42 protein-coding genes and 1 tRNA gene (1 of these 43 cut by a window edge) are annotated in these 48,950 nt (G+C 64.6%); 18 read left to right on the forward strand and 25 right to left on the reverse strand.

Annotated elements, in window-relative coordinates; all coding sequences use genetic code 11:
• From FJ424_RS08075 to FJ424_RS08085, 3 genes are all read left to right on the forward strand, one after another.
• Positions 1-5,288 carry the 3' portion of a glucoamylase family protein gene (locus FJ424_RS08075; RefSeq protein ID WP_140656369.1) on the forward strand. Its footprint begins 3,295 nt before the window's first position, so only the last 5,288 of its 8,583 coding nucleotides appear in the window; its start codon lies off the left edge, out of view; it ends in the stop codon at positions 5,286-5,288.
• A gap of 374 nt (positions 5,289-5,662) precedes the next feature.
• Complete coding sequence (locus FJ424_RS08080) at positions 5,663-7,432, forward strand: glucan ABC transporter ATP-binding protein/ permease (protein WP_140656366.1); 1,770 nt, start codon at positions 5,663-5,665, stop codon at positions 7,430-7,432.
• 106 nt (positions 7,433-7,538) lie between these two features.
• The gene (locus FJ424_RS08085; RefSeq protein WP_140656364.1) at positions 7,539-8,297 is read left to right on the forward strand and encodes a heme ABC transporter permease; all 759 of its coding nucleotides are present in this window, start codon (positions 7,539-7,541) and stop codon (positions 8,295-8,297) included.
• Positions 8,298-8,324: 27 nt separating this feature from the next.
• Here the strand turns inward: FJ424_RS08085 and FJ424_RS08090 are convergent, their stop codons facing one another.
• On the reverse strand, positions 8,325-9,383 hold the full coding sequence (locus tag FJ424_RS08090) for a D-TA family PLP-dependent enzyme (protein WP_140656361.1): 1,059 nt from the start codon (positions 9,381-9,383) through the stop codon (positions 8,325-8,327).
• Positions 9,384-9,585: 202 nt separating this feature from the next.
• Between FJ424_RS08090 and FJ424_RS08095 the strand changes: the two genes are divergently transcribed.
• Positions 9,586-10,272 carry a D-lyxose/D-mannose family sugar isomerase gene (locus FJ424_RS08095; RefSeq protein ID WP_140656358.1) on the forward strand — a complete coding sequence of 229 codons (687 nt, stop codon included), beginning with the start codon at positions 9,586-9,588 and terminating at the stop codon, positions 10,270-10,272.
• Between the two features lie 15 nt (positions 10,273-10,287).
• On the opposite strand, the gene FJ424_RS08100 is transcribed toward FJ424_RS08095, so the two are convergent.
• Genes FJ424_RS08100 through FJ424_RS08125 form a run of 6 tightly spaced genes read right to left on the reverse strand, consistent with a single transcriptional unit; the run spans position 10,288 to position 16,247 of the window.
• Positions 10,288-11,166 (reverse strand): RDD family protein, encoded by an 879-nt coding sequence (locus FJ424_RS08100; RefSeq protein WP_140656354.1) that lies wholly within the window; start codon positions 11,164-11,166, stop codon positions 10,288-10,290.
• Positions 11,153-12,169, reverse strand: a complete 1,017-nt coding sequence (locus FJ424_RS08105) for a stage II sporulation protein M (RefSeq protein ID WP_140656351.1) — start codon at positions 12,167-12,169, stop codon at positions 11,153-11,155. Before FJ424_RS08105 ends, FJ424_RS08100 begins: the two co-directional genes overlap by 14 nt.
• Positions 12,166-13,470: a DUF58 domain-containing protein gene (locus FJ424_RS08110; protein WP_140656348.1), complete on the reverse strand. Its 1,305-nt coding sequence runs from the start codon at positions 13,468-13,470 to the stop codon at positions 12,166-12,168. Before FJ424_RS08110 ends, FJ424_RS08105 begins: the two co-directional genes overlap by 4 nt.
• Positions 13,467-14,423, reverse strand: coding sequence for a MoxR family ATPase (locus FJ424_RS08115; protein ID WP_140656345.1), 957 nt, complete (start codon positions 14,421-14,423; stop codon positions 13,467-13,469). Before FJ424_RS08115 ends, FJ424_RS08110 begins: the two co-directional genes overlap by 4 nt.
• Positions 14,410-15,624, reverse strand: a complete 1,215-nt coding sequence (locus FJ424_RS08120; RefSeq protein WP_140656342.1) for a DUF4350 domain-containing protein — start codon at positions 15,622-15,624, stop codon at positions 14,410-14,412. The genes FJ424_RS08115 and FJ424_RS08120 overlap by 14 nt, the downstream gene beginning before the upstream one ends.
• Positions 15,621-16,247, reverse strand: a complete 627-nt coding sequence (locus FJ424_RS08125; RefSeq protein WP_246677179.1) for a DUF4129 domain-containing protein — start codon at positions 16,245-16,247, stop codon at positions 15,621-15,623. Before FJ424_RS08125 ends, FJ424_RS08120 begins: the two co-directional genes overlap by 4 nt.
• Before the next feature lie 149 nt (positions 16,248-16,396).
• Here FJ424_RS08125 and FJ424_RS08130 point away from each other — a divergent pair, with 149 nt between their 5' ends.
• Positions 16,397-17,179 carry a hypothetical protein gene (locus tag FJ424_RS08130; protein ID WP_140641295.1) on the forward strand — a complete coding sequence of 261 codons (783 nt, stop codon included), beginning with the start codon at positions 16,397-16,399 and terminating at the stop codon, positions 17,177-17,179.
• 49 nt (positions 17,180-17,228) lie between these two features.
• Here the strand turns inward: FJ424_RS08130 and FJ424_RS08135 are convergent, their stop codons facing one another.
• From FJ424_RS08135 to FJ424_RS08175, 8 genes are all read right to left on the reverse strand, one after another.
• Positions 17,229-18,914, reverse strand: a complete 1,686-nt coding sequence (locus FJ424_RS08135) for a tetratricopeptide repeat protein (protein ID WP_140656336.1) — start codon at positions 18,912-18,914, stop codon at positions 17,229-17,231.
• Between the two features lie 132 nt (positions 18,915-19,046).
• Positions 19,047-20,687: an ABC transporter substrate-binding protein gene (locus FJ424_RS08140; RefSeq protein WP_140656333.1), complete on the reverse strand. Its 1,641-nt coding sequence runs from the start codon at positions 20,685-20,687 to the stop codon at positions 19,047-19,049.
• A 263-nt stretch (positions 20,688-20,950) separates the two neighbouring features.
• Positions 20,951-21,994, reverse strand: coding sequence for an alpha/beta hydrolase (locus FJ424_RS08145; protein ID WP_246677180.1), 1,044 nt, complete (start codon positions 21,992-21,994; stop codon positions 20,951-20,953).
• Positions 21,995-21,999: 5 nt separating this feature from the next.
• Positions 22,000-22,677 carry an isochorismatase family protein gene (locus FJ424_RS08150; RefSeq protein WP_140656330.1) on the reverse strand — a complete coding sequence of 226 codons (678 nt, stop codon included), beginning with the start codon at positions 22,675-22,677 and terminating at the stop codon, positions 22,000-22,002.
• 8 nt (positions 22,678-22,685) lie between these two features.
• Entirely contained in the window at positions 22,686-22,946 is a 261-nt protein-coding gene (locus FJ424_RS08155) for a hypothetical protein (RefSeq protein ID WP_140656327.1), read from the reverse strand.
• Complete coding sequence (locus tag FJ424_RS08160) at positions 22,946-24,250, reverse strand: Xaa-Pro peptidase family protein (protein ID WP_140656323.1); 1,305 nt, start codon at positions 24,248-24,250, stop codon at positions 22,946-22,948. Before FJ424_RS08160 ends, FJ424_RS08155 begins: the two co-directional genes overlap by 1 nt.
• Before the next feature lie 312 nt (positions 24,251-24,562).
• Complete coding sequence (locus tag FJ424_RS08170) at positions 24,563-25,540, reverse strand: GlxA family transcriptional regulator (protein ID WP_140659760.1); 978 nt, start codon at positions 25,538-25,540, stop codon at positions 24,563-24,565.
• Entirely contained in the window at positions 25,537-25,965 is a 429-nt protein-coding gene (locus FJ424_RS08175; RefSeq protein WP_140659759.1) for an NUDIX domain-containing protein, read from the reverse strand. The genes FJ424_RS08170 and FJ424_RS08175 overlap by 4 nt, the downstream gene beginning before the upstream one ends.
• A 90-nt stretch (positions 25,966-26,055) precedes the next feature.
• On the opposite strand from FJ424_RS08175, the gene FJ424_RS08180 reads away from it, so the two are divergent.
• Positions 26,056-26,577: a GAF domain-containing protein gene (locus FJ424_RS08180; protein WP_140659758.1), complete on the forward strand. Its 522-nt coding sequence runs from the start codon at positions 26,056-26,058 to the stop codon at positions 26,575-26,577.
• Between the two features lie 25 nt (positions 26,578-26,602).
• Here FJ424_RS08180 and FJ424_RS08185 read toward each other — a convergent pair whose 3' ends face one another.
• Positions 26,603-27,622, reverse strand: coding sequence for a YeiH family protein (locus FJ424_RS08185; protein WP_246677183.1), 1,020 nt, complete (start codon positions 27,620-27,622; stop codon positions 26,603-26,605).
• Positions 27,623-28,010: 388 nt separating this feature from the next.
• On the opposite strand from FJ424_RS08185, the gene FJ424_RS08190 reads away from it, so the two are divergent.
• The 3 genes from FJ424_RS08190 to FJ424_RS08200 all read left to right on the forward strand — a co-directional run bounded on the left by FJ424_RS08190 (position 28,011) and on the right by FJ424_RS08200 (position 30,482).
• Complete coding sequence (locus tag FJ424_RS08190) at positions 28,011-28,475, forward strand: GNAT family N-acetyltransferase (RefSeq protein WP_140659756.1); 465 nt, start codon at positions 28,011-28,013, stop codon at positions 28,473-28,475.
• 29 nt (positions 28,476-28,504) lie between these two features.
• Positions 28,505-28,888, forward strand: a complete 384-nt coding sequence (locus FJ424_RS08195) for an ACT domain-containing protein (RefSeq protein WP_140659762.1) — start codon at positions 28,505-28,507, stop codon at positions 28,886-28,888.
• Between the two features lie 160 nt (positions 28,889-29,048).
• Positions 29,049-30,482, forward strand: coding sequence for an aldehyde dehydrogenase family protein (locus tag FJ424_RS08200; protein ID WP_140659755.1), 1,434 nt, complete (start codon positions 29,049-29,051; stop codon positions 30,480-30,482).
• 86 nt (positions 30,483-30,568) lie between these two features.
• Here the strand turns inward: FJ424_RS08200 and FJ424_RS08205 are convergent, their stop codons facing one another.
• A complete protein-coding gene (locus FJ424_RS08205) occupies positions 30,569-31,351 on the reverse strand; it encodes an aspartate/glutamate racemase family protein (protein WP_140659754.1) in 783 nt (260 codons plus the stop codon).
• A gap of 103 nt (positions 31,352-31,454) precedes the next feature.
• Here FJ424_RS08205 and FJ424_RS08210 point away from each other — a divergent pair, with 103 nt between their 5' ends.
• Positions 31,455-32,372 (forward strand): LysR family transcriptional regulator, encoded by a 918-nt coding sequence (locus FJ424_RS08210; RefSeq protein ID WP_181182254.1) that lies wholly within the window; start codon positions 31,455-31,457, stop codon positions 32,370-32,372.
• Positions 32,373-32,423: 51 nt separating this feature from the next.
• Here the strand turns inward: FJ424_RS08210 and FJ424_RS08215 are convergent, their stop codons facing one another.
• Positions 32,424-32,867 (reverse strand): hypothetical protein, encoded by a 444-nt coding sequence (locus tag FJ424_RS08215; RefSeq protein WP_246677181.1) that lies wholly within the window; start codon positions 32,865-32,867, stop codon positions 32,424-32,426.
• A 489-nt stretch (positions 32,868-33,356) separates the two neighbouring features.
• Positions 33,357-33,536, reverse strand: a complete 180-nt coding sequence (locus FJ424_RS08220; protein ID WP_140641327.1) for a hypothetical protein — start codon at positions 33,534-33,536, stop codon at positions 33,357-33,359.
• Positions 33,537-33,843: 307 nt separating this feature from the next.
• Between FJ424_RS08220 and FJ424_RS33515 the strand changes: the two genes are divergently transcribed.
• Positions 33,844-34,017: a hypothetical protein gene (locus FJ424_RS33515; protein WP_181175269.1), complete on the forward strand. Its 174-nt coding sequence runs from the start codon at positions 33,844-33,846 to the stop codon at positions 34,015-34,017.
• Between the two features lie 125 nt (positions 34,018-34,142).
• On the opposite strand, the gene FJ424_RS08225 is transcribed toward FJ424_RS33515, so the two are convergent.
• From FJ424_RS08225 to FJ424_RS08235, 3 genes are all read right to left on the reverse strand, one after another.
• The gene (locus FJ424_RS08225) at positions 34,143-34,376 is read right to left on the reverse strand and encodes a hypothetical protein (RefSeq protein WP_127306973.1); all 234 of its coding nucleotides are present in this window, start codon (positions 34,374-34,376) and stop codon (positions 34,143-34,145) included.
• 188 nt (positions 34,377-34,564) lie between these two features.
• A tRNA-Gln gene (locus tag FJ424_RS08230) sits at positions 34,565-34,638 on the reverse strand.
• A 202-nt stretch (positions 34,639-34,840) separates the two neighbouring features.
• Complete coding sequence (locus FJ424_RS08235) at positions 34,841-35,773, reverse strand: YbhN family protein (protein ID WP_140659751.1); 933 nt, start codon at positions 35,771-35,773, stop codon at positions 34,841-34,843.
• 266 nt (positions 35,774-36,039) lie between these two features.
• Between FJ424_RS08235 and FJ424_RS08240 the strand changes: the two genes are divergently transcribed.
• Positions 36,040-37,407 carry a Ppx/GppA phosphatase family protein gene (locus FJ424_RS08240; RefSeq protein ID WP_140659750.1) on the forward strand — a complete coding sequence of 456 codons (1,368 nt, stop codon included), beginning with the start codon at positions 36,040-36,042 and terminating at the stop codon, positions 37,405-37,407.
• Between the two features lie 337 nt (positions 37,408-37,744).
• On the forward strand, positions 37,745-38,458 hold the full coding sequence (locus FJ424_RS08250; RefSeq protein ID WP_140659749.1) for an RlmE family RNA methyltransferase: 714 nt from the start codon (positions 37,745-37,747) through the stop codon (positions 38,456-38,458).
• A 127-nt stretch (positions 38,459-38,585) separates the two neighbouring features.
• Here the strand turns inward: FJ424_RS08250 and FJ424_RS08255 are convergent, their stop codons facing one another.
• Positions 38,586-40,007 carry an MFS transporter gene (locus FJ424_RS08255; protein ID WP_140659748.1) on the reverse strand — a complete coding sequence of 474 codons (1,422 nt, stop codon included), beginning with the start codon at positions 40,005-40,007 and terminating at the stop codon, positions 38,586-38,588.
• A gap of 585 nt (positions 40,008-40,592) precedes the next feature.
• Here FJ424_RS08255 and guaB point away from each other — a divergent pair.
• From guaB to FJ424_RS08275, 3 genes are read left to right on the forward strand one after another with little or no spacing between them, the layout of a single operon-like run.
• A complete protein-coding gene (guaB, locus tag FJ424_RS08265) occupies positions 40,593-42,095 on the forward strand; it encodes an IMP dehydrogenase (RefSeq protein ID WP_140659747.1) in 1,503 nt (500 codons plus the stop codon).
• Positions 42,019-42,687 (forward strand): hypothetical protein, encoded by a 669-nt coding sequence (locus tag FJ424_RS08270; protein ID WP_246686040.1) that lies wholly within the window; start codon positions 42,019-42,021, stop codon positions 42,685-42,687. Before guaB ends, FJ424_RS08270 begins: the two co-directional genes overlap by 77 nt.
• 20 nt (positions 42,688-42,707) lie before the next feature.
• Positions 42,708-43,127, forward strand: a complete 420-nt coding sequence (locus FJ424_RS08275) for an MAPEG family protein (RefSeq protein ID WP_140659746.1) — start codon at positions 42,708-42,710, stop codon at positions 43,125-43,127.
• 71 nt (positions 43,128-43,198) lie between these two features.
• Here the strand turns inward: FJ424_RS08275 and rnd are convergent, their stop codons facing one another.
• Positions 43,199-44,350 (reverse strand): ribonuclease D, encoded by a 1,152-nt coding sequence (rnd, locus tag FJ424_RS08280; protein WP_140659745.1) that lies wholly within the window; start codon positions 44,348-44,350, stop codon positions 43,199-43,201.
• 320 nt (positions 44,351-44,670) lie between these two features.
• Positions 44,671-45,897, reverse strand: coding sequence for an MFS transporter (locus FJ424_RS08285; RefSeq protein WP_140659744.1), 1,227 nt, complete (start codon positions 45,895-45,897; stop codon positions 44,671-44,673).
• A gap of 119 nt (positions 45,898-46,016) precedes the next feature.
• Here FJ424_RS08285 and FJ424_RS08290 point away from each other — a divergent pair, with 119 nt between their 5' ends.
• Positions 46,017-46,775, forward strand: coding sequence for a DeoR/GlpR family DNA-binding transcription regulator (locus FJ424_RS08290; protein WP_140659743.1), 759 nt, complete (start codon positions 46,017-46,019; stop codon positions 46,773-46,775).
• Positions 46,776-46,895: 120 nt separating this feature from the next.
• On the forward strand, positions 46,896-48,683 hold the full coding sequence (gene aspS / locus FJ424_RS08295) for an aspartate--tRNA ligase (RefSeq protein ID WP_181182255.1): 1,788 nt from the start codon (positions 46,896-46,898) through the stop codon (positions 48,681-48,683).
• Positions 48,684-48,950: the final 267 nt, after the last annotated feature.

The following is a 48,950-nucleotide window of genomic DNA, read 5'->3' on the forward strand; positions in this document are numbered from 1 at the left end:
CGACGACGCTGAAGCCGCTCTATCCGCTCTACATCTCCGCTGTCGACAGCGGCAATCTCGCTGGACATCTGGTTGCGGTGGCCGCCTCCTGCGCCGAATGGGCCGAGGCGCCGTCGGTGCACCTGCAGGGCGATTTCGAAGGCATCATCGACACCGTCACCATTCTCGACGAAAGCCTGGACGAGCTGCCGGACGACCGTCGGCAGCTGCGGCCGCTGCGCCAGCGCCTGGCCGATCGTCTCGACGGCATGCGCCGCGCGGTGGCGACCATCAAGGCACAGCCTGAGATGGCGTCGATCCGCACCATCAACCTTGCCGTGCTGGCTGGCGAGATCCGCAAGCTCGCCACCGCCATCCACACCGAGGCGGCCTCGCCGAAGAGCGATGTCATCGCCGACTGGGCGGAGCGGCTGGAAGCGACCTGCGAGGCGCATGTGCACGATTCGCACAATGACGAGAGCGCGGTCGCCGCTCTGCGCGCCAAGCTGCTCGCCTTGCGCGAGCGCTGCCGCCGCTATGCCTTCGAGATGGATTTCTCCTTCCTGATGCGTCAGGAGCGCAAGCTGCTCTCGATCGGCTACCGGGTCGAGGACCGCCAGCTCGACGAGAGCTGCTACGACCTGCTTGCCTCGGAAGCGCGGCTCACCAGCCTGTTCGCCATCGCCAAGGGCGACCTGCCGACCGAGCATTGGTTCCGTCTCGGACGGCCGATCGTCGAGATCGGCTTCCAGGGCGCATTGATGTCCTGGTCGGGCTCGATGTTCGAGTATCTGATGCCGCCGCTGGTGATGAAGGAGCCGCAGGGCTCGATCCTCAACCAGACCAGCAAGCTCATCATCAAGCGCCAGATCCAGTATGCGCGTTCCAAGAACGTGCCCTGGGGCATTTCGGAAGCGGCCTACAATGCCCGCGACCGCGAACTCACCTACCAGTACACCAATTTCGGCGTGCCCGGGCTCGGCCTGAAGCGCGGCCTTGGCCAGAACACCGTGATCGCGCCCTATGCGACGATCCTGGCCGCCCAGTTCAGTCCGCGCGAGGCGGTGCAGAACCTGCAGCGGCTGCGCTCGATCGGCGCGCTTGGCCGCCACGGCTTCTACGACGCGGTCGATTTCACGCCGCAGCGCGTGCCCGAAGGCACCGACCACGCGGTGGTGCAGAACTACATGGCGCACCATTCAGGCATGTCGATCGCCGCGGTCGCCGACGCCATTTTCGAGGGCCGGCTGCGCGAGCGTTTCCACAGCGATCCGGTGATCGAGTCGGCCGAGCTTCTGTTGCAGGAGAAGGCGCCGCGCGACATTCCGACCGCAACCGTTAGGACGGAAGCGGACGAGCGATCCAAGGACGAAACCGAGACCGAGAGCCCCGACAGCCGCGTCATCCTCGATCCGATCAAGGCGCTGCGGGCGACCAACGTCATGTCCAACGGCCGCTATTCGGTCATGGTCACCGCGACGGGCTCCGGCTACAGCCGCTTCGGCGAGCTTGCCGTCACCCGCTGGCAGCCGGATCCGAGCGAGGACCGCCTCGGCTCCTACATCTTCCTGCGCGACACCGCGACGGGTGACTGGTGGTCGGCCACGGCGGAACCGAAGCGCGCCGAGGGCGAACGCGTCCAGACACTGTTCGGCGACGACAAGGCGAGCTTCACCAAGACATTGGGCTCGCTGCGTTCCGAAGTCGAATGCATCGTCATTTCCGAGGGCAATGGCGAAGGCCGCCGCATCACCCTCTACAATGACGGCGCTGCCGACCGACATATCGAGGTGACCTCCTTCGCCGAGCTGGTGCTCGGCAACGAAGCCTCTGACAACGCGCATCCGGCGTTCTCCAAGATGTTCGTCGAGACCGAGATCGCGCCGAACAACGGGGCGATCTTCGCCACGCGGCGCAAGCGCGACAAGAACGACCCCGACCTCACCATGGTGCATTTCGTCACCGACCCGTCGGGCCCGTCGCGCGATGCCGAGGCCGAGACCGACCGGCGCGCCTTCATCGGCCGTGGCCGCACCATCGCCGATGCCGTCGCCTTCGATCCCGGCGTCAGGCTTTCGGGCAGCCAGGGCTTCACGCTCGACCCGGTGGCAGCACTTCGCCGTCAGGTTCGCGTGCCGGCCAACAAGAAGATCTCGCTGACCTTCTGGACCGCCGTCGGCGCCAATCGCGCCGAGCTCGACGAGGCGATCGCCCGCCTCGACCACCAGGAGAGCTTCGCCCGCCAGGCCATGCTGGCCTGGACGCGGAGCCAGGTGCAGACGCGCCATCTGGGCCTCAGCCTGACCGACGCCGCCAATGTGCAGAAGCTGGCGCGCTACCTGATCTATCCCGATCCGTTCCTGCGCCTGCCGGCGGAATCCATCGCGTCGGGCCTCGGCCGCCAGTCGAGCCTGTGGCCAACCAGCATTTCCGGCGATTTCCCGATCTTCCTCGTGCGTATCGGCGACGTCGCCGATCTCGAGATCGTCGCCCAGGCGCTCCGTTTCCAGGAATATATGCGGGCGCGGGGCATGATGATCGACTTCGTCGTCGTCAACGAACAGGCCTCCTCCTATGTGCAGGACCTGCAGCGCGCGGTGGAGACGCTGTGCGAGAACAGCCGCCTGCGCGGCCGCGAGCTCGGGCCGCGCCAGCACATCTTCGCGGTGCGCCGCGACCTGATGGATGAGCCGACCTACAAGACCTTGCTGTCGGTGGCGCGCGTCGTGCTGCACACGCGCAACGGCACGATCTTCGACCAGCTCGAACGCGCCGAGACCGCGGCCCTCCAGGCCCGCGATGCCTTGCTTCAGGCCGAGGGCGGCTCGCCGCGCGAACCTGTTCCGCCGCTGCCTTTGCCGGTGCCGGCAAGCCATGGTGGAAGCGATATCGCCGCCGACGGCAACGGTCTCAGCCTGTGGAACGGCTTTGGCGGCTTCGACGGTGACGGCCGCCACTATGTCACCCGGCTGACCGGACGGCGCTCGACGCCGCAGCCCTGGATCAACGTCATCTCCAATGCTGCCTTCGGCTTCCACGTCTCGGCGGAAGGCGCCGGCTTCACCTGGAGCCGCAACAGCCGCGACTACCAACTGACGCCGTGGTCGAACGACCCGGTGTCCAACCGGCCGGGCGAGGGCTTCTATGTCTTCGACCACGCCAGCGGCAAGGCGTTCTCGCCGATGGCCGCGACGGTCCGCGATCCGTCGATGACCTATGAGACCTGGCACGGCCAGGGCTTTTCCACCTTCCGCTCGAAGCGCGGGCCTCTGTCGATGGACCTGACGCAGGTGGTCGATCCCGTCGATCCGGTGAAGATCACCCGGCTGCGCATCCAGAATTCGGGCTCCGTGCCGGCGCGCCTGCGTGTCTATGCCTATGCCGAATGGGTGCTGGGCGGCCACCGCTCGCGCACCGCGGCGACCATAGTGCCGACTCGGGACGCCGCGACAGGCGCGCTTCTGGCGCAGAACCCCTATGGCCTCGATTTCGGCGAGCGTGTCGCCTTCCTGGGGGCCAGCCATCCAATCCATTCGGTGACCGCCGACCGCTCCGAATTCGTCGGCAGGCACGGCACGACGGAGTATCCGCAGGCCGTGCTCGGCGGGCTTGCGCTTTCGGGGCGCATCGAAGCGGGCGACGACCCTTGCGCGGTTGTCGCCAGCGACATCGACATTCCGGCCGGTGGCGACGTGACGCTGCTCTGGCTGCTTGGCGACGCGGCCACGCCCGCCGAGGCCAGCGCCCTGGTGCAGACCCATCGCGGCAAGGATTTCGACCAGCGTCTGGCCGACAATGAAAAGGCCTGGCGCGGCTTCCTCGACACCATCCAGGTCGAGACGCCCGACGAGGCGATGAACGCCATGGTCAACCATTGGTTGCCCTATCAGGCCGTTGCCTGCCGCATCCGCGCGCGCTCGGCCTTCTACCAGGCGAGCGGCGCTTTCGGCTTCCGTGACCAGTTGCAGGACACACTCGCCCTTCTGGCGCACGACCCGAAGCTGGCGCGTGACCAGATCCTCAATGCCGCGCGCCGGCAGTTCCCGGAAGGCGACGTGCAGCACTGGTGGTTGCCGCGCACCGATGCCGGCGTGCGCACCATGATCTCGGACGACGTCGTCTGGCTGGCGCATGCGACGGCCCGCTACATCGAGGTGACCGGCGACGCCGCCATCCTCAAGGAGCAGTTGCCCTTCATCGACGGGCAGCAGCTCGGCGAGGACGAGCATGACGCCTTCTTCACGCCCGAGATCACCAAGAACACCGCGCCGCTCTATGACCATTGCGCGCGGGCGCTCGATCTGGCGATCAAGCGCAGCAGTCCTGCCGGCCTGCCGCTCATCCTTGGCGGCGACTGGAACGACGGCATGAACCGTGTCGGCGAGGGCGGCAAGGGCGAGAGCGTGTGGCTTGGCTGGTTCCTGCTGAAGACGCTCACCGACTTCGCGCCTGTCGCCAAGGGACAGGGCGACGCCAAGCGGGCGCAGGCGTGGCTGAAGCACGCGGACGCGCTGAAGCGGGCCCTGGAAAGCACCGCCTGGGACGGCCAGTGGTACCGGCGCGGCAGCTTCGACGACGGCACGCCGCTCGGCTCGCACAATTCGCACGAGTGCAAGATCGATTCCATCGCCCAGTCCTGGAGCGTGCTGTCGGGCGATGGCGATCCCGCGCGCTCGACGACGGCCATGGAACAGGCGACCGAGATGCTGGTCGACGATGATCTCAAGATCGTCAAGCTGTTCACGCCGCCCTTCTCGAAAAGCGAGAAAGACCCCGGCTACATCAAGAGCTACCCGCCAGGCGTGCGCGAGAATGGCGGCCAGTACACCCATGCCGCCACCTGGTTCGTGATCGCGCTGGCCGAGATGGGCCGCACCGACGAGGCCTACCGCTGCTTCTCGATGCTGAACCCGGTCAATCATGCTGCGGACGAGGCAGCGGCCGAGCACTATCGCGTCGAGCCCTATGTCGTGGCCGCCGACATCTATGCCGGCGAAGGCAAGGGCGGCCGTGGCGGCTGGACCTGGTATACGGGATCGGCCGGCTGGCTTTACCGCGCCGCTGTGGAAGGCATCCTCGGCATCGAGCGGCGCGGCAAGGAGATCACGTTTAGGCCGAAGCTGCCTGCGCACTGGGACGGCTACGCCGCAACGCTCAAGATGTTCGACGGCGAAATCAAGCTTCGCGTCATCCGCGACAAAAAGACCAAGTCGATCTCGCTAGAAGTCGACGGTTCGAAGAAAAAATCGGCCTCTTTTGAGCCGAAGGCCGGCGGCAAGGCCGCGGTCGTCGTCAGGATACCAGCGTAAAATCAAAGGCTTGGCCTATCGGCCGCGCGTCCCTCGGGATGCGCGGCCGATCCCCGTTTTTTACTTGGCGAGGCTCCCGCGCCCGGGCGCGTGCCTTACTTTACGGCAGGCTAAGCAAGAGCTTGTGATTAAAAATGTGGCAGCGCGGGGCAAGTGCCATTATTTTGCCGCAAGGCTGACATTTCACCTTTTATCTCAAACCGTTAGGCGATCACGTCAGATTTCGTACCGTCGTCATCTTTTGTTCGCTAAATGGGAACGGAAGGGATAGACGACGCATTGTTTCGCGACACATTAACCGATACGTGTCAAAAAATGGTGCGGTGCACAATACGGGCATTGAGCACGGACAAGAGTTTGGCGGAGTAGCTGAAGTGTCACTTCTGCAGATCTACTTTAGAGCGCTGGGTTATCTGGCGGCCGACAAGAAGCGCGTCGCGCTGATTTGCTGCGCCAATGTCGCGCTCGCGGCGATCGCAATCCTCGAGCCGATCCTGCTCGGCCGGGTGATTGGTGCCATCTCGGAAAAAGGCCCGGTGTTTTCGACGCTCGCCGTCTGGGCCGCTCTCGGCATCTTCAACGTCGTCGCTTTCGTGCTGGTGGCGCGCGGCGCCGATCGCTTCGCCCATGCCCGCCGCTCCGAAGTGCTGTGCCAGTCCTTCGAGCGCGTGATCACCATGCCGCTCGCCTGGCATCACCAGCGCGGCACGTCCAATTCGCTGCACACGCTGCTGCGCGCCGTTGAGACCCTGTTCAGCCTGTGGCTCGAATTCATGCGCGTGCATCTCTCGACCGCCATCGCGCTGGTGCTGCTGGTGCCCACCGCGCTCGCCATGGATATCCGCATGTCCATCGTGCTGCTCGGCCTCGGCGTGCTCTACGTTGGCATCGGCCGCATCGTCATGCGTCGCACCAAGTCGGGGCAGACCGCCGTCGAGCGCCACTACCACACCGTCTTTGCCCATGTCTCCGACAGCGTCAGCAATGTCGCCGTGCTGCAGAGCTACAACCGCATCGGCCATGAGACCGCGACGTTGAAGCGTTATGTCAAGGACCTGCTCGACGCGCAGAACCCTGTGCTCGACTGGTGGGCGATCGCCAACGCGCTGAACCGCCTGTCGTCGACCATCTCGATGATGATCGTGCTGTCGATCGGCGCCTATCTCGTTACCCAGGGCCAGCTCCGCGTCGGCGACGTCGTCGCCTTCACTGGCTTTGCCGGAATGCTGATCGCCCGTCTCGACCAGATGTCGGCCTTCACCACCCAGATTTCCGAGGCGCGCGCCAAGCTCGAGGACTTCTATCGCCTTGAGGACTCGGCCGCCGAAACCGTCGAGCCCGATGGCCTGCGCGAACTCGCCAACGTCACCGGCCATGTGCGCTTCGAGGACGTCAGCTTCGAGTTCGCCAATTCCGGTCACGGCATCGAGGACGTCTCGTTCGAGGTCCAGGCCGGCCAGACGGTCGCCATCGTCGGTCCGACCGGCGCCGGCAAGACGACGCTCATCAATCTGTTGCAGCGCGTCTTCACGCCGTCCAGCGGCCGCATCCTGATCGACGGCGTAGACACCCGCACGGTGACCCGCAAGTCGCTGCGCCATTCGATCGCCACCGTCTTCCAGGACGCCGGCCTGCTCAACCGCTCGATCGAGGACAACATCCGCGTCGGCCGCGCCGATGCGAGCAATGACGAGGTGCACGCTGCCGCCAATGCCGCCGCCGCGCAGGACTTTATCCTCTCCAAGAGCTGCGGCTACGACACCGTCGTCGGCGAGCGCGGCGGCCAGCTCTCGGGCGGCGAGCGCCAGCGTATCGCCATTGCCCGCGCCGTGCTGAAGGACGCGCCGATCCTGGTGCTCGACGAGGCGACCAGCGCGCTGGACGTGGAAACCGAGGACCGCGTCAAGGAAGCGATCGACGAGCTGCGCCGCAACCGCACGACCTTCATCATCGCTCACCGCCTGACCACGGTCCGCGACGCCGACCTCGTCGTCTTCATGGACAAGGGCAAGGTGGTCGAGTCCGGTGGCTTCACCGAACTGTCGCTGCGCAACGGCCGCTTCGCCTCCCTGTTGCGCGCTGGCGGCCTGCTCAACGACGAAGAGGTCCGCCGCCTCAGCCGTCCGGTTACGGAAGCGGCGTGATCCTAGAGCTCCCCCTTCTCCCGCAAGGGGAGAAGGCAAGGGCGCGCTCCCGCCTGCGACATCCGTCCAATTGCCCCAAACCTCATGCCGGTCTATTTAGGTCGGCATGAGCGACACCACCTCACGGCTAGCCGCCTGGACCGATCTCGCCAACCCGACGCGCTTCGTCGGGCTGGCGGACAAGATCATTCCGTGGCTGGCGGCGGTCGCGGCGATCCTGCTCGCCATCGGCCTCTATATGAGCTTCACCGCGCCGGAGGATTTCCAGCAGGGCATCACCGTGCGCATCATGTACATCCACGTGCCTTTCGCCTGGCTGGCCATGATGTGCTACACGATCATGGCGATCGCGGCGCTGGGCACCCTTGTCTGGCGTCATCCGCTGGCCGATGTGGCGCTGAAATCGGCGGCCCCGATCGGCGCCACCTTTACGGCATTGGCCCTGATCACCGGCTCCATCTGGGGCAAGCCGATGTGGGGCACCTGGTGGGTGTGGGATGCGCGGCTGACCTCGGTCTTCGTGCTTTTCCTGATGTATCTCGGCATCATCGCGCTGACCCGCGCGCTGGATGATGCAGGCCGCGCCGCCTGGGCCGCCGCCATCATCACCCTGGTCGGCTTCATCAACATCCCGATCATCAAATTCTCGGTCGACTGGTGGAACACGCTGCACCAGCCTGCCTCGGTCTTCCGCCTCGGCGGTCCGACCATCGATCCCTCGATGCTGTGGCCGCTCGCCGTGATGGCGCTCGGCTTCACCGTGCTTTTCTTCGCGCTGCACCTGATGGTGATGCGCACCGAGATTTTCCGCCGCCGGGTGACCGCGATGCGCAGGGTCGCAGCGCGACAGGCGGAGCGGGCTTAACCTTCTCCCACAAGGGGAGAAGGGGAGCTACCCCATCCGTCCCCTTGCCGCCACCGGCAGCGTTTCCAGCACCTTGTCGCCGTCGATCAGATGCACCTGGTCGAACAAATTCGTCACCACGCAGCAATGATCGGGCACGACGCGCACGCGCTGGCCGATGCCAAGGCCCGCGCCGTCCGAGAGTGTCACGGTGCCATGCTCTTCGCTCAAGCCGGTGACCCGCGCGCCCGGCACCCCGAGCAGCTCGCCGAACTCCGGCAGCCCGAGCGTATCTGAAGACAGCGCCTTGCTGCCGCTGTCGAGGATGGCGCGGGTCGGCGTCGGATGGCTGACCACCGTGGCAAGCACCGTCAGCGCGCAATCGTCCAGCGTGCCGACGCCTTTGGCGACCTGGTAGCGGTCGAGATAGATATAGGTGCCGGGCCGGTATTCGGTGACGACGCTGTCTTCGCCGGAGCGCCACATATCCGGCGTGCCGCCGCTGGAGATGCGCTGGCATTCGAGTCCCGCCGCGGCAAGCGCGTCGCGCGCGGTCTTCAGCCAGGCTTCCGCCTCGGGGGCGCGCCCCGCCGCCGGATAGGTCATCAGCCCACCGAAGCTGAGGCCCTTGGCCTGATCGATCACCTTCGCCAGCGCCAGCGCGTCGTCGGCGCTCTGCACGCCGCAACGGCCCATGCCGGTGTCGCACTCGACCAGCACGGACAGCGGATGACCGGCATCGGTGAAGGTCGCGGCAAGCCCTTCCAGAGTATCGTGGCTGTCCGCCGTCACCGAGAGTGTGACACGGCCATGCAGCGCCTTCAGCCGCCCCAGCTTGGCGCGGCCGAGGATGTTGTAGGGCAGGAAAATGTCGGTCAGCCCGGCATCGGCCATCACCTCCGCCTCGCCGATCTTCTGGCAGGTGATGCCGACGGCGCCGGCCGCCACCTGCTTCTTTGCCCAGTAAGGCAGCTTGTGCGTCTTGATATGCGGCCTGAGCTTCAAGCCATGCGCGTCGGCATGCGCCTGCGCCTTTTTGATGTTGGCTTCGGCGCGGGCCGCATCGATGAGGATCGCCGGGGTGTCGAGGTCGTCTATGCTTGCCATGGGATCACCGTCCAAAGCATGTCTTCCGAGCGGTAACCGCTGCGGGATAAGACATTGCGTTAAAACAAATCAGTTGGGTTTATGGCCCCGAAAGCCGCCCATGTCACGGGGCCAACCCGTCAGTTTGCGTCGACAGCGGGCGGGCATTGGGCTATTCGGATGGGCAGATTTCAGCAGGCAACGGCCGGGAGGAAACACGACCATGAAGCGCTCCAAGATCAACGACATCATCCGCGAAGCCGACGCCTTCATCCGCTCCTTCGGCTATATCATGCCACCCTTCGCCTATTGGTCGCCGGAAGAGATGAAGACGCATAAAGCGGACTCCTCGGCCATCTTCACCTCGCGCCTCGGCTGGGACATCACCGATTACGGCCAGGAGAAGTTCGACGAGCTAGGCCTGTTCCTGTTCACCGTACGCAACGGCCGCTACGAGGACATGAAGCTCGGCATGGGCATGCTCTATGCCGAAAAGATCATGATCTCGCGCAAGGACCAGCTGTCGCCGATGCATCGACACAACATCAAGGCCGAGGACATCATCAACCGCGGCGGCGGCAAGCTGGTGCTGGAACTCTTCATGCACGATCGCGACGGCGGCATCGACCCGAAGGCGGAGGTGTCTGTGCCGGTCGACGGCACCATCCACCGGATGCCGGCCGGCGGCCTGCTGAAGCTTGATCCCGGCCAGAGCGTGACGCTCCTGCCCGGCGTCTGGCACGCCTTCTGGGCCGAGGGCAAGGACGTGCTGATCGGCGAGGTCTCGACCGTCAATGACGACCTCACCGACAACGTCTTCCGCGAGCCGATCGGCCGCTTCTCCAACATCGACGAGGACGTCGCGCCGCTGCATCTCTTGGTGTCGGACTACGAGAAGTGGGTGGGGTAGGCGAGGGACGATTCGCTACCGAGCGTACTTATCCGCCTTGCGGTTCCCGAGCAGCAGCTTGCGTTCCAGATGCGCGCGCAGTTCGCCGTAATAGGCGGTGAGAAAAGCCTTTGAATCGATCGGCTCGACCCTGGCGCCGATCTTGCGGCCGATGGTCTCCGCGACCGCTTTGAGCGCCGAATAGTCGTCGCGGCGCAGCACTTCCTCCAGCTTCTGCAACTCGGCGATGCCGTAGGCGTCGAGCTGCGCGGGGCTGAACTGGAAGCGCGCCGCGATCGGATCCTTGCGCCGCGAAAGATCCTCGAGCAGCGCCACTTTCGGCGCCTCGACCACCCAGGTGCCGGCGAGCAGGTCGCCGATCCTCAGCCGATCGCGGTTGAACAGCGGGAACAGCGAGAACAGCAGCGCCCAGACCAGGCCGAAGATGGTCGTCAGCGTGTCGGCGACTTCGGCGCTGGCGCGCGCGGCAAGGATCGACAGCGGCAGGAACACTTCGATCTCGCGCATCAGATTGCGCGCGATGACCTGGTCGAGCGTGAGGCCGGCGCCGCTGCGCGACGCGACCCTCACGCCAACCATGCGCTTGCCCGGTGTGGCTGCCCGCCGTCCCGCTTCGAAGGCGATGAAATAGACGTTGCGCAGGAAGAAGATGAAGATGATCCAGACGATGAAAAGTGGCTGCGCGTCCTGGAAGCCGAGGCCCGCCAGGCCAAAGATTATCACCAGAGAGACGACCACGGCCGCAGTGAGGATGATCACCACGTCGAGCAGGAAGCCCGAAGCGCGGGTGCCGGCGTCGGCCAGCTTGACCCTGAGGTCGACGCCTTCCGGCGTCACAAGCGGGCGGATCAGCGCTGCCGGGTTCTTGACCTTCGCTGTCCTAGCGCTCGCCATGCCGCACCATCCGGAACAGGTAGAAATAACTGAGCCATAAGGCCAGCATGCCGCCGCCGATCGAATAGCGGACAATGTCGCTGGTGATCGTCTGGCGGCCGATGCCTTCGAGCAGTCCGGCAAAAAGCAGCATCACCGTGACGCCGATCATGGCGGTCGCCGCCACGCGACCGGCCCGGGCGGCGGCCGCCATGCGGGTCAGTTCGCCGGGAAAGGCGATGCTGGTGCCGATGCGCATGCCGGCCGCGCCCGCGATGGCGATGGCGAACAGTTCGGTCGTGCCGTGGATCGACAGCCAGCCGCCGAGCGCGAAGCCGAGCCCCTTGGCGGCATAGATCTGGAAAATGGCGCCGAGCATGCAGCCATTCATCAGGATGATCAGCACGCTCGGCACCGCGAACGCGAAGCCTAGCGCGAAGGCCAGGATCGACACCTGCGTGTTGTGGGTGAAGAGATAGGCGGCGAACCCCGACAGGAAATGGTCGCCGCCGCCGTAAAGCACGCTGCGCAGGGTTTCGGCCGACGAATCCGGGTTGCGCCCGCCGGCCAGGCTCGGCGCGATGATGGCGTCGTACCAGCGCTTGTCAGAAGCGACCAGCCAATAGCCGGCAATGGCGCCGATCACCGTCAGCCCGACCGATGTCCACACCTCGCGCCACAGATCGCGGATCGCCGCGGGCCAATCGTGCAGGAAGAAGTCGCCGATGCGGGTCCTCAAAGATCGCCGCGCGCCGTAGAGATAGAAATAGCCGCGCAGGCAGAGCGCCTCGAGATAGGCGATCAGCGCGCTGTCGAGCGAGGTCGCGCGCGCCACCGAAAGCGAGGACAGCGCCGAGCGGTAGAGGAGCGGCAGCGACAGCAATTCGTCTTCAGACAGCGCGCGCGGCGCGCGCTTCTCGACGCGCGCCAGCAGCGCCTCGAAGGCTTTCCAGTCCGCTTCGCGCTCCTGGCGGAAGCTTGCCAGCGACTGGCGCACGGCATCGGTGCCGGCCGACAGCGTCATAAGAGATTCTCCTCCTTGAGCTGGATATAGCGCTCGACCAGCGCCGGGCCGAGCCGCTGATGGTCGGCCTCGATGACATGCGCACCGAGCAGGCGCAGGCGGCCGATCACCACCTGCCGCTGCCGCAGGAGGTCGCCGGCGGTGACGGAGCGGGCGACATCCTCGGGCGCCGCCGGCGCCATGTCGGCGAGCGTTTCAAGCTCGACGTCCTTCATCAGCATGAACAGCACCAGATGCCGCTCGGTCAGCCGGCCGACGGTGCGCAGCATCAATTCGGCGCTGATCGGATCGACGAAATCGGTGAAGACGATGACTAGTGAGCGCCGGTCCAGCTTGGCCGAAAGCGTGGTCAACGCCAGGGTGAAGTTGGTCTCCTCGGCCGAATAGTCGATCTCGGCGGCTCGCTTCTGGATCATGGTGAAGCTCGGCGAGCCGCGCACCGCGCCGCTGGAGACGCGCGGCCTGGCATCGAAGGAAAACAGGCTCACGAGATCGCCGCCCTTGAGCGCGATGAAGGCCGACAGGAGCGCCGCCGTCACTGCCCGGTCGACCTTCGGCACGCCATCGACCGGCTCGCACATCAGCCGGCCGCTGTCGATGGCCAGAACGATGTTGTTGTTCTCCTCGATCCGGAACTCGCGCGCCAGAAGCTTGCCATGGCGGGCGCTGCGCTTCCAGTCGATCATGCGCCGGCCCATGCCGGGCTGGTAATCCTTCAGCGACTCGAACTCGCGGCCCTGGCCGGCGCGCTTCTGCGCATGACCATCGGCAAGAGCGGAGCGCTGCAAGAGCGTGATCGCCTCGTCGCGCGCGCTGCTGACATCGGGCAGCACCGCAACCTTGTGGTCGACGGGCAGCACGACCTGATTCCAGATCAGCCCGAATGGACCCTGCCAGCGCAGCCAGAGACGGTCGAAGCCGGCGATGCCGCGGCGGATGGCCTCGAATTCGAGATCGAGCGTGCCGCCATTGGCCGGCAGCGCGCCACCGGTGCCCGCGACCGGCTGCAGCCGTTGGTCATGCCCGACACGCGCCTGCAGGCGCCGCAGCTCGGCGCCGAAACCCGCCGCGATATGCAGCGTGAAGCGACCGCCGACGCCGACCTGCGGCGGCGCCGTCAGCGTGGCATTGAGCGACGCGCGGCCTCTGCCCGCGGCCGCGTCCACCGCCAGGAAGGCGAGCAGCACGCAGATCCACAACAGGCCGAGATACCAGACATGCGGCAGCGCGAGCGCGATCAGGAAGGCGGGGATCGCCCCCGCCGCCGCTGCCCAGACCGCTCGCCCGCTCGGATAGATCAACGCGGCGCTTCCGTATGGTCGACGAGGTCGGAGACGATCTGCTCGACCAGCCGCCCGTCGATCTGCGCCGCCGGCGAGAGAACCACACGGTGGCGCAGCCCCGGCACGGCCAGCGCCTTGACATCGTCGGGGATGACGTAGTTGCGGCCGTCGAGCGCCGCCCTGGCGCGCGCGGCTCTCGCCAGCATGGCGCCCGCGCGTGGGCTGGCGCCGACCTCGAGGTCGGGGCTTTCGCGCGTGCCGCGCACAAGCGCCGCGATATAGCCGACGACATCGTCGACCAGCGTGACGTCGCCGACCGTGGCAAGCGCGGCTTCCAGCGTCTTGCGGTCGGTGCGCGCCTTGATGCCGTATTGCCCGATATCGTGCGAGGCGGAGCCGCCGCCGTGATGAACGATGATGGCGCGCTCTTCCTTGAGGTCCGGGTAGCTCACCCTGTGCTTGAACAGGAAGCGGTCGAGTTGGGCTTCGGGCAGCGGATAGACGCCCTGATGCTCGATTGGATTCTGCGTCGCCACCACCATGAAATTACCGCCGAGCGAATGCGTGGTGCCGTCGAAGGTGACGGCGTGCTCCTGCATGGCTTCGAGCAGGGCCGCTTGCGTCTTCGGCGGCGTGCGGTTGATTTCGTCGGCAAGCAGAAGATCGCAGAAGATCGGGCCGCGCGTCAGCGTGAACTGCCCGGTCTGGAAATTGTAGATGTTGGAGCCGACGATATCGCCGGGCATCAGGTCGGGCGTGAACTGGATACGGCCATAGGCGACGCCGAGCGCCTGCGCGAAGCAGCGCGCCGTCATGGTTTTGGCGGTGCCCGGCGGGCCTTCGAGCAGGATATGCCCGCCGGCAAACAAAGCCGTCAGCATCAGGTCGACGGTATCGCGCTGTCCGGTGATCGCTTTCGCGACTTCTTCCCTGATCGCGCCCGCCAGGGCTTTCACTTCATCGACGTTCACCGAGCCTCCTTGCCGTCCAGTCATGCAGCTGTTCGGCTGCTTCATGCATTGCGGCCAAATTGTTGGATTCATTCGCGGCCTTGAAGCGCCGGCTGAAGCCATGCGTCTCGCCCTTGTCGCGGGAATCGAGCCAGTGGTCGAGCGCTTCGCCCTGCAGCCCGTGCGGCGCGCCGAGCAAGGCGCCGGCGCGCTGCCGTACCAGCGTTGCATAGCGGTCGCCAAGTTCTTGCAGCCGCCCGGCGCGCCTGAGCAGCATCGCCGTCGTGTCGACCAGCGCCTGCTTGCCGAAGGCGATGGCGCGGCCTTCCGCGCGCGGCGGGCCGAAGCGGCCGAGCCCGTGCAGGAAGGCGAGCGCGGCCGCCACCAACACGGACAGCGTCAGCGCCAGGAAGGGCGGTTCGACCAAAAGCTTGGCAAGATCGTATTTCTGGCCGATGCCGTGCAGTGTCAGGTCGAACATGACGGCGCCCTTGGCGGGCTCGATCATGGCGATCATGTCGAGCGCGGCGGCTGCCGTCTGCTCGTCCTTGAGCCCGGCATTGTTGATGAAATCGGGATCGGTGAGGATGTAGAAGGGTTCGTTGTCGAGCTCGGTCAGGATAGCCCTGCCGTTTCCGGCCGCGATCAGCGGATGGTCGTCCGCCACCCATTGCAGTTCCTCCGGCGCGGGCACCGTTCGGCCGGCGATATTGATCTGCGAGAGCGTGTTCTTCGCCTCGCCGAGCTTCGCCTTGGCGATGCGGCCGAGCCAGTCGTTGACGACCGTATTGGGCAGCCGCTCGACCTTGGTCTCCCAGCCGTCATGGCTGAACAAGGGAAAGGTCTGCCATTTCGGCAGGACGAAAAGCGTGTCCTTGCCGGAGCGCAGCTTGATGATGCGGTCGAGCGCGGCCGGGTCGCTGCTCGGCGCGATGGTGACGATGAGCAGAAAAGTCGAGGCCAGCGGCGACGCCAGGTCCTTCTCGCCGCGCTCCATCGGTGGCGCCTGTCCGTTGGCGAGCTTCAGCCATTCGACAAGCCCTGCATAGCCGGTGCCACCCTTCGAAAACGGCGTGGCGCCGCCCTCGGGCTGGCGGAAATCGGGCGCATAGGTGGACAAAAGGAAAAAACCGGCCGCCGCCAGCAGGCTGGCGAAGATGCCCCAGAACAGGGTTCTGCGGCTGAACGGCGCCTCGGTCGTCTCGGCGGGCTGCGCGCTCATGCCCAGGCATCCCGGAAGGCGAAACGCTCATAGGCGCCGCGCGCCTGCCGCCAGCCCTCGGCGCCGACGGGACGGCGGGCAAACAAGGCTGCCTCGACGATGCGGGCGATCTCGCTGAACGCGGCGCGGGGCCGCGTGGGGATAGAGCCCGCGGCGGCGATATCGCGCGCGGTGAGCGACGGGCGCAGGAAGTTGGGCAGCCGGGTGGCTATGTCGGCGACGCTGCGGCGCAACAGAAGATGCACCGCCTCGTCAAACTCGCCGCGCGCGGCGAGCGCATCGGCCTCGGAGAGTAGGATCTGGGCGGCCCCCGCGTCAGGGCGCCATTCTTCCCTCGCTTCGGTTTCTTCGCGTTTCCGCCGCCATGGCAGGCGCCAGGCAACGCCTTTGGCCTCGAGAAAAAGCAGGAAAGCAATGATCGCGACGCCGATGATTACCGCCCCCCAGAACAGATAGATCATGTAAGGGCCGAGCTTAGCTAGGCCCTCCAGTACAGGCTTCAGCCATTCGGGAGGCTCGGGCCGCACATAGGTCGGCAGCCCGAACTGGATCGAATCGTCGGCCAGCAGCTGCTTGTGCAACTGCGCCAGCCGTCCGGCCTCATCCGTCGCTGCGGCTGTCACCCGCTCGTTCCCCCTGCAACCTGCGGTTCGGGGCCGACACTGGCAATACGCCATGACAATTGCAAGCGCACTGGACTTAGCCCTTCAACCTTGGCAAATTTACTTTGAAGTCATCGGTCGGATACGGTGGTGACTCGGGGGAAATTATCATGACTACTGCGACATTGGGACAACCCGGCAGATTCGAGATCGGCAGGGTATTCAGCAACACCTTCGGCGTGATTGGCCGAAACATCGGACTTTGCGTGGGCTTGGCGGCTTTGTTTGCGGGCCTGCCGGCATTGCTCGTCAGGCTGTGGACCCAGCCGCAGATCGACGCAATGATGCAGCGCGACCCCGCCACCATGGCCGACCCGGGCGCCATGTTTCGCAATTCCTACATCACCATCATCGCCGGGCTGATCTCCTTTGTGTGCGCGCTGCTGCTGCAGTCGGCGCTGGTGCGGGCGACCATCGAGGACCTCAACGGCAAGCGCCCGTCCTTCGGCGACTGCATCCAGATTGCGATCCGCTTTCTGCTGCCGACGCTTGGCATCGGCCTTCTCGTCGGTCTCGGCGCGGGTATCGGCCTGATGCTGTTGATCGTGCCGGGCATCATCCTCTGGCTCGGCTGGTCGATGTCGGTGCCGGTTCTGATCCAGGAGCGGCGGGGCGTGTTCGGCTCGATGTCGCGCAGCCGGGTTCTGACCAAGGGCAGCCGCTGGGCGCTGTTCGGCCTGTTCCTCATTCTCATCATCATCGCGATGATCATCCAGTGGGGAATATTGCTCGTTCTTGTGCTGTTCGGCGGCATCATAGCCGAGATCGGAGCCGCGCTGGTGCAGACCGTGGTGTCGATGGTGCTGTCGATCGCCACGGCGGTGAGCTACGTCGAACTGCGCCAGGCGAAGGAAGGTGCAAGCATCGACGAACTGGCGGAGATATTCTCGTAAGAAACGCTGCGGAGCTGCGCTCGATCGAGGGACGCCGAACCCCGCAGCCTCAATGACAACAGCAATGGTCTGCCTGCACGCTGGTCCGGCACAGGCATGACGAGGTGATCGCTACGTCCGCCTTGGCCAGCGCCGCAGCAAGCTTCGCCTTTAGCCCCGGCAATTCCTCTTTCTCGCCGCGTCGCTTCAGGCATTCGACCAGCCCGTGCAGCGCCCAGACATTGTCCGGGTGCTGGGCGCAGCGCTGCACGGCGCCGCTCAGGCCCAGATCGTCGCGATAGACTTGCTCGGCCTCCGCGGCGTGGCCCTGGTCGAGAAGGAGTGCCGCCAGCGCGTGGCGCGGCGGGTGCATCCAGGCCCACGGCTCGGTGTAGGAGAGATTGTCGTCGAGCTCGACCGCGCGCCGCAGATGCTCGTAGGCTTCATCATGCCGGCCCCGGTGGTAGGCAAGCTCGCCGTCGAGCAGGGCGGCGCCGACCGCGAGCGAGGCTTTTGTCGGGTTGCTGAGGAAGCGGCGCTCCGGTGCAATGCTGTCGATTTGCCGGCTAAATAGCTCGCGCTCGCGCTCGGCCGCCGCGAAGTCGCGCAGCGTCGCAAGCGCCACGCCCTTGGCGTAATGCTGCAGCGCGGTGGTCACCACATAGAGTTCGGGCTCGCCATTCATCGGCTCGTCGATGATCTCGCGCCAGCGCCCGAAGCGCACTTGCACATGCGATTTCATCGCATGGTAGCCCTCGACCGTCTGCGTCAGTTTCGGCCGCCCGGCAATGCTGACGACGTCGCGCGTCACCAGGCTGCGCACCTTGTCGGCGGCCCACAAGGCAGGGCGGTACTGGCCAAGGAACATGCAGGTGAACATCATCAGATGCAGGTCGTGGCAGCATCCAAGCAGGTAATAGGTCGGCTCGCCAGCATAGGCGAGGTAGAGATCGTTGGCGCGCACCGCCTTCTCGCTGGCGAGCTTCGCCTTCTCATACTCGCCGCAGAGCACGTAGATATGTCCGGGCATGTGGTTCATGTGGCCGGCATCCGGGCACATGGTCCCCAGCCGCTCCGCCGAGCGCGTGCCACGCTCGGGCTGCGTCGACATTTCGAGCAGGTGGATGTGAAGATGCAGCGCCGCCGGGTGCGACGCAGCACCTGCCTCGTCCGAGAGCCGGATCGAACGTTCGCAGATCTCCAGCGCTTCGAGCACGTCGGAATTCGGCGCCGGCGCGCCGGTCTTGAGGTTCCACAGGCGCCGCACCGTGCGCATCATCAGCGCCTCGACCGTCAGCGCCATCACGTCATGGTCGTCTGGAAAGTCCCGATAGACCTGACGCATCGCGGCCGCATAGGCGTCGTCCCATTTTTCGAACTCGGCCGCGCTCACGCCATGCGGCTGCTGGAATCGGGCGGCCAGCGCCTCGATCAGCCGCTGCTCGACGGGGCTTGCTTGCGCCGCGTTGGCTTGTGCAAGCCGCGCATGCTCGAAGCAGCGCCTGGCGACATGGTCGGCCTCGGCCTTGCCATGTTCCTTCCAGGTCAAATTGTAGAAAGGCCCGGCGGCATAGGCGATGCCCCAATGCACGAAGGCGCAGCCGGGATCGGTTTCCAGCGCCCTCTCGAAGCATTTGATGCCTTCCTCATGGTTGAAGCCGTAGCACCAGTTCAGCCCGATATCGAACCAGCGTTGCGTTTCCGCCGAGGATGTAGAGATGGGGCGGCGATAGGTGCCGAGATCGAAGTGGTCCATGCCTTGCTGCTTCTCGCATTCCCCCGGCGGACAGCCGGTCGGCGCACTCTGTGCCGAAATGCGTTGGCTTGGCAAACAGCAAACGGCCGGCGCGGCCTTGAACGCCGCGCCGGCCGCTCGGTCCTGGGAGGATCAGGACTCCAGCCACACCTTCTCGAAATGCTGCTCGAGGGCCTGATGCTGTTCGCAGCCCTGCACGCCCTTGCGATAGGTGCGGTAGACCGAGCGCCAATAGGGCTGGATGATGATGCCGGAGTCGCGCAGATTGGTCTCGATCTTGGCCATGATCTCCTTGCGCGCCGCCGCGTCCGGCGTCGCAAGCGCCTTGTCGAGCAGTTCGTCGAACTCCTTGTTGGCATAGGCGCTTTCATTCCAGGCCGCGCCGGACTTGTAAGCTAAAGCCAGCACCTGGACGCCGAGCGGCCGGCCGAGCCATTCGGTGCAGGAATAGGGGAACTTGCTCCAGTCGTTCCAGAAAGTCGCGGCCGGCAATACCGTGCGCTTGACCTTGAGGCCCGCCTCGCGGATTTGCGCCGCGATCGCATCGGCGGTGCTCTTTTGCCATTCGATGTCGACCGAGATGAGCTCATATTCGTGGTCGGTCTTGCCGGCTTCGGAAATCAGCTTCTTGGCCTGATCGACATCGCGCACCGCAGGGCCGATATCGGCGAATTCCGGATGCATGGGGCCGACATGGTGGTTGTCGGCGGGTTTTCCGCGACCGTCGAGGCCGAGCTTCAGCACTGCTGTATTGTCGACGGCGAATTGGGCGGCGCGGCGCACCTTGACGTCGTCATAGGGCGCGTTGGAGACATTGAAGCGCGCGACGATGGTCGAGCCGGTGGCGATCTCGGAGTTCTGCAGGCCCATCTGGTCGGTCTGCGACACGGCGTCCGAAGCGGTTTCGTGGTCGGTGTCGATCTCGCCGGATTCGAAGGCCGACAGCGTGGCGTTGGGGTCTGAGCCGTAATCGACCCATTTGATGCCGTCGAGATAGAACTCGCCCTTCCACCACGGCTTGTCCTTGCGCTTCACCTCGGCACCGGTCTCGGCGTCCCAGCTCACCAGTTCGCATGGGCCGGTGGTGATGGCCAAAGCCTTCTTCGGATCGGCATCGCCCTCATAGGAGCGGTGCATGATCAGCGCTGGATAATCGGCCATGCCGGCGATCAGCGAGATGTCGGGCTTTGGCAGGTTGATCTTGACGGTATGGTCGTCGATCTTCTGGATGCCGCCGTCGACCGGCTTCTTGGTGTCGGCGTTGACCAGCGCGCCCATGCGCGCGGCAACCGAGTTGCCGGCGACCGAGGCGTCGCACCAGCGGTTGAGGTTGTGGATCACATCGTCGGCGTTGAAAGTGTCGCCGTTCGACCAGGTGATGCCCTTGCGCACATGCAGCGTGATCGTCTTGGCGTCATCGCTGGTTTCCCAGCTTTCCAGCAGCCAGGGCTCGAAGGAAAAGTCGGTGTTCCAGCGCACCAGATATTCGTTGCACTGACGCGCGACATTCGACATCTCGACGCCGTCGAAGGTGCGCGGGTCTTTAAAGCCTTTGACGTTCATCGCCACACGCAGCACGCCGCCCTTTTTCGGCTCGGCGGCACGGGCAGGCGAGGCAGCGATCCCGCCCAGGGCCATCGCGCCGGCGGCGGTGACGCCGAAGCCGGCCATCAAAGCCAGATATTCGCGCCGGCTGATCGCGCCCTTCTTGAAATCGTCGGCGATCGGCCTGGCACGCGGGTGCAGTTTTCTGTCGGTCAGCATGAACTTCATCGTCGTTCCCTCTGTTGTTGGGCGCCCCGGGGACGCCATGCGCGGGGGCGGATGCGACCGCCGGAGCGCCATTGCCTGCGAAGGATGATAGGTCCGCTTTCCGCAGGGAAATGTTTGGTTTTCCGCAGTTCTTGTGCGCTGTTCCGCAGAGGGACAGCTGATCTCCCCCCTTGTGGGGGAGATGTCCGGTAGGACAGAGGGGGGCGCTGTCCCGCCATACGTCTCAGCGGATTGGAGATGTCTTCTCAGGCAGATGTCGGACGTTAGGAAACCGAAGGGTCGCGATCCTTCGCGCCCCCCTCTGGCCTGCCGGCCATCTCCCCCACGAGTGGGGAGATTAGCGCTCCGCCACCGGCACTCAGCCTTGCAATATCAGCGATAATCCTTCGAAACGCCGCCGCCGCGCGCGGTACCGTCGGGCGCGCCCGCAAGAAACTGTGCACCAGCCGCGGCTCCTCGCGCCACCACGCTTGTCCGCCGGCGGCAAGGATGCGGTCGCGATAGGCCTCGCCGTCCGACGACAGCGGATCGCATTCGGCGGTGACGGTCACTGTCGCCGGCAGACCGGAGAAATCACGAGCCATGAGTGGAGAAAGGGTCGGGTCCTCAGGCGATTGCCCAGGCGCCGAGCGGACGCGGCGGTAGAACTCGATGTCGGCGAGCGTCAGCAGCGGCGCCTCGGCGTGCTCGACATAGGAACGCCCGCTCTCGCCGCCGCCCAGGCCGGGATAGATCAACATCTGGCCGATGGCATGCCGCGCATGATGTCGCGTCGCTTGCGCCACCGCGGCGGCGAGGTTGCCGCCGGCGCTCTCGCCACAAAGCAAGATCGGCAGCGTGCTGGTCGCGGCGACCCATTCGAACACGGCAAGAGCATCGTCGAAGGAAGCTGGATGCAGATGCTCCGGCGCCAGCCGATAGTCGGCCGAGACCACCTCGAAACCGGTGCCGGCGCAGATTTCGGCACAGATGTCGTCATGGCTGTCGAGATCGCCGAGCACGAAGCCGCCGCCATGATAATAGACGACGATCGCCGCTGCCGCCTTGCCCACCATGCGGTAGAGCCGGACCGGGATGGCATGCGCCGCCGTGGCGACAAGGCCGTCGCTGGTCGTCACGCCTTCGGGATGTCCTTGATGGAAAGCCACGCACATTCTGTCGTACACGGCGCGCTGCTCGGCGATCGGCGCGGCCACGATCTCCGGCGGGTACCAGCTGTCGACCTTGTCGATATAGTCCCACAGCTCCGGGTCGAGCCGATCGGCATAGTTGCCGCGCCTCGCCGAGTTGCTTGGGTTGCTGGCCACTGCCGTCAGAGCTCGGCGTAGAGCCGCGCCGCGTTCTCGAAGGTGAAGCGCAGCGGCACCGAGCCCTCGACCTGCCAGACATTGACCGTGTCGCCTGCCATCAGCCGGCAGGCATCGAGCGTGTTGACGACGGCGCCGCCGTAGAGCCGGTTGGCGAGGTTGAGGATGCCGGTCTGATGCATGGCCGCACTTGCGCTGCCGCAGGCGTCCTTGACCAGCAGCACGCGAAAGCCGCGCGCCACCGCGTCCTTCACAGTGGCGTCGATGCAGGCCTCGGTCCAGACGCCGGCAATCACCAGCCATTCGATGCCGGCTGCCTTGAGCTTGTCGCCGAAATCGTTCTTGCCGAAGGCGCTGGCTTCCTGCTTGACCAGAGTGGCTTCGCCGTTTTGCGGCGCCACCTCATGGCAGATCGCCGTCAGCGGATCGTCCTTGTCGGAGAAGGCCGACTTGCCGCTTTCGTCCACCGGGTGGAAAGGCCGCGCCTCGGCAAGATCCACGATATAGGCCCAGTGGTGGAGCGGCACGAAATTGCGCCGCGCCGCCTCCTGCAGGCGCTGCACATTGGCGAGGATGTCGGCAAACCCCTCGACCAGATAGCGTCTGTCCTTGCGATGCTCCTCCTGGAGATCGATGAACACCGCGGCCACCGTGCCGCGTCGAATGGAAATGGGCGTTTTCATGCGTATGCTCAAACTTCGTCATTCCAGGGCGAAGCAGCCGCGTAGCGGCGTCGCGAAGACCCTGGAATCCATGCCGTTACCTTGATCGTCAATTGCTGCCTAACAGAATTCCGCACCGCGGCGAAGCGGAGACGGAACGGCATGGCTTCCAGGGTCTGCGCCGCGTCGCTTCGCTCCTTGCTTCGCCCTGGAATGGCGACGGCACAGGTGTTGCGGCCAATCGCCAAGGTTTGCGATGCCGGACCGGCGCTCATCGTGCTTGCCTGCATCAAACCTGCGGCTCCAGAAACTCATCCTCATAAGGAAAGCGCGAGAGCAGTTCGGTGCCGGTCTCGGTGATCAGGATCTCGTCCTCGAGCTTGACGCCTTCGCGGCCGCCTTTCTCGCCGATATAGCTTTCCACGCTCACCACCATGCCAGGCACGATGATGCCGTCGCGGCCATAGGTCTCGTAGTCCATCGAGTGCGCGATGAAAGGCGTTTCGCCATGCATGCCGACGCCGTGCATGACCGAGGTGTAGCGCTGGTCGACGAAGCGATCGGGGATTTTCCAGGCCTTCTCGGCAATCTCGCGGAACGCCATGCCGGGCTCCACGATTGAGATATTGTGCTGCACCTGGTCGTGCGCCATGCGGTAGAGCGATTTCTGATAGGGCGTCGGCTTGCCCGGGCCGCAGCGGAAGGTGCGCGAGAAGTCGGAATAATAGCCGTAGCAGCCGATCGTGTCGGTATCGAGCGCCAGCAACTCGCCCGGTCTGATTTTGCGGCCGCTCGCCTCGTTGAACCATGGATTGGTGCGCTGTCCCGAGGTGAGCAACCGGGTCTCGATGAACTCGCCGCCTTGCCGGATCACCTCGCCGTACATGATGGCGAACAGGTCGTTTTCGGAGACGCCGGGCTTGATCGCTTCGCGCACAGCCGCCACCGCGGCTTCGGCGCCCGCCATCGACACCTGCAGGCATTTGACTTCCTCCGGCGTCTTCACCGCGCGCACGGCGAGAATCTCGCCCTGGCAATCGCGCACCTCGCAGCCGCGCCTTTCCAGGGCCAGCGCCTGGAGATGGCTGCAGCGGTCGAGACCGAGCTTCATCGATCCGCCGCCATGCTTCTTCAGAAGCTCGGTGATCTCGTCGGCGAACGGCCCGGCAGTCTCGTCATCGCGGCCGGAGACGGAGGACCAGACGAGCTTGGAAGGCCGCGCCTCGTCGATGGTGTCGAGCACCATGGAGACGTGGTAGCTCTGCGGATATTCGAACAGCACGATCGGCCCTTCGGTCGGGATGAAGAAGTACCGCGTCGAGTTGCGCAGGAAATAGCCGAACATGTTGCGCGAGCCGGTGGCGTAGCGCTGGTTGTAGGGGTCGAACAGCACGATGCCGCCATAGCCCGCCTCGCGCATCCAGGCGCGCAGCTTGGCGAGCCGTCCCTTGCGCAGCGCGTCCGCGTCGATGAAGGACGGCTCGGTGTCGGAAAGCCACATGCCGCCGGCGGGATCGGCCGCGGCCGGATGGCGCATGCGGTCCTTGAAGTCCACATCCTCGGTGCTGTCGGGGTCGAAAACGACGATACTCATGGCGGGGTCTCCTGTTGGGGAGACCATAGCCGGACGCTGTAAGATCGCTGTGCGGAATTCCGCAGATGTCGTGCCGGGTGCCGCAGGCGAACGGGCAACGCCGTGATCCTTCGCGCCCCCCTCTGTCCTGCCGGACATCTCCCCCACAAGGGGGGAGATCAGATGTCGCGCATCGCTTCGCCAATCTCCAACGTCGAAAGGACGCGTTGGCGCCGGAACTGCCAATCTCCCCCCAAGTGGGGGAGATGTCCGGCAGGACAGAGGGGGGCGCTGTCCCGCCAGCGTTTCATCGCGTCAGCGCGCACAAACACACTAATGCCTTCTCATCGCCTTCGGCGCGTGACCATGTTCCTCGCGAAACGCCCTCGCAAAGCTCGACATCGACGCAAAACCGCAGGCCAGCGCCACATCGCGCACCATCAGCGTCGAATGCGCCAACAGGTCCGCCGCGCGCTTCAGCCGCAGCCGCCGGTAATATCCGTTGGGCGAGACATCCAGCTCGGCGCGGAAATTGCGCTCGAGCTTGTCGGACGACACGCCGAGCCTTGCCGCCAGCTCCGCCATGCCGAGCCGCTCTTCCACAGCGTCTTCCATGATGGCGATGGCCGACAGCACCAGCTCGTTCTGAACGCCGGTGCGCAGCCTGAGCGGCATCAGCTTGCGGTCGACGCTGGAGCGCAATGGAGAATGCACGAACCATTCGGCGACGCCCGCCGCGATCTCGGCGCCACAGTCGCGCGTGATGATCTCCAGCATCATGTCGAGGCTGCCGACGCCGCCGGCCGAGGTGAAGCGCTTGCGGTCGATGACGAAGAGATCGCGCCGAAGCTCGATATCCGGAAAAGCTTCGGTGAAGGCGGCCTGGCTCGTCCAGTGCAAGGTGCAGGCATGGCCGTCGAGCAGGCCGGCGCGGGCGAGGAAGAACGCCGCATCGGCGACAGCGCCGATATGCGCGCCGCCACGCAGGCTTTTGCGGATCCAGCTCATCGCTTCATCGGCCACGACGTGGTCGGCATCGCCACCGGAACACACGACGATGCGGTCGACCTTCGGCGCGTCGGAGGCTGAAAAGCCCGGCTGGATGACGACGCCGTTGGAGGCCTCGACCGTGCCCCGGTCTGCGCCGACGATCACCCAGCGGTAGCATTCGCGCCTGGCAAGCACGTTGGCCGCGCGCAGCGGCTCGATGACGGAAGAAAACGCCATCATTGGAAAGCCGGGAAAGACCAGCACCGCGAAGGTCAAAGGCGCTCCGCCCGCCGCCTGTTTTGGCTGGTTGCGTGAACTCATGGCTGGCGGCCGTAGCGCGGCAGCACGATATCGGCGGTGAGCGGCGCCAGTTCCATGCCGCTCGCCAGCTCCGGATTCAGCCAGATCATCTCCTCGATTTCTGCCGCCGGGACCGGCTCGCCGGTGATGGAGAGTTCGAACAGCTCGGCCTCGACGCGGGCGTCAGGCTCATTGACGGCAGGCGCCGAGAAGGAACCGAGATGGAAGGCCTCGGCCGGATCGACGGCAACGCCCAGCTCCTCGCGCAATTCGCGCGCAAGGGCGGCGGCCGGCAACTCGTCCGGCTCGATCTTGCCGCCGGCCTGCATGAAGGCGCTGGTACCGCGCTTGCGCACCAGAAGCAGCCTGCCGTCGTCGTCGCGGATGACAGCGGCGGCGATGCGGATCGTCCTGGCCCTCGCTGATCTGGAATGACTGGAGGTCACGATAGGCTGTTTCCCGACGGCGGTTTTGGTGGCACAGAGAGGTGAACTGTAGCCGGCCGCGCGGCCGGCTTGCAACGGAGAGATCAAACGATGTTCGCGGCAACGGCAATCGACACAAGCAACAAGCCGGCCTTCTACAAGGAGTTGGCCACGCAATTGAAAGCGCTGCTGGAAGGCGAGGGCGATTCCGTCGCCAATGCCGCCAACACGGCGGCGCTGATCTATCAGATGGTGCCCGGTCTCAACTGGGCCGGCTTCTATTTCCTCGCCTCCGAGGACGAGCTGGTGCTCGGGCCCTTCCAGGGCAAACCCGCTTGCGTTCGCATCGCTGTCGGCAAGGGCGTCTGCGGCAAGGCCATCGAACTCGACATGTCGATGCTGGTCAAGGACGTCAACGAATTTCCCGGCCACATCGCCTGCGATGCCGATTCGCGTTCCGAGCTGGTGGTGCTTTTGCGCGACGCTGAAGGCGCGTTCGGCGTGCTCGACCTCGACAGCCCGCTGCCCGGCCGCTTCGACAAGGAAGACCAGGCCGGCATCGAGAAACTCGCCGCGATCTATGTCGCGGCATGTGAGTTCGAGGACAATGACGAAGACGAAGACGAAGACTGAGAGGTGAGGCCGGCCCCGGCCTGCCTCAGGCGAACCTCACCAGCACCAGGCTGAAGCCCGCGATGAAGATGAACGCCGAGAAGGCCAGCATCAGTGGCCGCAGGCCGCGCGAGCGCAGCTCGGAAATATCGGCCTGAAGGCCCATGGCGGCGAGCCCCATGGTCAGCATGATCTGCGCGGCTAAAGCGATCACCGAGTGGAACTGGGCCGGGATCGCGACCAGGCTGTTCAACGCCACGATCGCGACGAAAGCGGCCACGAACCAGGGCATCGGCGGCTTTGCGCCGGATGCGTCGGTGCTGCCGCGGCGCGCCATCAGGCCGAGCGCGATCACCATCGGCGCCAGCATGGCGACCCGCGTCAGCTTGGCGACGGTCGCGGTCTCGCCGGAGAGCGTGCCGTTCTGGAAGCCGGCGCCGATCACCTGCGCCACCTCGTGGATCGAGGCTCCTGCCCACAGACCGAATGCGTGCTGATCGAGCCCAAGAACCGGCGCCAGCAGCGGAAAGCCGAGCATGGCGACGGTTCCGAACAGCGTGATCGCGGCAACGGCGTAGGTGACGTCCTCGTCGCGCGCATCGGTGACGATGTTGGTGGCGACGATCGCCGAGGCGCCGCAGATCGAGGTGCCGGCGGCGATGAGCTGCGCGAGCTTCCGGTCGACGCCGATCAGCCGGCCGAGCGTGACGGTGAAGAGGAAGGTGGCGCCGAGCGTGGCTGCGACGATGCCGACGCCGCCAAGGCCGATGCCCGCTACCTGGCCGAGCGTGAGCTGGAAACCCAGCAGCACGATGGCGAAGCGCAGCAGGCGCTTTTGCGAAAAGGCGATGCCGGCCTTGGCATGGGCAGGAAGGCCGAGCACGTTGGAATAGACCATGCCGGCGACGACCGCCAGGATCATCGGGCTGAACAAGGTGAGGCCGGAGAAACCGCGCGCAGAGTAGGCGACACTGGTGATCATCGCCACCAGCACCAGTCCCGGCACGACGCCGGTTGAGATCGAGGTTGGGGCAGGGCGCTTGCGCTCGGCGTTGGCCGAGTTCAGGCGAGTTGGAAGATCGTTCGCGGTGGCGAGCAGGAAGGACAATTCAATTCTCCAGGCGCTTCGCAGCCGGAATGCCATTCCAGAACCAATCTTTCCAACGAATTATTCGGGTTATAATGATCGATTTTTACGAACGATGCGGGAGAGGTTCGCCGGATCGGGCGAGGTGCCTGCCGTGTCGACGCTGCCGGCTTGACAGCGTCTCGGCTCCCGGTCCAATTTCCGGCCATGACCGCCTTTTTCGCAAATCCGCAGCGACGCCGCCGTTCGAAGGAGCGGCAAGCTGATTGCGTGAAGACAAAGGCCGGCTAGCAAGTCACCCGGTTCGTCCGTCCCAGCCCCGCCCATCGCAACGATCGGCGGGTTTTTTGCATTTTGGAGTGTCTGAATGAGCGTCGTTTCTTCCCTGGAGTTTCGGCCGGCCGAGCCGGCGGACGCCGCGGCAATCAAGGCCGTCGTGCGCGAAGCCTATGCCAAATGGGTGCCGGCGATCGGCCGCGAGCCCTTGCCGATGCGCGCCGATTACGACAAGGCCGTCCGCGAGCATCGGTTCGAGCTCGCCATCGAGAACGGCCGCATCATCGGCCTGATCGAAACCATTGCGCGTGACGATCATATTTGGATCGAGAATGTCGCCGTGGCTCCCGAGGCGCAGGGCAGGGGCATCGGGCGCAAGCTGCTCGACAGCGCCGAGCGCAAAGCCGTTGAAGCAGGCCTTCGCGAGCTTCGCCTGCTGACCAACAGTGCCTTCGTGACAAATGTGTCGCTGTACAAAAGGCTCGGCTATGCCATCGATCGTGAGGAGCCGTTCATGAACGGCACGACGGTCTATATGAGCAAGAGCCTTCCATGACCACGGCAACCAGAGACGGAATTCGACGAATGCCTGCCCGGATCAGATTGAAGCAACTTCCCGGTCTTTATGCGATTGCACGGCTTGAAGCTGGAGAAACTATTCCTGACTGGGCAGACGGACCAGGCTTCGTCAGCATCAGCAGGACGGACGACGAACTGTCGATCGCCTGTTTGCAGGAGCGTGTCCCGGCTGCCGTCAGGCAGGACAACGACTGGGTCGCCTTCAAATTCGAAGGCCCATTTGCCTTCGGCGAAACCGGCATCGTGCTGTCGGTAATCAGACCGCTGTCGGAAAATGCTCTGGGCATCTTCGTCGTCTCTACCTTCGACGGCGACCACCTGTTGGTGAAGGCCTCGGACGGGGCCGCGGCGATCCGGTTGCTGGGCGAAGCAGGACACACACTGTTCTAACTCTGTGGCGGCGGCATTCGCTCTGGCGCAACGCCTGACGCGCTGGCTCAAACACTTCAAGCTTGCGTTTGACAGAGCACATGCCGCATCGTTATTTCTGGCGATATATGACGACCACCTCACCACAATCGACCAAAAGCGGCCCGCAGGGAGCGAAACCATGTCACACGATCTGCAATTCTATATCGACGGCGCCTGGGTCGATCCCGTGGTGCCGAACACTCTCGACGTCATCGACCCCTCGAACGAAGACGCTTTCGCCCAGATTTCACTCGGCTCCAGGGCCGATGTCGACAAGGCGGTGGCCGCCGCCAAGCGCGCTTTCGCCACTTTCGGCTTCACCTCGGTCGAGGAACGGCTCGATATCCTCCACCGCGTCATCGAAGTCTACAAGAAGCGCAGCAAGGACCTTGCCCTCGCCGTTTCGCGCGAAATGGGCGCGCCGCGTCAGATGGCGCTGGACAGCCAGGTCGGGGTCGGCCAGGCGCATCTGGAAAAGATGGCCGAGGTGCTGAAGAGCTTCCAGTTCCGCCACGTCAAGGGCTCGGCGCTCATCGTCAAGGAGCCGATCGGCGTCGTCGGCCTGATCACACCGTGGAACTGGCCGCTGAACCAGATCACCTGCAAGGTCGGTCCCGCCCTTGCCGCCGGCTGCACAATGGTGCTCAAGCCGTCCGAGATCGCGCCGCTCGACGCCATCATCTTCGCCGAGATCATCGACGAGGCCGGCGTGCCGAAGGGCGTCTTCAACCTCGTCAACGGTGACGGTCCGGGCGTCGGCCAGGCGCTGGCCAGCCATCCCGATGTCGACATGATGTCCTTCACCGGCTCTACCCGCGCCGGCATCCTGGTCGCCAAGGCGGCGGCCGATACGGTCAAACGCGTGCATCAGGAACTCGGCGGCAAGTCGGCCAACATCCTGTTCCCCGATGTCGATCTGGAGCGGGCCGTCACCAAGGGCGTCGCTGGCTGCTTCGGCAACAGCGGCCAGTCCTGCAACGCGCCGACCCGCATGTTCGTGCCGCGCGACCGCCACGACGAGGCGGCGGGCTACGCCAAAAGGGCGGCGGAGAAGTTCACCGTCGGTCCGGCCGACGCGCCCGCGTCCAAGCTCGGCCCGGTGGTCAGCCAGTTGCAGTTCGACAAGATTCAAGCTTTGATCCAGAGCGGCATCGACGAGGGCGCCACGCTGGTGGCCGGCGGCCCCGGCCGCCCGGCCGAGCTCAACCGCGGCTATTATGTCCGCCCGACCGTCTTCGCCAACGTCACGCACGACATGCGCATCGCCAAGGAGGAGATCTTCGGGCCGGTGCTGTCGATCATGCCTTACGACACCGTCGAGCTGGCGGTCGAGCAGGCCAACGACACCGTCTTCGGCCTCGCCTCCTACATCCAAGCCAGGGACATCGAGAAGGCGCGCGACGTGGCTGCCCGCGTGCGCTCCGGCAATGTCTACATCAACTACCCAGCCTGGGATGCGGGCCTGCCTTTCGGCGGCTACAAGCAGTCCGGCAACGGCCGCGAATATGCCGAATACGGCCTGGAGGATTTCCTCGAGATCAAGGGCATCGCCGGTTACGAGGCGGCGGAGTAGGCATCACGGGTCGAACCAGGCCTCCGAAGAAGCTTATGAAGGGCGCGGCCTCGGCCGCGCCTTTTCATTCGGGCTGACCGCGCAGGTCAGACGTGGCCGTAGAAATCCCGGTGCACGGCGACGGAATAGGCATAGTCCAGCAAGGTCGACCAGCTGAACACGGGCATGTCGATTTCGCGCTGTATTGCCCGGCCAAAGGGCTGAAACCCGGTGCATTCCAGAACCATGGCTCCCATGTCCGAATGGGCGGCGGCGAAATCCTTCGCGACCTTGACGATGTCGCGCTCGGCCAGGTCATAATCCGCGGTAGGGATTTCGGGCCGGATGTCCTTTGTCCAGAGATTGTCGAATTGTGGGGTCTTGCCGTCATCCTTGGCGCCGTGGACGATATAGTTCGTTCCGAGCGTCACGCCGACCGAAGTCAGGTGCCGGTCACTGAGCCGGTCGCCCTCGGCGACGAGAATGCCGACGACCCTTTCGGGACCGATGATCATCTGGGCGAGGGGTACCTGCAGCAGGCTCGACGCGAAAACCGGCACATCGACGCTGGCCGCGATCTCCTTCTGGAACCAGGCGAAGTAGCCGCATTCGGCGGCGATCGCGCGACATCCCATGCGTTCCAGCTTCCGCGCGGCCCTGACAATCGGCTTGAGCAGGGCTTTCTTGTCGTCGCCGCGGACGAGGTGCTGGATGTCGACGCCTTCGGCGATTTCATACTGGATCGGAAAGGGATAGGCGCTGGCGTTGCGCACGTCGCCGGGGAACCCGGGATAGACCTCGTCCAGGATGATGATGCCCAGGCCCATTCCGTAGCAGGAATGATTTTTGCGGGCGTGAATTCGTTGAATCCCTGAATCGCGAGCCGTCATCCAAATCTCCGCACATCGTTGCGGCGAAGCTAGTTGCTTATGAATGCGCCAGGAAATAGCGTTTCGTTATGATCATCCAAAGACGCTTATGAAGGTGCCCGTCATGCTTTCCCGACGCGGTGAGATATCCGTGCGCCGTGTGCGCAGCCTGCTGACGGTGCTGGAACTGAACTCGTTCACCCAGGCTGCGGAAGAGCTGGGCCTTACCCAGCCGGCCATCTCGCAGCACGTCACGCAGCTGGAAAAGCAATTGGGCTTCACGCTTCTGGTCCGCGACCGCGAAGGGCTTCGGCTCAGCCCCGCCGGCAGTTCGCTGCTGCCCGGGCTGCGGCGGCTTGTTGCGGGCAATGAGGCAATCGTCGATCAGCTCGCTTCGCTCAGCCTCGGCACCGAGCAGATCCTGCGGGTTGCAAGTGTGGCGTCCTTCGCCGCGATGTTCATTGGCCCCGCCTTTCATGCGCTGCGGCCCCGGTTCCCGAACCATGTGCTCGATATCGTGGAGATCGACAGCGAGGAAACGTTTCAGCTCGTGAGGTCGAACGAGATCGATTTCGGCATCAGTAGCGTGTTCGTTCCGTCGCCCGGTCTGCTGTTCGAGCTGCTCTGCCAGGACGGCGCCTGCGTCGTCCTGTCGACATCGCATCCTCTCGCCGCCAGATCCGAGCTTGCCGACGAAGAGGTGCTTGCCGAACCTTTCATCCGCTTTCCCTCCGGAACGACATCGGGCAATTGGCTGGCCATGATGTCGGAGCGGTCCGGCCTGCAGCCGAGAACCGTCGTCGAGGTGCGCCAGCTTATGACCGGCTGCCAGCTCGCGCAGCAGAACATCGGCCTGACCGTCGTCCCCGAGATCGCCGCCAGATCGTGCCCGCTGCCCGGCCTGGCCGTTGTTCCCTTGCGGGATGGCCTGCCGCCGAGAAAGCTGGGCGTGGTCACCAGCGAGTTTCACCAGCCGTCGCAATTCGAGAATGCGGTTCTCTCAAAGCTGCGTGAAATGACCTGGCCGCTTCGAAGCATTTAGGCCGGAAGATACCCCTCCAGTAGCGAGAGGTAACTGAAATCACCGGCTAGCTTACGGATTCGCCCGCCGCGCGAAATGCTCATACGTCACACGCCAGGGATCGCCATCGGCGGCTCTTTCCTCCCCGATCCAATGAAAGCTGTCGGCCGTGATCTCGGTGAAGCGCCATCTCGCTTGCAGGCCCCGCCAGTCTTCCCCGATCTGGACGATGTCCTTGCCCTCGGCCCGTCCGATCTGGCGCGAATAATCCTGGTTGAGCGGATCGCTCCAGATGATGTGCCAGCCGCCGATCCTAGGATCGAAGATGCGCAAGGTCGTGCCGTACATGGTGGACGGAGCAGGGCGCCTGGGTCTTATCCAGAGGTCCTGGATGGCGCGGCCTTCGAGCACCCAGCCGAAATGGCATTCGCCAGTCGATTTCTGGATGGCGCCGTCATCGAGGTGATGGATCGTATCCATGTCCCAGCTCCCGACCAGCCATCCATAGAGACTCATCTCCTTCCGCCGCTCGGTTGGAGGACCTTCGGACGTAAGGGCAGTGAAAAACGAGGATATTGGCATGATCTTTCTCAACCGAACGGCAGGGCAGCGGCCATGCGCTGACAACCCTCGCAGCGTTGCCGGTTCCGGGCTTGGGAAAAATTGCTGTAATGCGGCGATGGATCAAACTGCCGGCAAGGCGACTGGCGTCCACGCACCATGCTTTGAATGCGAGACGTCAGCGCGACGCTGGTGGGAAATATGCCCCCTCTATTCCCCGTCAATCCGGCACCATCTCGCGATCCGGGCAAGCTCATTTGCTGCTGCTCCGCATCCATGTGGAGGCGTCGCCCACCGGATAGCCGCGCAGGTCATGCCCAGATATCGATACCGACCGGGAGGTTGGCCTTGCTGACTGAGGGCGGCGAGCGGCCCGGCAGCACTTCGAACAGAAAGAGCCCCGCCGGCGAGATGCCTGCGGGGCTCTTTCAGCGGACGTGTCGATTACCGACGATCGCTTCCGCGGCCATCATGGTGGCTGCCATGCGCACCGTTCAGGCACTGGGTCCAGTAATCGTCGTGATTGCTGCAGGAGTTGATAGTCGCCTGCTGAGCATAAGCCGAGCCAACGAGCCCAGAAGCAGCAACAATTGCAAGAACTGCATTACGAAGGAACTTGGTCATTTCATTTTCCTTTGTTTTTAAATCCGGTCGCGCCGGTCGATGACGGTTTTGCCGCGCATTCGTTTCGGTCCGATGGCGCCTGGGCGCGTATTTGTTTCGAAAAGGAAACTGCGCGATGGCGGCAGATCGATTCGGCCGGGGGCCTTGAACTCATTTGCACGCAAATGTTTCAGGGCGAACTGTTCCGGTTACGGGCCTCCTGTTTCCGTGCAATGCGACGGAAACATTCATCGATCATTTAGCTCGCCATAACGAAGGCAGCAGGGATCGACCCCCTCCCTGCCACGGCGAACCAGGGATGAGATCTATGTCGATACTGAAGACGTTGAACCGCATGGGCGCGGCCTTGAAATATGCGCAGGATGCCCGCAACCCGACGCGGATGCGGAACGGGCTGCCGTCCGACAATCAGTCGGATGTTTGCTGGCCGGTAATGCCGACAACCAAACATTTGTCGTCGAACATTTGGGGCGCGATCTGAAATAGCGATCGCTCCCAAGCCGGATCATTGATGTGCGATGGCACGATCACGTTGCAAGCTTCGGGTAACGGGCCGCAACCGCGCCTCTCGGCATCTCCCGAGCTCGTCGCGAGTGTGTTTGCGGCTTACCCACGTCCCGCCTCGATGATACCGACCATTGCCCGGGTAAATTCGACCATGCTGTTTGCCGTCATGGCTGCATTGTCGGGAGACTGCCCGATATGCTCGGCCGCTCCGCAGCATGACCGGCGGATGCTGTCGTAGTATGGATCTCTCTCATCGTCCGGCATCGTCGCCAAATTGAGGGCGCGACGATGGATCATGCGCAACAGCTGCGCCAATGCCGTTTCGACACTCATGCGTTTGCTCCGCATCGGTCGGGCGTCTCGGCATACTGGGTGCCGGATCGTCGATCGGGGACCTCCCGATTCGAACAGGCTGCGCCTCAGCCGTTAACATATCGTTTATTGCTAATATAACCGCAGATCGGGCGGAGCTCAGCCCATGGCGAAGCCCACTGTGATGTTTGGCAATTCGCGGAAACTTGTGGCTGGGGAACCTGGATTCGAACCAGGACTAACGGAGTCAGAGTCCGTGGGTCTACCGTTAACCTATTCCCCAGCAGGCGCGATTGGTATCGCGCGAAGCGGGCGGCTCATGTGCCGCGAGCGCTGCCTTGTAGCCGCCATCGAAAAATAGTCAAGCCCGCAGCAGAGATCAACCGCAGGCTTTTTGAGCCTTTGTCCGATGCATGTCGTTCGCCCAAAACCGCTCTGCGCTTTTGGGCGACATGCATTGGCTCCGCCGCCAGACGCCGAAGGCTTCAGTTCTCCTCGCGGCTGTATTGCGAATGCTCGAAATAGAGCACCACCCCAAGGCCGATCAGCAGCGGAATGATGAGATAGAACAGGCGGAACACCAGAAGGGCGGCGAGCACGCCGACTGGGTCCATGTCCGAAAGGCCGGTGAGGAAGACGAACTCGAACACGCCGAGCGCGCCCGGCGCGTGCGACAACAGCCCGATCGAGAACGACACCATGAACACGCCGAGCACGACGAAATAGCCGGGATTGCTAACCTCGGGCAGGGCAAAATAGATGATCGCGGCGGCCCCAAGCAGCTCGACTGGCCCGATCAGCAATTGCCGCGCCACGATCGGCAGCGCCGGATAGTGCAGCTGGAAGCTGCCTATCTTCAGCGGTCTGAGCCGCAACCAGCTGCCGAAGGCGTAGGCGCCGACAAGGATGAGCATGGCGAGCCCGGTGGCGAAGGCCGCGCCGTGATGCGGCGCGCCCGTGAAACGATCGATGATCTGGGGTTCGAGCAACAGCACGAGGCCGCCGAGGAAGATGCTGGACAGGATGAAGGTGAACCAGCAGATCGCCACCAGCACGCCGACCTCCTGGCCGGTCAGTCCCCGCGTCGCATAGGCGCGGTAGCGGATCACCGCACCGGAAAACACGGAGCCGCCGATATTGTGCGACACCGCGTAAGTGGTGAAGGAGCACAGCGTGACGAACAGCCACGATACCTTCTTGCCGATATGCAAGAGCGCGATGTGGTCGTAGCCGGCGAGCGCGGCGTAGGCGACGATCGAGCACAGCGCCGCGAGCAGCCAGCCGCGCGGCGGGATGGCGGAAATGCCGACCCAAACATCGTTGAGCGAAATGCCGCGCAGTTCGTGAATGAGCAGCCACAGCGAGAACGCCACGGCCGCGATGCCTACGACCGGCCAGAAATAGCGCCTCCAATTCATGGCGTCGTCATCATGCGTTGCAGCTCATTGATTTGATGTGCCCAAACCCTTTCGAACCCCTCGTTTGAGACATGCCCGATTGAAGCCGGCTATTCAACCGGCAAGACATTGCCCCTACGTGACGCCGGCAAAAAGTGAGGTTAGCGAAATTCGGCCATGCGCTCTTGGTGATTGCGAACGGCGCTGCTACTCTGCCCTCAACTTGAAACAAATCGAGGTGCCTGCTGCGTCCGTTCCCGGTTCGCGCGGCGCCGGAAGGAACTGAAGTGGAAGACCACGATACCGGCGCGGGCGCGTCGGCAGTGGGCATGTCCGGGGCATCGCCGACGCAGTCGGCGGGCCAGCACACGGCGCGATTCAGCCGCCACGCGGGTGCGCACCAAAGACATGCCGACCCCAGACATGCCAACCAGAGGCAAACTGGCGCAAGTCAGGCCGACCAGCAGGGCGATCAGCCGAAAGGCAAGACGCGCAAGCGCCGCAAGCGCAGGCGCGGCCGCAAGGTGTTCGCGCGCGACGACAGCGGCGCGCTGCCGCATGCCGCGCCTGCCAGCGTGGCGGCAAACCAACCTCGGAACGCGCCGCCACAGGTTGAGCCAAGGCTGTCGGTCCCACAGCGTCCGCCGCAGCAGGAATTGCCGGTTTTCGCCGCGCTCGACCTCGGCACCAACAATTGCCGGCTGCTGGTCGCGGTGCCCGGCCGTCACGGCCAATTCCGCGTCATCGACGCTTTCTCGCGCATCGTCAGGCTGGGCGAGGGGCTCACCGCCAGCGGTCGACTAAGCCAGGCCGCGATGGACCGCGCCGTCGAGGCGCTGAAGATCTGCGGCGAGAAACTGCGCAACCGCAAGATCAGGAAAGCCAGGCTGATCGCCACCGAAGCCTGCCGTTCGGCCGCCAACGGCGTCGAATTCCTGGACCGCGTCGAGCGCGAGGCCGGGCTGAAGCTCGAAATCATCGACCGCCAGACCGAGGCCCGCCTTGCCGTTTCCGGTTGCGGCTCGCTGGTCGAGCGCGACACGCAGGGCGTGGTGCTGTTCGATATTGGCGGCGGCTCGTCCGAAATCGCCCTGATCGACCTGACCGGACGGCGCTCTCCGCGGCTCGCCAATCACATCGTGTCGTGGACCTCGCTGCCTGTCGGCGTGGTGTCGCTCGCCGAGCGCTTCGGCGGACGCACGGTGACGCGCGAGACCTTCGCCGCCATGGTCGACGACGTGGCTACGCGCCTGAAGGTCTTCGACGGCCGCGACCGGCTCGCACATGTACTGGCCAGCCCCAACTTCCATCTGCTCGGCACCTCCGGCACGGTGACGACGCTGGCCGGCGTGCATCTCGATCTCGAGCGCTACGACCGCCGCCGTGTCGATGGCCTCTGGATGGATCGCGACAGCGTCGATCGCATGATCGAGCGGCTGATCGGCTGGGATTTCCAGCAGCGCTGCGCCAATCCCTGCATCGGCGCCGACCGCGCCGACCTGGTGCTCGCCGGCTGCGCCATACTGGAAGCGATCCGCGGCGTTTGGCCGTCCGAGCGGCTGCGCGTCGCCGACCGCGGCCTGCGCGAGGGAATCCTGAGCGAACTGATGGCCGATGACGGCGTCTGGCGTGGCGATGGTGGGCGCCGGGCATGATCCCAAAAGGTGGCCGCGTTGTTTTGATCAGCAGTCGACCCCCGCTCCGTCGAGCTTCGCTCGACACCTCTCCCCCGATCGACGGGGGAGAGGAAAGGCGCGAGGTCGCCAGCCTTGGCTCCCTTCCTCTCCCTCCGAAGGGGGGAGAGGTGGCGCCGCGAAGCGGCGGCGGAGTGGGGGAAGCCCTCCGTGAAACGCGAAGCCGTCGCAAAACCGGCACGATGAAGCGAGCGAGAAAAAGCCGACCAGAAATCCTGATGCCGAATCTCAGGACCGGGCCAGCGAAAAGTGGCGATCGGTTTTCGCACAGGATCATGCTCGGGCAAGAAATCAGGCAATGACCAAGAAACCCGAAAAGCCAGGATCTGCCGGCATTCGCGTCCTCAAGACCAGGATCAAGAAGAAGAGCGGCTTGAAGGAGTCTTCGCGCCGCTGGCTCGAGCGCCACATGAACGATCCTTATGTGCAGCGCTCCAAGGCCGATGGCTACCGCTCCCGCGCCGCCTACAAGCTGATCGAGATCGACGACAAGCATCGTCTGCTGAAGCCCGGCATGAAAGTGATCGACCTGGGCGCCGCGCCCGGCGGCTGGTGCCAGGTGGCGGCGGCGCGGACGAAGTCCACGGCGGACAATCCGCATGTCGTCGGCATCGACTATCTCGAAATGGACGCGGTCCCGGGCGCCGTCATCCTGCGGATGGATTTCCTCGATCCCGACGCGCCGCAAAAACTTGCCGAGGCGCTGGGCGGCCAGTCGGATGTGGTGCTGTCCGATATGGCGGCGCCCACGACCGGGCACCGCCGCACCGATCATCTGCGAACCATGCATCTGTGCGAAGTCGCGGCCGATTTCGCCCTGCATGTGCTCAAGCCCGGCGGGCATTTCCTCGCCAAGACATTTCAAGGCGGCGCCGAGAACGAGCTTTTGTCACTGCTGAAGCAAAATTTCCGCTCGGTCCATCACGTCAAGCCACCGGCCTCGCGGGAGGAGTCGGTGGAGCTTTATCTGCTGGCGAAGGAGTTCAAAGGTCCTGGAACTTCGTCATTCTAGGGCGGAGCGAAGCGTAGACCGTAGAATCCTGTGTGTTGGTTCTGGCATGGATTCCAGGGTCTGCGCGCGTCGCTTCGCTCCTTGCTCCGCCCTGGAATGACGAAGTCACGCAGGGCGGCGCCGTGAGCTACTTCCCCGCTGTCCCCACCGTTTCCAGCGTCTTCGGCGTGGTCAGGCGGCCGTGGCCCGAGACGGCGTTGCCGGCGTCCGGCGCCAGCCGCATGAAGGTGATGGATGCCGCCGCCGAAACGGCCGCCACGATGAAGAAGGCGATGTGGAAGTCGCTGAGCGTCAGCGGCCCGCCATGGATGGACGTCGATACTTCGAGGATGCCGCCGGCCAGCGCAACGCCGAGCGCGATCGACAATTGCTGGAAAACCGCCGTGATCGGCGTCGCCTTGCTGGTGTCGGCGGGCGTGATCTCGGCATAGGAGAGCGCGTTGACGCCGGTGAAGAACATCGAGCGGATGAAGCCGCCGACCAGAAGTATCGCCAGCATCAGCGCATAAGGCGTCTGCGGCGTGAACAAGCCGTAGATCGCGATCGAGGCGGCCGCGACAAGCGAGCCCCAGATCAGCACCCGACGGAAGCCGGCGAGGCGGAAAAGCAGTGCCGTGACGAACTTCATGCCGATGGCGCCGATCGCCGAGACGAAAGTGATCATGCCCGACTGGAAGGGCGTGAGCCCGAAGCCGATCTGGAACATCAGCGGCAAGAGGAACGGCACCGCGCCGATGCCGATGCGAAACAGCGAGCCGCCGAGCACGGAGGATCGGAACACCTGGTTGCGGAACAGCTCCAGCGCCAAGAGCGGGTTCCTGGCGCGCCGGGCATGGAGCAGATAGAGCACGCCTGAGACCACGCCGACGGCGACAGTGATGAAGCCCGCCATCGGCGGCAGCGCCGGCAGGCTGACGACGGAAAGGCCGAACACGACGCCGGAAGCGGCAAGCCCCGAGAGCACGAAGCCGGGGAAATCGAGCGGCGGCGTCTGGACAGGCTCCGTCTTGGGCAGATAACGCGTGGCGAGCCACATGCCGATCAGGCCGATCGGCACATTGATGAGAAAGATCCAGTGCCAGGTGAAATAGGTGGTGATGAAACCGCCGATCGGTGGGCCGACCAGCGGACCGACCAGCGCCGGCACGGTCAGCCAGGACATTGCCGCGACGAGCTCGTTCTTCGGCGTGGCGCGCACCAGCACCAGCCGGCCGACCGGCGTCATCATCGCGCCGCCCATGCCTTGCAGGAAGCGCGACACAACGAAAGCCGGCAGCGAATTGGCGAAGGCGCAGGCGACCGAGCCGGCGATGAAGACGCCGATCGCGGCGCGAAACACGTTCTTGGCGCCGAACCGGTCCGCCATCCAGCCGCTGATCGGAATGAAGATCGCCAGCGACACCAGATAGGCGGTCAGCGCCAGCTTCAGCGCGATCGGGCTGGTGTGGATGTCGACGGCGATCGCCGGCAGCGACGTCGCGATCACGGTCGAATCCATGTTCTCCATGAAAAGTGCGACCGCCAGGATGAGCGGAATGATGCGGTTCAAGGGAAACGCCCTGATTTGTCTTCGCGATTCTAGGCCCGGCTTGGGGGCGAACCGGTGCGACCGGGCGGTTATCACGCCTCGGCCCGGATGTCGCATTAAATTGCTGTCACTTTTGCGGGATCGCAACCACTGGTAGGGCAAATTTTTCGGCGGAATGTCGTTCTACCGGGCGTATTGTCATACTACCGATCTGCATGGAGTGCTGACATTGTCTCCATAGCTGACGTCGAACGCAAACTCTCCTTCATCCTGCGTGGAGAGCTATGTCGTGGTCAGCAATGGGCGGCCTGTGGCGCGGATCGTTCCCGCCGACACGCAGGAACTATTGCTCCACTCGCGCGCAGCGTTGTTGTCGCGGCTTGAGCAACAGCCGGTCGTCGCTGTCGAAAACTGGACACGCGACGATACTTACGAACGCTAGCGATGAACGCTTTGGCTCGAAACGGGTGCCGTCACCTCGCGCAACGATCGGCTTTTCAACCGCCCCGGGACGTGTTACCAGCCAGCGCCAATCCTGAAAGGGAAGATGAGAGTCGGCGCTGGCCAATCGGCCCAGCGCCTTTTCCGCATTCAAAAGGACTGGCCATGGCAAAAATCATCGAAACGTCCACCGGCGCGCTGGCGCTGACCTTCGACGACGTGCTCTTGCAGCCCGGCCATTCCGAAGTCATGCCGGGCGAGACCGACATCCGCACCCGTATTGCAGGCGACATCGATCTCAACGTGCCGATCCTGTCGGCGGCGATGGACACCGTCACCGAGGCGCGGCTGGCGATCGCCATGGCGCAGGCCGGCGGCATCGGCGTCATCCACCGCAATTTCTCGCCGGCCGAGCAGGCCGAGCAGGTCAGGCAGGTGAAGAAATTCGAATCCGGCATGGTGGTGAACCCCGTCACCATCGGCCCGGACGCCACGCTGGCCGACGCGCTGGCGCTGATGCGCACCTATTCGATTTCGGGCATTCCAGTGGTCGAAAATGGCGGCACCGGCGGCCACACGGTCGGCCGGCTCGTCGGCATCCTCACCAACCGCGACGTGCGCTTTGCTTCCGATCCGGCGCAGAAGGTCTACGAGCTGATGACGCGTGAGAACCTGATCACGGTCAAGGAGAATGTCGACCAGGACGAAGCCAAGCGCCTGCTCCACAAACACCGCATCGAGAAGCTGGTGGTGGTCGACAGGAATGGTAATTGCGTCGGCCTGATCACCGTCAAGGACATCGAGAAGTCGCAGCTCAACCCGCACGCCACCAAGGACGCGCAAGGCCGCCTGCGCGCGGCGGCCGCCACCAGTGTCGGCGACGACGGTTTCGAGCGTGCCGAGCGCCTGATCGACGCCGGCGTCGACCTTCTGGTCATCGACACCGCGCACGGCCATTCGCAGCGCGTGCTGGACGCGGTGGCGCGGGCGAAGAAGCTCTCCAATTCCGTGCGCATCCTGGCTGGCAATGTCGCCACCGCCGACGGCACGCAGGCGCTGATCGACGCCGGCGCCGACGCCGTCAAGGTCGGCATCGGCCCGGGCTCGATCTGCACAACCAGAATCGTGGCCGGCGTCGGGGTGCCGCAGCTTTCGGCGATCATGTCGGCGGTGGAGACGGCGCATAAGTCTGGCGTGAGCGTCATTGCCGACGGCGGCATCAAATATTCGGGCGATCTGGCCAAGGCGCTTGCCGCGGGCGCAAGCGCAGCAATGATCGGCTCGCTGCTTGCCGGCACCGACGAGAGCCCGGGCGAGGTCTATCTGCACCAGGGCCGCTCCTTCAAGGCTTACCGCGGCATGGGCTCGGTCGGCGCCATGGCGCGCGGCTCGGCCGATCGCTACTTCCAGGCCGAGGTCCGCGATACGCTGAAACTGGTTCCGGAAGGCATTGAAGGGCAGGTTCCCTACAAAGGACCTGTGGCTGGCGTGCTGCACCAGCTTGCAGGCGGCCTGAAAGCCGCTATGGGTTATGTGGGTGGACGTGACCTTGCAGATTTCCGCGAGCGCGCCACTTTTGTGCGCATATCCAATGCCGGACTTCGTGAAAGCCACGCCCATGACGTCACGATCACCCGCGAAAGCCCCAATTACCCGGGCGGACTTTGATCGAGAGGCCGATCGGCCCGACCGCCAGGGGCTGTGGCGTAGCTTGAGCGTGGCGGTGCTGCGGCTGTCGCGGCACGCGGCGGCGCTGTCCATTGCCTCGATCGCGCTTTTCCTCGTCATGACGGCGCTGGAGTTTCTTTATTTCCAGCGCTTGAGCGGCGGCTTGGCCGCGCTCGACATGCGCGTCGCCGGCTTCACGCCCGACGAAGGCATGGCGTGGCTCACAGCACTCGGCCGTCGCGGCGGCGAGATCATCATCGTCTGGCACTATTTGACCTTCGATCTTTTGTTCCCGGCGCTGCTGTCGCTGACGCTGGTCAGCCTCATCCTTGCCTTCGGGCGGCGGCTCAGCACCTTCCGCGCCATGCCGGCGCAGCTGCAGGCCCTGTTCGCGCTCGTGCTGGTGCTGCCCTATACGGTCGCCGACTATGCTCAGAATTTTGCCCTGGCGCGGCTGCTCTCCGATTTCCAGCTGGCCAACCCCGATTCGCTGGCCTTCGCCTCTTTGCTGACCGTCACCAAATTCGCGCTGCTGGCCATTCCATTCTTTGTCGTCGCATTCTTCGCGCTGGCCGGGCAGCGGCGGCGCTGACGGGAGGAGAGGGCGGACAAATGCACCAGACCGCCATCTTCTGGCCGATGCTGGCGCATGTGCTCCTGGTCTACATCGTCTATCTGGTGATGCTGAAGCGGCGCTATCTCGCCGTGAAGTCCGGCGAAGCGAAGGTCGGCCAGTACAAGGTCCGCTCCACCGAGCCGGCCTCGAGCGTCACAGTCGCCAACAATCTGATCAACCAGTTCGAGCTGCCGGTTCTCTTCCACGTGCTCTGCCTGGCGCTGTTCGTCACCAATGGCGTGAACTACCTGACGCTGGCGTTGATGTGGCTGTTCATAGTCGCGCGCTATGTGCACGCCTGGGTGCATCTCGACAGAAACTATGTGCTGCACCGCAGCCGCGCCTTCTTCCTTGGCGCGGGTATACTTCTTATCGCCTGGTTCTGGTTCGCGCTGCACCTGCTCGCGGTGGTGTGACGCTAGAGCGTTTCACCGTTTCACGGAAACGGTCTATCTCTTTGTTTTTACGCACTTTTCCTGGAATTGCTCTAAAGGTCGAACACCGCGATCCGGCGCTTGTCGAACTTGATGCCGATCTCGCCGCGCACCAGCCTCAGCGCCTGCTCGCCGAAAACGGCGCGCCGCCAGCCCTGCAGCGCCGCCACGTCGGCTTCGTCGCCCTCGGCGGCTATGCGGTCGATATCGTCGCTGGAGGCAAGCACCTTGGTGGCGACGCCTTCCTTCTCCGCGACGATCCTGAGCAGCACCTTGAGCAGCTCCGACGCCGCGCTCGATCCTTCCTGCGGCTGGACGCTTTTCGGCAGTTTCGGCATCGCATCCTTGGGCAGGGCAAGGGCGGTATTGACCGCGCCAAGCAGCGCGGTTGCCGTCGCGGAGCGCTCCCAGCCTTTCGGCGTGGTGCGCAGCTTGCCGAGCGCCGCCGCGTCGCGCGGCGCCTGCTGCGCGATCTCGTAGATCGCATCATCCTTGAGCACGCGGCCGCGCGGCACGTCGCGCTCGCGCGCCTCGCGTTCGCGCCAGGCGGCCACCGCCTGCACGATCGCCAGCTCCTGCGGCTTGCGCAGCCGCATCTTCAGCCGCTTCCAGGCATCTTCGGGATGCGGATCGTAGGTCTCGCGCGAGGTGAGGACATCCATCTCCTCGTTCAGCCAATGGGCGCGGTCCTCGCGCTTCAGCTCGGCGCTGAGATGCTGGTAGACCTTGATCAGGTGGGTGACGTCGGCGAGCGCGTATTCGAGCTGCTTGTCGGAGAGCGGCCGGTGCCGCCAGTCGGTGAAGCGCGAGGATTTGTCGAGCCGGGCTCCGGTGACCTTCTGGACAAGCTGGTCATAGGAAACGCTGTCGCCGAAGCCGCAGACCATCGCCGCCACCTGCGTGTCGAACACTGGATGCGGCACCAGATTGCCGAGATGGACGATGATTTCGATGTCCTGCCGCGCCGCGTGGAAGACCTTCAGCACCGCTTCGTTGGCCATGAGCCGGAAAAACGGTTTCAGGTCGATGCCGGGCGACAACGGATCGATAAGCGCCTCAATCCCAGGCGCGGCGATCTGGATCAGGCAGAGGATCGGCCAGAAGGTCGTCTCGCGGATGAATTCGGTATCGACGGTAACGAATTCCGACTTTTCGAACGCCGCGACAACGCTCTCGAGTTCTTCTTGTGTGGTGATGACCTGCATCAAATCGCTTTTGGCACAATATTAGGCCTCTTTCAATTTCAGCCGCGCGCCCTTTCGTCAAGCCGCCGCAGCGTAAGCGGTGGCCCGATCGCCGGGTTCTCCCATGCGAAATCGCGCCGCGTACCGGCGCGCCAACCCGCGATGTCCCTCAAGCCGTCGCGGTCCGCTCCACGGCGCTTTCAGAATCGGCAGCGTGCCGCCCCAGTGGAGGCTGGCATGCGGGCGACATCCAGCCCTGCATCATGTCGGTTCGGTCACGCTGCGCCAGACGTCGGACAACGGTGCCGCGATCGTGATCGACTTGACGATGGGCGAGCGGTTCATGCCTCGTAGGCCCGCGCCGGTACTCTCTCTCCCGTCGTGTCGGATCCTGTTCCGTCCGTTACGGCGCTCGGCGACGGTCGCCGGCCAAGCGCGCCCGCTGCCGCTAGGCTGAGCACGATGAACGGTATGCCGATGCCATAGGCCGAGCGGATGCCCCAGTGGTCCGAGACGAAGCCGAGCAGCGGCGGACCGAGCAGGAAGGCGACGAAGGAGATCTGCGACAATGCGGCAACGTTGATCGCGGCGGAGCGGTCCGTCATCTGGGCGGCCGCCGAAATCGCCAGCGGAAAGATCGCGCTGCAGCCGATGCCCATGAGCGCGAAGCCCAGCATCGAGACGAAGGGCAAGGGCGAGAAGAAGACGATGAACACGCCGGCAGCCATCGTTGCCAACAACACGCGCGCCACGCCGCTCGGCGAGTGGCGGTCGACGATGCTGTCGGCGAAGAAGCGTGTCGTCGCCTGCGAGAAGGCGAACAGCGCCACGGTGATCCCGGCAACGAAGGGCCCTGAGTCGAACACAGTGCGCATATAGATCGCCGACCAGTCCATGCTGGCGCCTTCCATCAGCATTGCCGACAGCGTCACCGCGACGAGGATGAGGATCGGCAGCGTCGGCCGGGCGAACATCGGCGCTTTGTCGCCTGACGTGACGAAGCGGGCGGGCGCCGGTTGGAAGCCGCCGAGCAACAGCGCCACCGCAACCGCCACCATCGGCACCACCAGCACCAGATGCAGTTGCGGCGACAGGCCGAGATGCGCCAGCGCGCCGCCGAACAGCCCGGCGCCGAAGAAGCCGATGCTCCAGAACGAATGCGCCCGGTTCATGATGCGGCGCTTGAGCAGGAACTCGGTCCTGTCGGCCTCGACATTCAAGATGATCTCGATGCTGCCGATCATCAGTCCGACCGGGAGCAGCATCAGGAACAACGCGGCCGGGCCCGGCGCGTGCACCGCGACAGAATAGGCAAGCGCCAGCAGCGGCACCAGCCACAGCAGCGCGCGGCGAAAGCCGACGCGCTCCAGGATCGGCGTCGCCAGCGTCAGCGCGATCAGCGTGCCGATCGGCGTCCCGATCAGGGCGAGTCCCAGCGTGCCGTCCTCGATCTGCATGGCATGCTTGATGTCGGGCAGGCGCGGAAAGATGTTGCCCATAGCGAAGGAATAGATCGCGAAGCCGGCATAGACGCGGTGCTGCGGAGCGAGTTTCAGGCCAAGGGTCATCACGGGCAATCCAACAAGGAGATTTTGGCGCGCGACCTCTTCGCGGTCCGCCGGCGACTCTGTTTCTTGCATGAACAGGCAAAACATGCAATAACGTGCACAAATAAATAGGATCGTGCATGCTCACCGAAGAACGCCACCAACTCATTCGCGACCGGCTTGCGGCGGACGGAAAGGTGCTGGCCGGAGAGCTCGCCAGCCGTTTCGGCGTGTCGGAAGACACGGTGCGCCGCGATCTCAGGGAATTGGCGAAGGCCGGGCAACTGCGCCGCGTCTATGGCGGCGCGGTCGCTTCCGCGCCCTTTGCCGCCGCGACGCTCAGCCAGCGCAGCCGTCATGCGGTCGAGGAAAAAACGCGGCTCGCCAGGGCGGCGGTCGGGCTGCTGAGCGCGGGGCAGTCGCTGTTCATCGACGGCGGCACGACCAATGAGGCGATCGCCAGGGCGATCCCGCGCGGCATCCAACTGACCGTCGCCACCAATTCGCTGGGCGTCGCCTCGGCTCTGACGGACCTTCCCCTGGTCGAGCTGATCGTGCTCGGCGGCCGCTATGTGCCCGATCTCGGCACCTGCGTCGGCGCCGACACGCTCGCCGCCGTGGCGCAACTCGGCGCCGATCTGTTCTTTCTGGGCTCCTGCGGGCTGGATGTCGCGCGCGGCGTCACCGCCGTCGATTCGGCCGAAGCCGAGGTGAAGCGCGCCATGGCAAAAAACAGCGCTGGTATCGTCATTGCCGTCACCAACGACAAGCTTGCCACCGCCGCGCCCTATCGCGTGGCGAAGGCGGATGCGATCCGCCATCTCGTGGTGGAAAAGAGCGCGCCTCCCGCCACGCTCGCCGCTTTCCAAAGCCAGGGCGCGCAGATCCACTTTGCTTGAGCGGCTGCGGCAGCGCGCCTGTATGACCGCTTGCCTTGACAAAGCCGGCCTCTCATGCGCTTTTCGCGCCAATTTTCGAGCCGGGCCGACGCCCGCAATTTCCGGACTTTACCCATGACCATGCATCGTTACCGCAGCCACACCTGTGCCCAGTTGAGAAAGAGCGACGTCGGCAATTCCGTCCGCCTGTCGGGCTGGGTGCATCGCGTGCGCGACCATGGCGGCCTGCTTTTCATCGACCTGCGCGACCATTACGGCCTGACCCAGATCGTCGCCGATCCGGATTCGCCGGCCTTCAAGGTGGCCGAGACACTGCGCGGCGAATGGGTGATCCGCGTCGACGGCGAGGTCAAGGCGCGCCTGCCGGAAACCGTCAATCCAAACCTGCCGACCGGCGAGATCGAGATTTTCGCGCGCGAGATCGAAGTGCTGTCGGCCGCCAAGGAGCTGCCGCTGCCGGTGTTCGGCGAACCTGAATATCCCGAAGACATCCGCCTGAAATACCGCTTCCTCGACCTGCGCCGCGAGACGCTGCACCGGAATATCGTGGCGCGCACGAAGATCATCGCTGAGATGCGCAAGCGCATGGGGGAGGTCGGTTTCACCGAATTTTCGACGCCGATCCTCACCGCCTCGTCGCCGGAAGGCGCGCGCGATTTCCTGGTGCCGTCGCGCATCCATCCCGGCACCTTCTACGCGCTGCCGCAGGCGCCGCAGCAGTACAAGCAGCTGATCATGGTCTCCGGCTTTGACCGCTATTTCCAGATCGCGCCCTGCTTCCGCGACGAGGATCCGCGCGCCGACCGCCTGCCGGGCGAGTTCTACCAGCTCGACCTCGAAATGAGCTTCGTCGAGCAGGACGACGTGCTCAGCACGATGGAGCCTGTCCTCCGCGCGGTCTTCGAGACGTTCGCCGCCGGCAAGCCGGTGACGCAGAAATTCCGCCGCATTCCCTATGACGAGGCTATGCGCACCTATGGCACCGACAAGCCGGACCTGCGCAACCCGATCGAGATGCAGGCGGTCTCGGATCATTTTCGCGACTCCGGCTTCAAGGTGTTCGCCAACATCCTGGCCAACGATCCGAAGGCCGAGGTGTGGGCCATTCCGGCCAAGACCGGCGGCAGCCGCGCCTTCTGCGACCGCATGAATTCCTGGGCGCAGGGCGAGGGCCAGCCGGGGCTCGGCTACATCTTCTGGCGCAAGGAAGGTGAAAAACTCGAAGGCGCCGGCCCGATCGCCAAGAACATCGGCGAGGAGCGCACCGAGGCGATCCGCCAGCAGCTCGGCCTCGCCGATGGCGATGCCGCTTTCTTCGTCGCCGGCGACCCGAAGAAGTTCGTCACTTTCGCGGGCGCGGCGCGCACCCGCGCCGGCGAGGAACTGAACCTGGTCGACCGCGAGCGGTTCGAACTTTGCTGGATCGTCGACTTCCCGTTCTTCGAATGGAACGAGGACGAGAAGAAGATCGACTTCGCCCACAATCCGTTCTCCATGCCGCAAGGGGGCATCGACGCGCTGAATGGTGAGGAGCCGCTCGGCATCAAGGCGTTCCAGTACGACATGGTCTGCAACGGCTTCGAGATCGCGTCGGGCGGCATCCGCAACCACCTGCCGGAAACCATGGTCAAGGCTTTCGAGATGGTCGGCCTGGACCGCGCGACGGTGGAAGAGCGCTTCGGCGGCCTCTACCGCGCCTTCCAGTATGGCGCGCCGCCGCATGGCGGCATGGCGGCGGGCGTCGACCGCATCGTCATGCTGCTCGTCGGCGCCAAGAACCTGCGCGAGATCACCATGTTCCCGATGAACCAGCAGGCCTACGACCTGCTGATGAGCGCGCCTTCCGAAGCCACCCCGCAACAGCTGCGCGAGCTGTCGCTGCGCGTCGCGGTGGCGAAGAAGGACTGACGGCAGCCTAGCAACTGCCCTTTCTCCCCGTCACTATACGGGGAGAAATGTCCGGCAGGACAATGAGGGGCAGCGCGGGTGCTGGCGATTTGCACGCGGTCGTAACAGCTGAGGCCTTCTGACAGGCAGTCGGTTCAGCACCGAATTACATATTCGCAAGCGTCGGCGCTGCCCCTCATCCGCCTGCCGGTGTCCAGCCGATAGATGGGTAACACTTTGAACCGGATACATAGGTAACAGTTTCTCCCCTATGATGCGTTCGCCGCA

Source organism: Mesorhizobium sp. B3-1-8 (assembly GCF_006439495.1).
Lineage (GTDB): Bacteria > Pseudomonadota > Alphaproteobacteria > Rhizobiales > Rhizobiaceae > Mesorhizobium.

Coding starts and splice junctions, on each gene's coding strand:
- FJ424_RS08085 (WP_140656364.1), top strand. CDS start 7,539: ATGAGCGACACCACCTCACGGCTAGCCGCCTGGACCGATCTCGCCAAC.
- FJ424_RS08090 (WP_140656361.1), bottom strand. CDS start 9,383: ATGGCAAGCATAGACGACCTCGACACCCCGGCGATCCTCATCGATGCG.
- FJ424_RS08095 (WP_140656358.1), top strand. CDS start 9,586: ATGAAGCGCTCCAAGATCAACGACATCATCCGCGAAGCCGACGCCTTC.
- FJ424_RS08100 (WP_140656354.1), bottom strand. CDS start 11,166: ATGGCGAGCGCTAGGACAGCGAAGGTCAAGAACCCGGCAGCGCTGATC.
- FJ424_RS08105 (WP_140656351.1), bottom strand. CDS start 12,169: ATGACGCTGTCGGCCGGCACCGATGCCGTGCGCCAGTCGCTGGCAAGC.
- FJ424_RS08120 (WP_140656342.1), bottom strand. CDS start 15,624: ATGAGCGCGCAGCCCGCCGAGACGACCGAGGCGCCGTTCAGCCGCAGA.
- FJ424_RS08130 (WP_140641295.1), top strand. CDS start 16,397: ATGACTACTGCGACATTGGGACAACCCGGCAGATTCGAGATCGGCAGG.
- FJ424_RS08135 (WP_140656336.1), bottom strand. CDS start 18,914: ATGGACCACTTCGATCTCGGCACCTATCGCCGCCCCATCTCTACATCC.
- FJ424_RS08140 (WP_140656333.1), bottom strand. CDS start 20,687: ATGAAGTTCATGCTGACCGACAGAAAACTGCACCCGCGTGCCAGGCCG.
- FJ424_RS08150 (WP_140656330.1), bottom strand. CDS start 22,677: ATGAAAACGCCCATTTCCATTCGACGCGGCACGGTGGCCGCGGTGTTC.
- FJ424_RS08155 (WP_140656327.1), bottom strand. CDS start 22,946: ATGCAGGCAAGCACGATGAGCGCCGGTCCGGCATCGCAAACCTTGGCG.
- FJ424_RS08160 (WP_140656323.1), bottom strand. CDS start 24,250: ATGAGTATCGTCGTTTTCGACCCCGACAGCACCGAGGATGTGGACTTC.
- FJ424_RS08170 (WP_140659760.1), bottom strand. CDS start 25,540: ATGAGTTCACGCAACCAGCCAAAACAGGCGGCGGGCGGAGCGCCTTTG.
- FJ424_RS08180 (WP_140659758.1), top strand. CDS start 26,056: ATGTTCGCGGCAACGGCAATCGACACAAGCAACAAGCCGGCCTTCTAC.
- FJ424_RS08190 (WP_140659756.1), top strand. CDS start 28,011: ATGAGCGTCGTTTCTTCCCTGGAGTTTCGGCCGGCCGAGCCGGCGGAC.
- FJ424_RS08195 (WP_140659762.1), top strand. CDS start 28,505: ATGCCTGCCCGGATCAGATTGAAGCAACTTCCCGGTCTTTATGCGATT.
- FJ424_RS08200 (WP_140659755.1), top strand. CDS start 29,049: ATGTCACACGATCTGCAATTCTATATCGACGGCGCCTGGGTCGATCCC.
- FJ424_RS08205 (WP_140659754.1), bottom strand. CDS start 31,351: ATGACGGCTCGCGATTCAGGGATTCAACGAATTCACGCCCGCAAAAAT.
- FJ424_RS08210 (WP_181182254.1), top strand. CDS start 31,455: ATGCTTTCCCGACGCGGTGAGATATCCGTGCGCCGTGTGCGCAGCCTG.
- FJ424_RS08215 (WP_246677181.1), bottom strand. CDS start 32,867: ATGAGTCTCTATGGATGGCTGGTCGGGAGCTGGGACATGGATACGATC.
- FJ424_RS08220 (WP_140641327.1), bottom strand. CDS start 33,536: ATGACCAAGTTCCTTCGTAATGCAGTTCTTGCAATTGTTGCTGCTTCT.
- FJ424_RS33515 (WP_181175269.1), top strand. CDS start 33,844: ATGTCGATACTGAAGACGTTGAACCGCATGGGCGCGGCCTTGAAATAT.
- FJ424_RS08225 (WP_127306973.1), bottom strand. CDS start 34,376: ATGAGTGTCGAAACGGCATTGGCGCAGCTGTTGCGCATGATCCATCGT.
- FJ424_RS08235 (WP_140659751.1), bottom strand. CDS start 35,773: ATGAATTGGAGGCGCTATTTCTGGCCGGTCGTAGGCATCGCGGCCGTG.
- FJ424_RS08250 (WP_140659749.1), top strand. CDS start 37,745: ATGACCAAGAAACCCGAAAAGCCAGGATCTGCCGGCATTCGCGTCCTC.
- guaB (WP_140659747.1), top strand. CDS start 40,593: ATGGCAAAAATCATCGAAACGTCCACCGGCGCGCTGGCGCTGACCTTC.
- FJ424_RS08270 (WP_246686040.1), top strand. CDS start 42,019: ATGCCGGACTTCGTGAAAGCCACGCCCATGACGTCACGATCACCCGCG.
- FJ424_RS08275 (WP_140659746.1), top strand. CDS start 42,708: ATGCACCAGACCGCCATCTTCTGGCCGATGCTGGCGCATGTGCTCCTG.
- rnd (WP_140659745.1), bottom strand. CDS start 44,350: ATGCAGGTCATCACCACACAAGAAGAACTCGAGAGCGTTGTCGCGGCG.
- FJ424_RS08285 (WP_140659744.1), bottom strand. CDS start 45,897: ATGACCCTTGGCCTGAAACTCGCTCCGCAGCACCGCGTCTATGCCGGC.
- FJ424_RS08290 (WP_140659743.1), top strand. CDS start 46,017: ATGCTCACCGAAGAACGCCACCAACTCATTCGCGACCGGCTTGCGGCG.
- aspS (WP_181182255.1), top strand. CDS start 46,896: ATGCATCGTTACCGCAGCCACACCTGTGCCCAGTTGAGAAAGAGCGAC.